The organism is Enterococcus sp. LJL120, from assembly GCF_054871765.1.
Map to the genome: position 1 here is coordinate 171,770 of NZ_JBTXLV010000004.1, position 57,671 is coordinate 229,440.

The 57,671-nt window shown below is 40.6% G+C and carries 56 protein-coding genes (2 of these 56 running past the window's edge); 12 read left to right on the top strand and 44 right to left on the bottom strand.

Going from position 1 to position 57,671, the window contains the following annotated elements; genetic code table 11:
* The 11 genes from ACYSNU_RS08295 to ACYSNU_RS08345 form a co-directional block, all read right to left on the bottom strand.
* Positions 1 to 252, bottom strand: partial view of a Tex family protein gene (locus tag ACYSNU_RS08295; RefSeq protein ID WP_461736708.1) — the beginning only. The gene continues 1,926 nt to the left of window position 1, outside the view; 252 of the gene's 2,178 nt are visible here — the first part of the coding sequence; the start codon lies at positions 250 to 252; its stop codon lies beyond the left edge, outside the window.
* A gap of 94 nt (positions 253 to 346) precedes the next feature.
* Complete coding sequence (locus tag ACYSNU_RS08300; RefSeq protein ID WP_461736709.1) at positions 347 to 1,081, bottom strand: metallophosphoesterase; 735 nt, start codon at positions 1,079 to 1,081, stop codon at positions 347 to 349.
* A 176-nt stretch (positions 1,082 to 1,257) separates the two neighbouring features.
* Positions 1,258 to 2,163 (bottom strand): oxygen-dependent tRNA uridine(34) hydroxylase TrhO, encoded by a 906-nt coding sequence (gene trhO, locus ACYSNU_RS08305; protein WP_461736710.1) that lies wholly within the window; start codon positions 2,161 to 2,163, stop codon positions 1,258 to 1,260.
* Between the two features lie 107 nt (positions 2,164 to 2,270).
* The gene (locus ACYSNU_RS08310; protein ID WP_461736711.1) at positions 2,271 to 2,642 is read right to left on the bottom strand and encodes a VOC family protein; all 372 of its coding nucleotides are present in this window, start codon (positions 2,640 to 2,642) and stop codon (positions 2,271 to 2,273) included.
* A gap of 148 nt (positions 2,643 to 2,790) precedes the next feature.
* Complete coding sequence (locus ACYSNU_RS08315; RefSeq protein WP_461736712.1) at positions 2,791 to 4,182, bottom strand: L-cystine transporter; 1,392 nt, start codon at positions 4,180 to 4,182, stop codon at positions 2,791 to 2,793.
* A gap of 202 nt (positions 4,183 to 4,384) precedes the next feature.
* Positions 4,385 to 4,825, bottom strand: a complete 441-nt coding sequence (locus tag ACYSNU_RS08320; RefSeq protein ID WP_461736713.1) for a DUF1149 family protein — start codon at positions 4,823 to 4,825, stop codon at positions 4,385 to 4,387.
* Between the two features lie 36 nt (positions 4,826 to 4,861).
* The gene (locus ACYSNU_RS08325) at positions 4,862 to 5,473 is read right to left on the bottom strand and encodes an HAD-IA family hydrolase (protein ID WP_461736714.1); all 612 of its coding nucleotides are present in this window, start codon (positions 5,471 to 5,473) and stop codon (positions 4,862 to 4,864) included.
* 19 nt (positions 5,474 to 5,492) lie between these two features.
* Positions 5,493 to 6,836: a PFL family protein gene (locus ACYSNU_RS08330; RefSeq protein ID WP_265457716.1), complete on the bottom strand. Its 1,344-nt coding sequence runs from the start codon at positions 6,834 to 6,836 to the stop codon at positions 5,493 to 5,495.
* A gap of 15 nt (positions 6,837 to 6,851) precedes the next feature.
* Positions 6,852 to 7,121 (bottom strand): ACT domain-containing protein, encoded by a 270-nt coding sequence (locus ACYSNU_RS08335; protein ID WP_265457718.1) that lies wholly within the window; start codon positions 7,119 to 7,121, stop codon positions 6,852 to 6,854.
* A 104-nt stretch (positions 7,122 to 7,225) separates the two neighbouring features.
* Positions 7,226 to 7,732, bottom strand: a complete 507-nt coding sequence (locus ACYSNU_RS08340) for a zinc ribbon domain-containing protein (protein ID WP_461736715.1) — start codon at positions 7,730 to 7,732, stop codon at positions 7,226 to 7,228.
* A 1-nt stretch (position 7,733) separates the two neighbouring features.
* Positions 7,734 to 8,411, bottom strand: coding sequence for a hypothetical protein (locus ACYSNU_RS08345; protein ID WP_461736716.1), 678 nt, complete (start codon positions 8,409 to 8,411; stop codon positions 7,734 to 7,736).
* Between the two features lie 197 nt (positions 8,412 to 8,608).
* On the opposite strand from ACYSNU_RS08345, the gene ACYSNU_RS08350 reads away from it, so the two are divergent.
* The gene (locus ACYSNU_RS08350) at positions 8,609 to 9,493 is read left to right on the top strand and encodes a helix-turn-helix domain-containing protein (protein WP_461736717.1); all 885 of its coding nucleotides are present in this window, start codon (positions 8,609 to 8,611) and stop codon (positions 9,491 to 9,493) included.
* Entirely contained in the window at positions 9,484 to 10,119 is a 636-nt protein-coding gene (locus ACYSNU_RS08355) for a hypothetical protein (protein WP_461736718.1), read from the top strand. Before ACYSNU_RS08350 ends, ACYSNU_RS08355 begins: the two co-directional genes overlap by 10 nt.
* Positions 10,120 to 10,199: 80 nt before the next feature.
* On the opposite strand, the gene ACYSNU_RS08360 is transcribed toward ACYSNU_RS08355, so the two are convergent.
* The 23 genes from ACYSNU_RS08360 to ACYSNU_RS08470 form a co-directional block, all read right to left on the bottom strand.
* Positions 10,200 to 12,044: a fructose-1,6-bisphosphatase gene (locus tag ACYSNU_RS08360; protein WP_461736719.1), complete on the bottom strand. Its 1,845-nt coding sequence runs from the start codon at positions 12,042 to 12,044 to the stop codon at positions 10,200 to 10,202.
* The gene (locus tag ACYSNU_RS08365; protein WP_461736720.1) at positions 12,037 to 12,852 is read right to left on the bottom strand and encodes a pyruvate, water dikinase regulatory protein; all 816 of its coding nucleotides are present in this window, start codon (positions 12,850 to 12,852) and stop codon (positions 12,037 to 12,039) included. The genes ACYSNU_RS08360 and ACYSNU_RS08365 overlap by 8 nt, the downstream gene beginning before the upstream one ends.
* A 27-nt stretch (positions 12,853 to 12,879) precedes the next feature.
* Complete coding sequence (locus tag ACYSNU_RS08370; RefSeq protein WP_265457729.1) at positions 12,880 to 13,515, bottom strand: helix-turn-helix transcriptional regulator; 636 nt, start codon at positions 13,513 to 13,515, stop codon at positions 12,880 to 12,882.
* A 329-nt stretch (positions 13,516 to 13,844) separates the two neighbouring features.
* A complete protein-coding gene (locus ACYSNU_RS08375) occupies positions 13,845 to 14,324 on the bottom strand; it encodes a hypothetical protein (protein ID WP_461736721.1) in 480 nt (159 codons plus the stop codon).
* 23 nt (positions 14,325 to 14,347) lie between these two features.
* The gene (locus ACYSNU_RS08380; RefSeq protein WP_461736723.1) at positions 14,348 to 15,748 is read right to left on the bottom strand and encodes an aminopeptidase P family N-terminal domain-containing protein; all 1,401 of its coding nucleotides are present in this window, start codon (positions 15,746 to 15,748) and stop codon (positions 14,348 to 14,350) included.
* A gap of 367 nt (positions 15,749 to 16,115) precedes the next feature.
* Positions 16,116 to 16,253 (bottom strand): hypothetical protein, encoded by a 138-nt coding sequence (locus tag ACYSNU_RS08385; RefSeq protein WP_265457734.1) that lies wholly within the window; start codon positions 16,251 to 16,253, stop codon positions 16,116 to 16,118.
* Positions 16,254 to 16,255: 2 nt separating this feature from the next.
* Positions 16,256 to 17,626 carry a 23S rRNA (uracil(1939)-C(5))-methyltransferase RlmD gene (gene rlmD / locus ACYSNU_RS08390; RefSeq protein ID WP_461736725.1) on the bottom strand — a complete coding sequence of 457 codons (1,371 nt, stop codon included), beginning with the start codon at positions 17,624 to 17,626 and terminating at the stop codon, positions 16,256 to 16,258.
* Positions 17,627 to 17,979: 353 nt separating this feature from the next.
* On the bottom strand, positions 17,980 to 19,020 hold the full coding sequence (locus tag ACYSNU_RS08395; RefSeq protein WP_461736726.1) for a diacylglycerol kinase: 1,041 nt from the start codon (positions 19,018 to 19,020) through the stop codon (positions 17,980 to 17,982).
* A 10-nt stretch (positions 19,021 to 19,030) separates the two neighbouring features.
* Positions 19,031 to 20,461: an Asp-tRNA(Asn)/Glu-tRNA(Gln) amidotransferase subunit GatB gene (gatB, locus tag ACYSNU_RS08400; protein WP_265457738.1), complete on the bottom strand. Its 1,431-nt coding sequence runs from the start codon at positions 20,459 to 20,461 to the stop codon at positions 19,031 to 19,033.
* The gene (gene gatA / locus ACYSNU_RS08405; protein WP_461736728.1) at positions 20,461 to 21,930 is read right to left on the bottom strand and encodes an Asp-tRNA(Asn)/Glu-tRNA(Gln) amidotransferase subunit GatA; all 1,470 of its coding nucleotides are present in this window, start codon (positions 21,928 to 21,930) and stop codon (positions 20,461 to 20,463) included. The genes gatB and gatA overlap by 1 nt, the downstream gene beginning before the upstream one ends.
* Positions 21,930 to 22,235 (bottom strand): Asp-tRNA(Asn)/Glu-tRNA(Gln) amidotransferase subunit GatC, encoded by a 306-nt coding sequence (gatC, locus tag ACYSNU_RS08410; RefSeq protein WP_265457742.1) that lies wholly within the window; start codon positions 22,233 to 22,235, stop codon positions 21,930 to 21,932. The genes gatA and gatC overlap by 1 nt, the downstream gene beginning before the upstream one ends.
* Positions 22,236 to 22,461: 226 nt before the next feature.
* A complete protein-coding gene (ligA, locus tag ACYSNU_RS08415; protein WP_461736729.1) occupies positions 22,462 to 24,486 on the bottom strand; it encodes an NAD-dependent DNA ligase LigA in 2,025 nt (674 codons plus the stop codon).
* 19 nt (positions 24,487 to 24,505) lie between these two features.
* The gene (gene pcrA / locus ACYSNU_RS08420) at positions 24,506 to 26,797 is read right to left on the bottom strand and encodes a DNA helicase PcrA (protein WP_461736731.1); all 2,292 of its coding nucleotides are present in this window, start codon (positions 26,795 to 26,797) and stop codon (positions 24,506 to 24,508) included.
* Between the two features lie 221 nt (positions 26,798 to 27,018).
* The gene (gene citC, locus ACYSNU_RS08425) at positions 27,019 to 28,065 is read right to left on the bottom strand and encodes a [citrate (pro-3S)-lyase] ligase (RefSeq protein ID WP_461736733.1); all 1,047 of its coding nucleotides are present in this window, start codon (positions 28,063 to 28,065) and stop codon (positions 27,019 to 27,021) included.
* A gap of 163 nt (positions 28,066 to 28,228) precedes the next feature.
* Positions 28,229 to 29,623, bottom strand: coding sequence for an oxaloacetate decarboxylase subunit alpha (locus tag ACYSNU_RS08430; RefSeq protein ID WP_461736734.1), 1,395 nt, complete (start codon positions 29,621 to 29,623; stop codon positions 28,229 to 28,231).
* Positions 29,616 to 30,167, bottom strand: a complete 552-nt coding sequence (gene citX / locus ACYSNU_RS08435; protein WP_461736920.1) for a citrate lyase holo-[acyl-carrier protein] synthase — start codon at positions 30,165 to 30,167, stop codon at positions 29,616 to 29,618. The genes ACYSNU_RS08430 and citX overlap by 8 nt, the downstream gene beginning before the upstream one ends.
* A complete protein-coding gene (citF, locus tag ACYSNU_RS08440) occupies positions 30,160 to 31,692 on the bottom strand; it encodes a citrate lyase subunit alpha (RefSeq protein WP_461736736.1) in 1,533 nt (510 codons plus the stop codon). Before citF ends, citX begins: the two co-directional genes overlap by 8 nt.
* 2 nt (positions 31,693 to 31,694) lie before the next feature.
* Positions 31,695 to 32,582, bottom strand: a complete 888-nt coding sequence (citE, locus tag ACYSNU_RS08445) for a citrate (pro-3S)-lyase subunit beta (RefSeq protein WP_461736737.1) — start codon at positions 32,580 to 32,582, stop codon at positions 31,695 to 31,697.
* Positions 32,570 to 32,878: a citrate lyase acyl carrier protein gene (gene citD / locus ACYSNU_RS08450; RefSeq protein WP_265457755.1), complete on the bottom strand. Its 309-nt coding sequence runs from the start codon at positions 32,876 to 32,878 to the stop codon at positions 32,570 to 32,572. The genes citE and citD overlap by 13 nt, the downstream gene beginning before the upstream one ends.
* 514 nt (positions 32,879 to 33,392) lie before the next feature.
* Entirely contained in the window at positions 33,393 to 33,518 is a 126-nt protein-coding gene (locus ACYSNU_RS08455) for an OadG-related small transporter subunit (protein ID WP_265456672.1), read from the bottom strand.
* 95 nt (positions 33,519 to 33,613) lie between these two features.
* Positions 33,614 to 34,732 carry a sodium ion-translocating decarboxylase subunit beta gene (locus ACYSNU_RS08460; RefSeq protein ID WP_461736740.1) on the bottom strand — a complete coding sequence of 373 codons (1,119 nt, stop codon included), beginning with the start codon at positions 34,730 to 34,732 and terminating at the stop codon, positions 33,614 to 33,616.
* An 84-nt stretch (positions 34,733 to 34,816) separates the two neighbouring features.
* Complete coding sequence (locus tag ACYSNU_RS08465) at positions 34,817 to 35,239, bottom strand: acetyl-CoA carboxylase biotin carboxyl carrier protein subunit (RefSeq protein WP_461736742.1); 423 nt, start codon at positions 35,237 to 35,239, stop codon at positions 34,817 to 34,819.
* Between the two features lie 16 nt (positions 35,240 to 35,255).
* Positions 35,256 to 35,612, bottom strand: coding sequence for a hypothetical protein (locus tag ACYSNU_RS08470; RefSeq protein WP_461736743.1), 357 nt, complete (start codon positions 35,610 to 35,612; stop codon positions 35,256 to 35,258).
* Between the two features lie 385 nt (positions 35,613 to 35,997).
* On the opposite strand from ACYSNU_RS08470, the gene ACYSNU_RS08475 reads away from it, so the two are divergent.
* From ACYSNU_RS08475 to citG, 3 genes are all read left to right on the top strand, one after another.
* Entirely contained in the window at positions 35,998 to 37,344 is a 1,347-nt protein-coding gene (locus ACYSNU_RS08475; protein WP_461736744.1) for a CitMHS family transporter, read from the top strand.
* 225 nt (positions 37,345 to 37,569) lie between these two features.
* Positions 37,570 to 38,265 (top strand): GntR family transcriptional regulator, encoded by a 696-nt coding sequence (locus tag ACYSNU_RS08480; protein WP_461736921.1) that lies wholly within the window; start codon positions 37,570 to 37,572, stop codon positions 38,263 to 38,265.
* Positions 38,258 to 39,115 carry a triphosphoribosyl-dephospho-CoA synthase CitG gene (gene citG, locus ACYSNU_RS08485; protein ID WP_461736746.1) on the top strand — a complete coding sequence of 286 codons (858 nt, stop codon included), beginning with the start codon at positions 38,258 to 38,260 and terminating at the stop codon, positions 39,113 to 39,115. The genes ACYSNU_RS08480 and citG overlap by 8 nt, the downstream gene beginning before the upstream one ends.
* Here citG and ACYSNU_RS08490 read toward each other — a convergent pair.
* Positions 39,112 to 39,816, bottom strand: coding sequence for a response regulator transcription factor (locus tag ACYSNU_RS08490; protein WP_461736747.1), 705 nt, complete (start codon positions 39,814 to 39,816; stop codon positions 39,112 to 39,114). The two genes, citG and ACYSNU_RS08490, sit on opposite strands and share 4 nt — an antisense overlap.
* Positions 39,817 to 39,862: 46 nt before the next feature.
* Between ACYSNU_RS08490 and ACYSNU_RS08495 the strand changes: the two genes are divergently transcribed.
* Positions 39,863 to 41,653 carry a sensor histidine kinase gene (locus tag ACYSNU_RS08495; RefSeq protein WP_461736748.1) on the top strand — a complete coding sequence of 597 codons (1,791 nt, stop codon included), beginning with the start codon at positions 39,863 to 39,865 and terminating at the stop codon, positions 41,651 to 41,653.
* A gap of 57 nt (positions 41,654 to 41,710) precedes the next feature.
* Entirely contained in the window at positions 41,711 to 42,586 is an 876-nt protein-coding gene (locus tag ACYSNU_RS08500; protein ID WP_461736749.1) for a helix-turn-helix domain-containing protein, read from the top strand.
* 187 nt (positions 42,587 to 42,773) lie between these two features.
* On the opposite strand, the gene ACYSNU_RS08505 is transcribed toward ACYSNU_RS08500, so the two are convergent.
* Together ACYSNU_RS08505 and ACYSNU_RS08510 are read right to left on the bottom strand one after the other, a co-directional pair.
* Positions 42,774 to 44,252 carry an alpha-amylase gene (locus ACYSNU_RS08505; RefSeq protein WP_461736750.1) on the bottom strand — a complete coding sequence of 493 codons (1,479 nt, stop codon included), beginning with the start codon at positions 44,250 to 44,252 and terminating at the stop codon, positions 42,774 to 42,776.
* A gap of 101 nt (positions 44,253 to 44,353) precedes the next feature.
* Entirely contained in the window at positions 44,354 to 44,902 is a 549-nt protein-coding gene (locus tag ACYSNU_RS08510; protein WP_461736751.1) for a GNAT family N-acetyltransferase, read from the bottom strand.
* Between the two features lie 165 nt (positions 44,903 to 45,067).
* Here ACYSNU_RS08510 and ACYSNU_RS08515 point away from each other — a divergent pair, with 165 nt between their 5' ends.
* Genes ACYSNU_RS08515 through ACYSNU_RS08525 form a run of 3 tightly spaced genes read left to right on the top strand, consistent with a single transcriptional unit; the run spans position 45,068 to position 48,687 of the window.
* A complete protein-coding gene (locus ACYSNU_RS08515) occupies positions 45,068 to 45,820 on the top strand; it encodes a DeoR/GlpR family DNA-binding transcription regulator (protein ID WP_461736752.1) in 753 nt (250 codons plus the stop codon).
* Entirely contained in the window at positions 45,817 to 46,734 is a 918-nt protein-coding gene (gene pfkB / locus ACYSNU_RS08520) for a 1-phosphofructokinase (protein ID WP_461736753.1), read from the top strand. The genes ACYSNU_RS08515 and pfkB overlap by 4 nt, the downstream gene beginning before the upstream one ends.
* 12 nt (positions 46,735 to 46,746) lie before the next feature.
* Positions 46,747 to 48,687 (top strand): PTS fructose transporter subunit IIABC, encoded by a 1,941-nt coding sequence (locus ACYSNU_RS08525; protein ID WP_461736754.1) that lies wholly within the window; start codon positions 46,747 to 46,749, stop codon positions 48,685 to 48,687.
* A 46-nt stretch (positions 48,688 to 48,733) separates the two neighbouring features.
* Here the strand turns inward: ACYSNU_RS08525 and ACYSNU_RS08530 are convergent, their stop codons facing one another.
* Together ACYSNU_RS08530 and ACYSNU_RS08535 are read right to left on the bottom strand one after the other, a co-directional pair.
* Positions 48,734 to 49,174, bottom strand: a complete 441-nt coding sequence (locus ACYSNU_RS08530) for a hypothetical protein (protein WP_461736755.1) — start codon at positions 49,172 to 49,174, stop codon at positions 48,734 to 48,736.
* A 14-nt stretch (positions 49,175 to 49,188) separates the two neighbouring features.
* On the bottom strand, positions 49,189 to 50,520 hold the full coding sequence (locus ACYSNU_RS08535) for a hypothetical protein (protein ID WP_461736756.1): 1,332 nt from the start codon (positions 50,518 to 50,520) through the stop codon (positions 49,189 to 49,191).
* A gap of 161 nt (positions 50,521 to 50,681) precedes the next feature.
* Here ACYSNU_RS08535 and ACYSNU_RS08540 point away from each other — a divergent pair, with 161 nt between their 5' ends.
* Positions 50,682 to 50,834 (top strand): SPJ_0845 family protein, encoded by a 153-nt coding sequence (locus ACYSNU_RS08540; RefSeq protein ID WP_461736757.1) that lies wholly within the window; start codon positions 50,682 to 50,684, stop codon positions 50,832 to 50,834.
* An 88-nt stretch (positions 50,835 to 50,922) separates the two neighbouring features.
* Here the strand turns inward: ACYSNU_RS08540 and yihA are convergent, their stop codons facing one another.
* The 5 genes from yihA to ACYSNU_RS08565 all read right to left on the bottom strand — a co-directional run bounded on the left by yihA (position 50,923) and on the right by ACYSNU_RS08565 (position 55,972).
* Positions 50,923 to 51,513 carry a ribosome biogenesis GTP-binding protein YihA/YsxC gene (gene yihA, locus ACYSNU_RS08545; RefSeq protein WP_265459209.1) on the bottom strand — a complete coding sequence of 197 codons (591 nt, stop codon included), beginning with the start codon at positions 51,511 to 51,513 and terminating at the stop codon, positions 50,923 to 50,925.
* A gap of 128 nt (positions 51,514 to 51,641) precedes the next feature.
* Entirely contained in the window at positions 51,642 to 52,889 is a 1,248-nt protein-coding gene (clpX, locus tag ACYSNU_RS08550; protein WP_461736759.1) for an ATP-dependent Clp protease ATP-binding subunit ClpX, read from the bottom strand.
* Between the two features lie 205 nt (positions 52,890 to 53,094).
* Positions 53,095 to 54,381 (bottom strand): trigger factor, encoded by a 1,287-nt coding sequence (tig, locus tag ACYSNU_RS08555; RefSeq protein WP_265459207.1) that lies wholly within the window; start codon positions 54,379 to 54,381, stop codon positions 53,095 to 53,097.
* A gap of 269 nt (positions 54,382 to 54,650) precedes the next feature.
* Positions 54,651 to 55,613, bottom strand: a complete 963-nt coding sequence (locus tag ACYSNU_RS08560) for a hypothetical protein (RefSeq protein ID WP_461736760.1) — start codon at positions 55,611 to 55,613, stop codon at positions 54,651 to 54,653.
* A 71-nt stretch (positions 55,614 to 55,684) separates the two neighbouring features.
* Entirely contained in the window at positions 55,685 to 55,972 is a 288-nt protein-coding gene (locus tag ACYSNU_RS08565) for a hypothetical protein (protein ID WP_461736761.1), read from the bottom strand.
* Positions 55,973 to 56,427: 455 nt separating this feature from the next.
* On the opposite strand from ACYSNU_RS08565, the gene glmS reads away from it, so the two are divergent.
* Positions 56,428 to 57,671, top strand: the 5' portion of a protein-coding gene (glmS, locus tag ACYSNU_RS08570) for a glutamine--fructose-6-phosphate transaminase (isomerizing) (RefSeq protein ID WP_461736763.1). Its footprint extends 565 nt past the window's final position; 1,244 of the gene's 1,809 nt are visible here — the first part of the coding sequence; the start codon lies at positions 56,428 to 56,430; the stop codon falls past the right edge of the window.

Here is a 57,671-nt window from a genome sequence, read left to right on the forward strand (position 1 = left end):
TTCCTGCTCAGCAATTAAGCGCACAACCTCTTCTTTGCGCTTTTCTAAATTGGTTAAATACGTATAGCGGTCTTCAATTAAACGAATTTGTACTTCATCAAGACTGCCGGTCATTTCTTTCCGATAGCGGGCGATAAACGGCACGGTGTTGCCATCTGCTAATAATTCTAAAACTGCTTTGATTTGCCCGCCTTTAAACTCATTTAATTCCCGTGATACTAAGGTTAAAATTGTTTGATTTAAACTATCCATCTTCATCCTCCAACTATTCAATCGCTATTTATTTTAGCACAAATTCTTGTCACATAAAAAGAGAATCCCGTCGAAACGAGATTCTCTTAAAGATTTAAAACTGTGGCTGCCAGGGACCATTCATATTTTGGTATTCAATATCTTGGACAATGCCCTTTGCATCAAAAATTACCCCGTGGACGGAGCCACCAAAAATGGCGCCACCATCAATGCCAATTTTGTCATCCTCCTGCCAGAGATCGGTTGTTTCCATATCTCCATGAAGTTGCGGCGTAATCGTGTGGCCGAAGACGATTGTTTTACCGGTCTTGTTTTTCCCCTGATGGAAGGGTTCACGAATCCATAAAAAATCCCGATCAGAGGTATCATGCCAATCGGCTTTAGTTAAATCAACGCCGGCGTGGACGAAAAGATATTTTTCCCATTCAAAATAGAGGGGCCGCTCCATTAAAAATGTAACTAAATCTTGGTAGCGACTGCGAATCATCATGGCAATTTCTGTTGGAGAATATTCTAAAGTTGCCCCAGGGTGCAGCAAACTGTTGATGGTCTCACCGCCACCATTGCGCACATAGCCGGCAAACCAGTCTTCAGGGCTATTGAGAAATTGCAAAAGATATTCTTCATGATTGCCCCGCAAATAAGTTGCCCCGAACTCCTCCACTAATTCTTGGCCCTTTAAGAGGCAAGCCTTCGATTGCGGGCCCCGATCATTTAAATCGCCAATCAGCACCAGATGATGCAGCTGGGGATCAAAATCCGCCAATAATTTTTCAAACAAGTCTAATTGTCCGTGGATGTCACTGATGGCATAAACTAATTTCAGCATATGAAAGACTCCTTTTCTACCATTCAATTATACCTTTTTTTGGCAAAAGGTGTAATTGTTTTCAAAAAAGCGAGCTCTGGCGAAAGTTGTCAGCTGGTTCATTTAAAAAATTACCAGCTGGCTTTTGCAGAGCTCGTTTAGCTATTCATTTTAAAAATGGATACAGCAGTCGCTACTTAAACTGCTTGTGGATGAGTTAAGACAAAACGGTTGCGGGGGTGTTTTCGACATTCCTCGCTGCAGCTGCTTTGGTATTTTAGCTCATTTTCTTCAGAGGCTAAAATGCGACGGTTGCATTCAGGGTTAGCACAATTAATGTAACGCTCGCAGGGAGTGCCATCAAACCAATCCCGGCCGATAATTGTTTTATCGACATGATTAATCTCAACAGCAATCCGTTCGTCAAAGACATACATCTGGCCGTCCCATAATTCCCCCTGGACTTCAGGGTCTTTACCATAGGTGGCAATTCCCCCATGTAATTGACCAACGTCTTTAAAGCCTTCTTTGACGAGCCAGCCGGAAAATTTTTCACAACGGATGCCGCCGGTGCAATAAGTCACCACGTGTTTTTCCATAAACTCTTCTTTGTTGTCGCGAATCCACTGGGGCAGTTCTCGGAAATTGCGAATATCCGGACGAATGGCGCCACGGAAATGACCTAGATCATATTCATAATCATTGCGGGCATCAATTACCACGGTATTTTCATCTAATAATGCCGCTTTAAATTCTTTAGGCTCCAAATATTGACCGGTCAATTGATTGGGATCAACATCGTCTTCTAAATTTAAGCTGACAATTTCTTTGCGGGGCCGAACAAACATTTTTTTAAAGGCGTGCTCAGGACTTTCATCAATCTTAAAGAAGATATCTTTAAAGCGCTCATCTGCTTGCATATATTCCATATAAGCCTGCGTATCAGCAGTTAAACCAGACAATGTGCCGTTTATGCCCTCTTCCCCCACCAAAATGCGGCCTTTTAAATTCAAACTTTTACATAGAGCCAGATGTTCCTTAGCAAATTCCTCCGGGTTGGCGATTTTAACATATTTATAGTAAAGCAATACTTGATAATCCATACTAATCTCCTTAAGCATAATTTCAGAAATTAATTATAGAGAAAAAAAAGCGAATCACCTAAGTTTCTGCTTGTGCTATTTTTCGCAAATCTTCAATCTCGGTAAACTTATTTCCCTGAGACAGCAAAATAATTGCCTTCATTGTCGGCAAAATTAAAGACATACTCTTCCCCTAATTGCACTAAATCCCCCAGCGTTACGTGAGCTGCCTGCATTTTTTTATACAGGTCAAAAATAGTGTCACTAGCAAACATCAGTGAAGGTGAATTACCGGCAACTTCTGGTGAATGCTGTTGAATAAAGCCTAAATCATAAAGGACAATTCTAGTTTGGCTTTCTGCTGTCGGAGACAATTCGACAACAACAGTCCCGTCAACGGCTGCCCGTTCCCGCTCAACAAAGCCGATAGCTTGCCAAAACTGACTGCTAGCGGGCACATCATTGACATACAGCATAATTTTTAATTCATTTGAAAACATAGGTCACGCTCCTCTTTTTTGATTCCTTTGTAGTGTAGCAAATTTTTGCGCCAACGCCTACAAAAAAGCAGAGTCGCAATTATGGTCGCTGCGCTAAAATTCATCGCGGCAAACAGTCAATTACAACTCTGCTTTCAATTAAAATAAATTATGCGTTCGCATCAATAATTTTTTCTGCATCATTTAAGACATCTCGATCTAATTCATTAATACGAGCACTGGTCACAACACCGGCTAACATACTGTCACTCACGTTAACAGCTGTTCTTGCCATGTCAATCAAAGGTTCCACAGAGATTACTAAGCCGACAATCGCGATTGGCAGGTTCATTGAACCTAGAACAATCAGAGAAGCAAAAGTTGCCCCGCCGCCGACACCGGCAACCCCGAAGGAGCTGATAGTGACAATCGCAATCAACATCAAAACAAATTCCAAACTGAAAATATTTAAACCAGCCGCTGGTGCAACAATCGTTGCCAACATCGCAGGGTAAACACCGGCACAGCCGTTTTGCCCAATCGATAAGCCAAAACTACCAGCAAAATTCGCAGTCGCATCATCAACACCTAGTGCTTGGGTTTGCGTTTCAATATTTAACGGTAAAGTTCCCGCACTTGAACGAGACGTAAAGGCAAAGCTCAAAGCTGGGAAAGCTTTTTTGAAGTAAGTGATTGGGTTGACCTTCACGCCAACTAAAATCAACGAGTGGACAATCAGGACTGCAAACAAGGCCACATAAGAGGCGATTACAAAGAGTCCCAGATTGACGATTGCTTCAAAATCACTGGTTGCCAAGACATTGGTCATCAAAGCTGCTACCCCGTAAGGCGTTAAGCGCAGGACAAGGGTCACAATGCGCATGACAATTTTATATAAGCTTTCGATAAAGTTTGCGAAAAATTCTGCTTCTTTTTCCGCTTTGCGTTTAATACCGAGGTAAGCTACCCCAATAAAAGCCGCGAAAACGACGACAGCAATCGTACTAGTTGATCTAGTACCAGCAAAGTCAGCGAAGACATTTGTCGGAATAAAAGATAAGATTTGATCTGGAATACTTAAATTAGCAACAGTTTCTGAACGAGTAGTTAATTCGGCAATCCGGGCCGTTTCAGCGGCACCTTCTGTAAAGGTTGCGCCATTCAAACCAAATAAAATGGTTGAACCATAGCCGATAAAGGCAGCAATTGCTGTTGTTCCTAGCAAAGTGGCTAAGACAGTAAAACTGATTTTACCGATTTTTTTAGAGGCCTGCATCTTAGTAAATGCGCCGACGATTGAAACAAAAACTAGCGGAATAACCAGCATTTGTAATAGCCGGACATAACCTGAACCGGCGATGCCAATCCAACTCATGGCGTTGGTAGTAATCTCACTATCAGTGCCAAAAAATAATTGCAGCAGTCCGCCAAAAATTATTCCGACGCCTAAGGCCAGGAATACGCGGGTTGAAAACTTGGTATGGCGTTTTTGCAACAGGAAAAATCCAAATAAAATTGCTACAAAAGCCAGAACCACTAAAACGGTGATGAATGTTGTCATTTTATTTCCTCCTAATAAATTTGATGACAAGTCCATCAAGGAAGTAAAGGTTCCCTGTGACTCTTCTTCAAGAATCACACTGAGTTGACTCAGTGACAAATTCATCGTAACACAAACTTTTGTCAGAAGGGACTTATCTGCTTTAGATTCTTGATAATAAAAAAAGACCGTGATAGCTTCAAACTATCACGGAATACTGATTTTATTCTTCAGTTTTTTCTTCGGCTGCAGCAGCTGGCTCAGCCATTGGTTTTGGATCGCTATTAGGATCAACCTTGAAGTTTAATTTCATACCTGGCTCATCCAAAGCAATTTCTGTTACCTCATAGGTTAAGCGTTGAATTAAATCAAATAAAGGTGCCGCTAACTCATCGACCTCAGCTTGACTTAAATCTTTAGGCGTTTCAATTTGACGGTTTTTTACTTGATTGACTTGGCTGACCCGACCAGAAATAACATAGCGGTCAAAGGGTAAAACAAATTCAATTCTAGTGCCGACTAAAGTATCCTCTTTAGGAAATTTTTCATCCTCTGTTTTCAGTGGTGAAAAACCGACTTTCAATTCTGTTTTGTATTCGCCTTTAGGATTACGAGCATCGTAATGGTAGGCCTCAACTAACTCTTTAAATCTAACAAGTTCCAAATTTATCCCTCCTATTGTTCTCTTTTTAGTATAACACTATAAAGATAGAATTTCCGCTAAATCTTTTACGAGATAATCCGCCGGAATTTCTCCTAAAAAACCATCTCGGTCAAACAGACAGGTCTGACAGCCGGCATTTTTTCCGGCGATTACATCTAAACGGCGATCACCAACCATCAGTGTCTCTGCGGGATTCAACTGATATTTATTCAATAGATACGTCAGCGAATCCGGTTGCGGTTTCCGGGGAAAGCCACTATCAGCGCCGACAATTTCTGAAAAATAATCCAGTAAGCCATCCCGTTGCAATAACTTTTCAGTCGAAGCAACTTGCCGATGGGTTAAAATAAATTGCTGACCGCCTCTTTTGGCTAAGGCCGTCACTGTTGATTTCGTCTCCGCAAAAGGTAAAATTTTTGCCAGCTCCAGACCTTCTTTGGCAACAAAAATTTTGTCGAAGGCCGCTTTATCAATGCCGGCTTTTTGAATTAACGCTCCCAAAGAACCAATCTTAATCTGCCGATAAAAATCATTTTGATCTGTGTAGGGCTGATTAAAATCCTGAAAGGTGGCCAGTGCTGCTTGGGTAATCACTGGATAAGAGTTATATAAAGTACCGTCAAAATCCCAAATAAAATGTTTTAGCAAATTCTTCTCCTTCGTCGCTTTAATTTTTAAAGGAATGGATTGGTGCAGGAATCCGCCCGCCCCGCTCAATAAAATCAGCTGAGGAGTTCGGGTTGACTTTCATAACTGGTGCACGGCCTAGCAAACCACCAAACTCCACCATGTCCCCTACTTTAGTATCTTTGGCCGGAATAATTCTAACAGCCGTGGTCTTGTGATTGATGACGCCAATTGCGGCTTCATCGGCAATCATTGCAGCAATTGTTTGCGCTGGCGTATCTCCAGGAATCGCAATCATATCCAAGCCCACAGAACAAATCGCAGTCATCGCTTCTAATTTTTCTAAATTTAACGAGCCGTTTTCCACTGCGGCAATCATACCAGCGTCTTCTGAAACGGGAATAAAAGCTCCCGACAAACCGCCCACATGATTACACGCCATCACGCCGCCTTTTTTAACGGCATCATTTAATAAAGCTAGCGCTGCGGTGGTTCCATGGGTGCCGACAGACTCCAAGCCCATTTCTTCTAATACATACGCAACACTGTCACCAATCGCAGGTGTCGGTGCTAAAGATAAATCGACAATCCCAAATTGAACGCCTAAGCGCTGTGAAGCAATTTGGCCGACTAATTGGCCCATGCGGGTAATTTTGAAGGCCGTTTGTTTAACAGTTTCGGCCACAACATCGAAGGATTGACCTTTGACTTTCTCTAGCGCTCTTTTAACAACTCCCGGTCCGCTGACGCCGACATTAATGACACAATCGGCTTCACCGACACCGTGAAAAGCTCCTGCCATAAAAGGATTGTCTTCAACCGCATTGGCAAAGACGACTAACTTGGCACAGCCCATGTCGGATTTTGCCGCCGTTTCTTTAATTATTTCCCCCATGTGGGCAACAGCGTCCATATTGATGCCAGCTTTTGTTGAACCGATATTGACTGAGGAGCAGACAAAATCTGTTTCTGCTAAGGCCTCAGGAATTGAATCAATTAAAATAATATCGCCATGCTGGTAGCCTTTTTCCACTAAAGCAGTAAAGCCACCGATAAAATTAACTCCCACAGCTGCCGCCGCTTTATCTAAAACTTTCGCAAATTTAACATAGCTGGTTTCCTGTGTTGCCGCTGCGATAATCGCAATCGGCGTCACTGAAATCCGTTTATTAATAATCGGAATGCCAAATTCTGTTTCAATATCTTCGCCGACTTTTACTAAGTCTTTAGCTAAGCGGGTAATTTTGTCATAAATTTTTTGACAGGCCCGCTCACTGTCACTGTCAATGCAGTCCAAAAGAGAAATCCCCATCGTGATGGTGCGGATATCAAGATTTTCTTCTTCAATCATGCGAATCGTTTCTAAGATTTGATTGGTCTCCACAGTTTCCGCCTCCTGTTATAATTTATGCATCGCATTAAAAATTTCTTCATTTTGAATGCTGACCTTAACGCCCAGTGCATCGCCAACTTGATTAAGCTCTTTACGCACGTTTTCAAAATCAATATCGCCCACGCCAAAAGTCACCAGCATCATCATGGTGAAATAATCATCCATAATTGTTTGTGATACATCTTGAATGCTGATTTCTAATGCAGCCAGCTTGCTGCTGACACCGGCTACGATGCCGACTTTATCTTTTCCAATAACTGTTACTATTGCCTTCATGTGAACAACTCCTGTATCAAATTTTTTTCATTATAGCATAGAAAAAAACTCTCTAGTACACGAATTGTGAACTAAAGAGCATTTTTATTTCTGATTATTCGGATTTAAGTCTCTTTGATAAAAGTATGCTGGCAATTTTTACAGGTAATTTTAATTTTGCCTTTGCCCTGTGGCACCCGCAAGCTTTGACCACAATTGTCACATTTGAAAATGACAGCTTGAATATTTGCCGCCTGCTGTCGTTGATTTTTCATTTTAGTCGCTTGCTGTTGCTGTTTTTGGGCCTTCTTGTATGCATTGCGCTGATGCCGTTCATGGGTTTGCTCGCTGTTTCGTTGAGCCGCACCGGCAAAAAAGCGGCTTAAGCGCTGATTTTCATTGCTTCTAACATAAATTTTCTTGGATAAAAAGCGGAAAATGATTAAGCCAATTGTAGCGGCAACTATCGCCAAAACCAGATAACCGTTTAACCAGCGTCTAAACAATAGCGCAATCAAGGCAACCACCAAAAGTGCGCGATTTATCGTGTCAAAGCTCCCGTAGCGGCCCGTCATAAATTTGCGGTAATTTAAATAGCTGCTCATCATTTTACTCAGCCAGTTGTTGGACATCTTAACTCTCCTTTAATAATGCTCCCTGCAAAAAATTTCGCAGCAGGCGTTCGTTTTGCCCCACATCCACCATTTTTAGCCGCTGCTTTTGACCAGCAGGCAAAATGCGATAGGTATTCTCAAGGGGAAACACATATTTTTCCAGTGAAGCCGACTGGCGGACTAAGCTCAACAGCAATTTCAAAAGCTGCTGTTGACTGATGTCAGTCGTCATATATTGAACCAGTTGACGGGTAATTACATTCATCTTTAAGAGATTGCGTTTACGGATAATTTGATTTTTGAGAATTCTCAAAAAATGCTGTTGATAGACAAAAGTTGATTCTGGCCCCTCCATGTTTTGCTGATACGCTAATAAATCACTAAACTCTTTAGGGTCAGCAATCAGTTGTGAGGCCGTCAATCCAGGGATTCCCTTAGGAAAATAGCTATTTAAAAGCTGCAACAAATTTTTTTCCTGGAGGACAACGCTGCCATCAATTACCAACTGAAAATTTTTCTCAAAAAAATCCTTGACCCCCTGAATCCCGTTTTCCTGAAAAATCTCCCCTAAAGACAGACTATGGAGATGAAAATCAGGCGAAAATTGTAGGAGCAAACTCTTTTGCTGATAAGAAATAAAGGTAAAAGTTGAATCATAGGCTGTCGCCTCGCACTCAACCGCTAAAAGAATATTCATAAAAGTTGAATCCTTCCCTTGAATAGTACCTCATCAAAATAACATATTCTCAGAAAATCAGCACATGATTTTACCATATTTGACGTTTTCTTAAAATTTCATTTTTTGTTTTTTAGCAGAAAAAGCTGAAGCTAGAACTGCCGCTAATTTTAATCTTCAATGATATAATTAAAGTGAGAAAAAAAGGGGGGATGAAGATGAATTTACGCAGTTTATTGCCAAAGGCTGTTCGTCGACAAATTCGCCTGATTGAAATTCTTTATATTTCGACGCAAGAGAAAACCCGCGAGGAAATCGACCAACTCTGGGGCTTTCCCATCAAAGCCCTCGATGCGGATATTAAAACCATCAATCAAGTCTTTCCGTTATTCACAATTATTCATAATCATTCGGGCTACACAATCCTCCACGATTCCGAGTACGGCATTGATTTACTCTATACGCAAGTTCTTCAATCCTCATTGGAATTTGATTTATTAGAGCAGCTGCTCTTTGAAAATCATGAGAACATTCATGATTTAGCCAATTATTTATACACGAGTCCGGCAACGGTCTCAAGGATTTTCAAAAAAATTGCGACTGCCTTAAAGGGCTTAGATATTTCGATTACCCGCCGACCAATGCGGTTAGTCGGAAATGAAGCTACTATTCGCTATCTATTTACGGAGTATTATCGCGAAAAAAAATTGGATTTCGCCAACCTTTCCGGCTCAATCAGAGGCAGTCAAGCCATTCGTTTATTGATTGAAGATTTTATGCTGAGCAATTATTTTAGCGAAGGCTATGCTACGAAAGTTCAATTGGAATATTCCTTTTATGTTAGCTTGATTCGCATCAGTAACGGCCATTTTTTCCCAGAAAATCGCAACAATTCAACCGCTGTTATCACGCCGGATTTTGCGCCGATTCAAAGTGCCATTTTGGAAATTGAAAAGCACTTTGCTTTGTTGTTTGACAGCTGGATGTATCGGGAATGTCTCTGGCTTTATTATGGCGATTATCTAATCAGCAGCAAAATGCAATGGGAGCTGGTTTTATCCACCAATAAAATGATGGCCTCCCTGAAAAAGCATTGGCTTTAACCTTAACAGACGGCGAAACTGCTGCTATTTCTCAAAAAGAGGCCTTGTGCATAAAATTATGCATGGATGACTATTTATTTTTGGTGGCCGGCGATTATATTTCGATTTTAGGGGAATTTCGGAAAATTTTTATTATTTCCCATACCCAGATGTATCCAAATCAGATAAAAAAAATTGCCGCTGTCTTAAAGGGTATCTATCAGAAGCTGACCTTTGATATTCCTCAAGACCTGTATTACACCCATTTATTTTTACTAATTGCCTACTTTCCTGATTTATTATTGAAGCTAGCCAATCAGCAAGATAAACTCAATGTTTTAATTGTTTCAATGGCGTATTCACTGCCAGACAGCTTTATTCTTGGCCGCTTTAAAGAAAAATTAAAAGGGCCGATTGAATACTTTTTTATCGACAGCCTGAGTCAGCTAGAACAAGAACCCCGATTGATTGAGAAGATTGACTTAATTATTTCGACTTCTTCCGTCAGCACGCGTTTTGCCCCCCATTACACTTATTACGATAAACCGATGTACGTGATTGAACCTTACATGTCGTTGCGGGGCTTTGAAGAATTGCAGCTGCAGATCAATCAGCTAATCGACCAAAAAACTGCCGTCACAAATTAAGTTGGTTTAAAAAAATAGCGTAAAAAGTCCTCAAAGAATTTGGCCGCTGCCATTTCTTCGAGGACTTTTTTTATTTTCAGTTATCTCAACAAATCATCAATCTGCCGGGCTAGTTCTTCGCCGATGTCGGTATCTTTGACATAGAGGCGTTGATTTTTGCGGACGACAATTTCTTTTTGAGACAAAATATCCTGCCGATTTTTGAGGGCCTCTTGCCGATTCGTGAAGGGTTGATGGGCCACCAGTGTCATCCCGAAAGAATTCGCCACCAAAGTATAGCCGGCAATTCCGGTGACCTTTTGATAGGGCTTGGATAAGCCCCCATCAATTACCAACAAGCGCCCGTCCGCTTTGATGGGAATATCGCCTTTCACAACTTTTACTGGCGTATGGCCATTGATAATATGGCCATTTTCTGATAAATCAAAGGCCCGTAAAATATTTTCGCAAAAAGCGGCTGTTTCCCGCAGCTGATAATAAGCATTTTTTTCTTCTGTGTGCAGCTTTTTATCCGCGATAAAATAGCGTTCAAAGGTTTTCATCGCCTTTTTACCAAATAAAGTCGAACCAGCGCCGCACCACAAATACCAAATCATATCTGTAGCTAAATCCTCATGCTCCTGAGGATTTTTAAAACTAGTTCGGATGGATTCCAAATAAAAATCCAATAACTCGACCCCTTGATACATTTGACCGCCAAACTGATAGCTGAGAAGCTCCCCCTGCTGGTCACAGGGCAGGCAACCGTGAAAAAGCAAATTGCCATTATAGCGCAAATACAATGTACCTTTTTCCACTAAAAAGGCAATGTGCTTTTGCAGTCGCTCAGAATTTTGAAAATCCTGCAGCAGGCCTGTCAAGACTATTTCTTCTTCATCGGTAAGCTGATAGGCATCTTGACCGACTAATTGAAAGCAACCGTTAACCAGTGGAATTTTTGTCCCCTGATAGTTTAGTTCTGTCTGGTCACTTGTTAATTTATCCAACAACAGACGCTCTTCCAGCTGAAATTCTGGACGTCGCTTAATAATGGTGCCTTCAACCTTAAATTGCATAATGGCTAGGGCCTGCTGCAACCGCATGGCATCTTTGCAATCTGTTGCCGACATTTCTCCCGGTTCAATCTTTGGAGCAAAAGCCGCATTTTCCTGATAATTTTTTTCAGCAAACTTTTTTAACGGCGCTAAATCAATCCCGTATTGCTCCAGCAACTCTAAATTTCCATAGCGGGCGGAAATTCGCAGTAAATTAGTCAAACAACCTAAAGATCCGCAAAAAGCTCCTATCCATAAAATATCGTGATTGCCCAGTTGAATATCTAAAGAAGGCAGTGTCATCAAGCTGTCCATAATTTTATCCGGAGCGGGTCCCCGATCATAAATATCCCCCAGCACGTGCAGATGGTCCACGACTAGCCGCTGAATGAGATGACCCAAAATTTCACAGAATTTTTGAGCCAAGTCTAGTTCAATAATTTTATTAAATATCGAACCGTAATACCATTCTTTTTCATACTCTTGGTCGTATTGATACAAAAGTTCTTCAATGATATAGGCAAAATCCTTCGGCAAGGCCTTGCGAACTTTTGAACGGGTATACTTGCCAGCACTAAAACGCGCCACTTTAACCAAACGCTCCATCAAAACAAACCACTGCTGCTCGTCATAATCGACTTCTGTTAAGACTTCCTCGGGATAATAAATAATAAAGCACAATTCAGAAATTTCTTCATACCGCAGCTGGCGCTTAAATAAATAGTCAACCTTTTCTCGAATTCTGCCGGAACCATTTCGCAAAATATGCTCAAAGGCATCGTATTCGCCGTGAAGATCGCTGATAAAATGCTCGGTTGGCTTCGGTAAATGCTGGATGGCATCAAGATTGATGACTTCTACTAAATCTTCTAGTGCTTTTGTTTTATCCATTTGCGGTCGCTTTCAAAGAATCTTCGATGATGACCGCACTTTCTTCAATTGAGCGTTCGCTGACATTGATGACTTCCACCCCAAGCTTGGCAAAAATTTCTTCTGCATAAGCCAATTCTTCGGTGATTCTCTCTGGATTGGTATATTTTGATTCGCCCTTTAAGCCTAAAGAAGCCATTCTTGATCTGCGAATATTGGTTAAGCGATCTGTATTAGTGGTCAAGCCGACAATTTTTTCATGGGGAATTTCAAAAATTTCCTTTGGCATCTCTACTTCAGGAATCAAAGGTAGGTTGGCAACTTTAATCCCCCGATTTGCTAGATACAAACTGAGAGGTGTTTTAGACGTCCGTGAAACACCCAAGATTACTAAGTCCGCTTCTAAGAAGCCTTTAGCATCTTTACCGTCATCGTATTTAACGGCAAATTCAATCGCCGCTACTCGATTAAAATATTCTTGATTTAACCGATGAATCGCACCAGGCTCTTCCAATGGTGGCACGCCAAAGGATGATTCAATAATTGTCGAAAGGGGTGACATTAAATCTACCGCTTGTAAACCAGTTCGGCTGGCAAAATCTTTGACGGCATTGACCAAGTTTTTTTCTACCAAAGTCGTCACGACAATCGCTTTTTCCTTTAAAGCGTCCCGTAAAATATCAATCAGATTTTCCTCATCTGTTGTAAAAGGATACAACGTGACATCACTTAAATCTACACTAGGAAACTGGGCGCTAACCGCCGTGACAATTTTTTGTGCTGTTTCCCCGACCGAATCAGATACCAAGTAAATTTTTGCAGCTTTCATTTTCTCCACCTCTAATAAGTTTTTAAATTAATATGTTTCATTTTTGAAGGCATTGCCTGACTCAACAAAATAAGTCATCAATTTGGTTTTAGTAATTTTCCCGACAACTTTTTTAGGATTCTCTGACGATACCACCGGCAGCGAGTCAACTTGATGCTGCAACAGCAGATTCCCCGCCTGCATAATCGTTTCCTCCGGGGTAACGGTGACAATGTTGGGCATTCTTGTCATAATCATCGCTACAGGTGTGCGCTCAAGATTTGAATTACTGACGGCCGAGCGCAGCAAATCCTTCCTCGAGACCACTCCGATTAATTCCTCATCAGCATTTTTGACATACAAAGAGCCGACATCATACATAAATAAACTTGTAATGGCATCGTACACTGACATTTCTTGAGAGATTAACAAGGGCTTGACCATGATATCTTGTATCTTAATCGTAAATAGTTGGTCATAAATCAGCGGCTCTACCATTTGACCAGTATAAAAATAACCAACCTTCGGGCGAGCATCTAAAAGTCCAGTCATCGTCAGGATTGATAAATCATTGCGCAGAGTTGCGCGACTCAAGCCTAATTGACTGGCGATGCTTTCACCACTGATGGGTTGGTTGCTTTTCACGATATCGATAATTTTCAATTGACGTTTGCTTAATTCCACTAAGACACCTCCTCCAACAAGATCATAATCAATTATATATGTTACACTATATATTTTCAATAACGTTTTCTATAAAATATATATTTCTTTTATTTGTATTTAAGACATACTAAAAAGAGACTATGATAGTAGTCTTAGCAGCAGATTAACTTCCTAATTTTTTGCTTTCATAAACCAAGTGATTTACAAAATAAAAAGTAGCTTTACCGCTGAAATCTAATAGACAGCCTCGAAAATAAAAACGAGCTGACAGAAGTTGCCAGCTCGTTTCGCAAAATTTGATTTTGGTTTAATTAAAATCTGAGTCTCTGTGATTATTTTCCCGTCATTTAATCAGCAAGACTTTCTAAAATTTCTGCATATTTAGTGATAAGAGGCAGGTCTTTGGAAAAATGACCTTTTTCTTGGAGGTTGCTTAAGCTGGCACTAATCTCTGTGACACTTTTTTCTCCCAGAAAATCCTGCCAGATTTTTTCCTCCACTCCCTCACTATGATGAATTTCTATACCCGATAGTAAGCCAAATTCCGTCAGCAGGAGAAAAAAGCGGCTGTTCTGTGCCCCTTGAATCGCCAAATCCTTAGACCAGTGAAAATAAGTTGCATGACGCTGACCGTCAACCTCAAACGACAGCACGCGAGTCTTATCTAAAGACGAGGCCTCCCCCAGCAAATAAAAAATACCTAATTGACTGCCGATAGTTTCCGCCAGCCCTTCTGCTACTGGCGAGTTTTGAATAAATTGCCGATAGCCTTTCGTAAAATCAGTTTGGAGCTGTTCTTGTAATGTTTGTGAAACTTCAACTGGCATCGCTGTTCACCCCTTGATTGCGATCACATTTTTTTGGTTAACACTTGGTTGGCCTGCAACATAAACGGGCTGTATAAAGCCACTGTGTCAGAGAGCGGTAAAAGTTGCGGGCTTAATTGAATACCTAAAACAGCTTTTAAAAAGGCTCGCCGTGTTTGAATCGCCTGCCACAGCATTGGATAGCTGGCTTTTAATTCATTTTGCAGTTTTTCATCGGCAAGGCATAGGGTACTTTCACAACTTGCCCCGGCATAGCCCGCCATTGAAGGAATAATATCTAACTGCAATAACATACCGCTAGTTAGAACTTCTGTTGAATTAGGATAGATTGGTGAGGACAACCATTCTTCATCGGCAGCTAAATGTCCTGGATTCAAATGCCAATGATAAGTGGCTTTTGGCAGAGCTTCCTCAATTAATTGATATACCTCAGCACCGGTTTGGCCGACCTGCAAATTCTCTAACCAGGTAACCACCGTTGCAAAATACGGCTTCGCTAGTGTCTCCAAATAATCCTGTTGCCCTTCAGGTAATTCACTCGCCTCATGGACTCCATAACCTGCTCGAGAAGACAAGCCGCCTTTATACCCGACAGTTAAAGAAATCGTCTCACCAAGCGTCAATTTTTTTTCTGTTGGATATAGATTGGCCTTTTTAAAACGCTCCCCAAAAGCGGCTATCGTGACCACACTATTTGGCTGACCCAATTGATTTAGCTGTCCGCCAATTTCAAATTCACTGACTCCTAGCTGCAGCTTCTTCACAGCAGCAAAAATCCCCTGCCCGGCTAATTGTGCACCAAAGGCATAGTGGGCAATTTCGTTCGCATTATTTTGCGTTCTAGCACCGGCTTGACTGCTATCAATGAACAAGCCTGTTTCGTTACTTAAATTATCTTCTCCGATGACATTTTTTAAAGCCGCTACTAAATAATAGGGCACTTCAAACAAACTTTGGTTGTCTGCATGATTACTAGTAAATAGTTTCCAACCGACTAAACCCACTTGAGTATTTTCCTTTAAGTCAGCCTCAACAAGATACTCCGTAAGCGGCTGATCGTCTGTCATCGGCTGATTTGGCAAAGAAAAATAAGGCACATGAATCGCTTTAGCTGAAAGACGAGCTTTATCGGCTTTATTTAAGTTTTCATTTCCTAATAATAAAAACCCTCGACCATCTTGATGTAAAACCAGCAGCGCCTCTTCAAAACGCGGGACAAAGCCAGTCAAATATTCAAAATTACCGCCATGCTCCAAGTCCGCATAGATTACTAAACTATCCAGCTGCTTTTTTTTCATTAGGTTTAGGACTTTTTCTTTTCGATCGACCAGCGTTTCGTCAGTTAGAGCCACTCGTTTTAACTCTGTTAATTCCGGTAATTGGATTTTCGTTAAATTAATTTGCTTTGCGGATGTAATTTTCATAAGTCGCTCATTTCTATTTTAAATTTTCGTGATTATTTTTGTCGGAAGCAATTTTAATAATGAATCTTAGATTCCTATTATTATAACATTTTTATTCTTGGAAAATAAGCTTGACCTCTGTAAATGCTTCTGAATTTGGCAGTAAATCATCTAGCTAGCTTTCATGCTTGTCAGTCGACAGAAAATATTTTCGCTATTGAACTTCTTAGATTAGTGTTAGCCAAATACTTTATGACTAATAAAATGTTCTGCTTCTCACAACCGCTTTTGTCAAAAAATCTTGTTTCTTCTTGCTGTGCTTGTATACTTTAAAAAAAGACAAAAAAAAACCAAGATTTCCTAACGAAATCTTGGCTCAGTGGAAAACTTATTTATTATAAATTTTTGGTCCTTTGCGCATATTTTTGCGGTCGTTGCGGGGAGTATTGGTGTTGGCTGACTTGCCGCCCCCTTGTTTCTTTTTGATAATCTCTAACATTTTTTCTTTGGTATTTTTTTCAGTCATGTTTATGCTCTTTTTGTCAGCAAGGTGACACTTTCTATATGATAAGTTTGCGGGAATAAATCCACCGGCTGAATTTTTTCCGCTTGATAGCCTAAGTCGGCAAAAAGTTTTAAGTCCCGTGCCAAAGTAGCTGGGTTACAAGAAATATAAATCACTCGACTCGGATCGCTTTCGGCAATCGAGTCAATCAGACTATTGGTCAAGCCTTTACGAGGCGGGTCAACAAAAACCACAGAAGGTTTGATTCCGTCTGCAACCCATTTGGCCATCCTTTTTTCAGCAGAACCCAGTTTATAATCGGCATTGTCGATATCGTTTAACAGAGCATTCATTTTCGCATCGGCAACCGCTTCGGCAATCACTTCCACACCATAGACATGGCCGACTCGTTTTGCCAGAGACAGACCGATTGTGCCAATCCCTGAATAAGCATCGACGACAACATCTTCTTTCGTCAGACCAGCAAAGTCAAAGGCCGTTTGATATAAAAATTCCGTCTGCAAAGTATTCACCTGATAAAATGAACGGCTGGAAATGGCAAATTTATTATCTAAAAGCTGGTCTTCAATATAATGCTTGCCGTAAAGCAAAATTTCTTTATCACCTAAGATGACATTGGTCACTTTTTCGTTGACATTTTGAATGACCGATACCACTTCAGGAAGTTCTTTGGCAATTTGTTCCGCCAATTCTTTGCCCTTAAAGAATTTTTCAAGTCTGGTTACTAAGGTCACCATCATTTCATGACTATAATGGCCCCGACGAATAATAATATTGCGTAAAAAGCCACTATTATCAGTCTCATTATAGGGTTTTACATTGAAGCGGCGTAAAATTGCTTTGATCGTTTGCAAAGCTTCATCAATTTTTGGATCTTGAATAACAAAATCTTCAATCGGCACAACATCGTGGGAATTTTTCCGATAAAAACCGATTTCCAACTGGCCATCAATCTTTCTTACCGGCACTTGAGCTTTATTGCGATAGCCAACTGGATTGGCCATACCGATGGTCGGCAAAACAGGCACCTCTGGCAATTTAGCAATGCGGGTTAAGTCTTTTTCGATTTGCTGTTGTTTAAACAACAACTGCTTTTCGTATTTCAAATGGCCTAAAGGGGCAATACCGGTTCTTAGTAAATCTAAATTATCCAAAGGCTGACGGTCGGGGCTTTCTGTTAATAATTCTAAGACCTTTCCATAGCCGAACTTGTTACCGACTTTAACAACTAACGCTTTGACTTCTTCGCCAATCAAGGCGTTCTCGATAAAGATGGGATAACCATCAATCTTGGCAACCCCCAATCCTTCATGGGTCAAATCCGTGATTTCAACAATTATTTGCTGATTTTTTTCTACAGGGTACTCTTTCATTGTGTGCTCCTTAAAATTTTCTTCTCGCTACATCATAAAGAATTCCCCGCTAAAAAGCAATCAATTCCTTGCAAGCTTAAAAGAGAGTGCCCGTGACACAAGTTTTTCTTACAGAATATCCCGAAGAATAGAGACTTTGCTTCTGAAGCCCAGTTGTTCCTCAAAAGCAAAGCAACACTATCTCAATACTCAGCAAGTTATCTTAAAAGCTCTAACCAAAACTTTCTTTAAAAGATCTAGTTAAAAAACTTAGTTAAAACTTCTAACTAATAGCTCCATTAGCAACTTTTACTGAATATATTTCGAAAAAATATTTCTGTCGTAACTTGTGTCACAGCCACTCATCATGACTATTATTTATCTTCAATCTGACCATCGCCGTCGAGGTCTTCATCGGTTAATTTTTCAACTTCCCGGACAAATTCTTTGCCGACTTCTTCATATTCGGCTTCTTCTGGATCAACCCCAGTGATGGCCTCATCAGGGATCGCATCAGTATTGGCAAAAAATTCTAGATGCTGATGCAGATTTTCAAAACGCATCGGCGCATCACCGCCGTATTCCCCGTCCAAGTTAATCATCAAAGGTTTATCCAGCTCTTCGGTTTCCACATAAAGAGTGTTCGTCTTTTGATAAATAATCCGTGGGTCATTGACGTGCTTGCCGCCGTTCATCATCAAAGCAATCAGATGAACAATTTCAAAAATATTCGCCGTTTTGACGATGATTAAAGAAAACTTACCGTCGTCCAATTTAGCATCCGGTACAATTTGTTCAAAGCCGCCAACCGAATTGGTTAAGCCGATAAAAAACATCGACGCTTGGCCATCATAAACACCATCATCGTATTCGATATGCATTTGGACTGGTTTTACCCGCGGCAGCATTTCTGCTCCTTTGACTAAATACGCTAAGTATCCAAAAATACTTTTCAACTCCGAAGGAACTTCATAGGTTAGTTCTGTCAGATAACCGCCCGCTGCAATGTTAATAAAATAAGTTTCAGCTGCCTTTCCGATATCCATCTTGACCGTTTGATTGCGTTTAATTATCTCAGCAGCCCCTTTAATGTCGCCTCTCGGAATGCGCAACGCCCGCGCATAATCATTAGTAGTCCCCGCTGGAATCACCAAAATTTTAGGGCGTGTTGCTAAAGGTGCTAAGCCGTTGACTACTTCGTTAATCGTACCGTCACCACCGGCTGCCACCACGACTTCAAAACCTAACTCGCCAGCTCGCCGGGCTTCGTTTTTAGCAGAATTCGGCTCTGGTGTTGTGGCATAAGCACTGGCTTCATAACCGGCCTCTTCTAAGCTTTGAAGAATATCTGCTAAATTTCTTTTTAAGACTTCTTTACCAGAAGTAGGATTATAAATGACGCGTGCTTTTCTCATAGACTTCCTCTTAACGTTTTGCTAATTCTTCTTGTAATAATTTATTGACAACGCCTGGATTGGCTTGCCCTTTCGTCGCCTTCATAATTTGGCCAACTAAGAAGCCAACTGCCCGATCCTTGCCGTTTTTAAAGTCATTAACAGATTGTTCATTGTTGTCCAAAATTTCATTGATAATCGGCAGTAATTGCGCAGGGTCTGACAATTGAATCAAACCTTTTGCTTCCACGACTTCACGAGCGCCGCCACCATTTTCGATTAATTCTTTAAAGACTTTCTTCGCCATTTTAGAACTAATAGTACCGTCAGCGATTAAAGCAATCATCTCTGCTAAATTATCAGGAGTAATTTTAGTTTCAGTCAATTCTAATTTTTCGCTATTTAAATAGGCAGAAACTTCCCCCATCAACCAGTTCGAAGCCTGCTTAGCATCAGCACCGGCTTTCAAGGTATCTTCAAAGAAATCAGACATTTCTCTCGTCAAGGTTAAGACCATCGCATCATATTCTGGCAGGCCTAAGTCCTTGATATAACGCAAACGACGTGACGCTGGCATTTCCGGTAGGCTTTCTCTAACTTGGTCAATCCATTCATCATCAATCACAAAACGAGGAATATCAGGCTCAGGGAAATACCGGTAATCACTAGAGCCTTCTTTAACCCGCATCAAAATTGTTTTGTTAGTCGTTTCATCAAAACGACGAGTTTCTTGATCGATTTTGCCGCCGGATAATAAGACTTTTGCTTGGCGTTTTTCTTCAAAGGCCAAACCCTTTTTAACAAAGCTCATGGAATTTAAGTTTTTCAATTCTGTTTTAGTTCCAAACTCTTCTTGACCATAAGGACGTAAAGAGATATTGGCATCACAGCGCATCGAGCCTTCTTCCATTTTCACATCAGATACATCAGTAAACTGAATAATTGACCGAAGTGCTTCTAGATAAGCATAGGCTTCCTCTGGTGAACGCATATCAGCTTCTGAAACAATTTCAATTAATGGTGTACCTTGACGGTTTAAGTCAACATAAGAATAACCGCCGATGCCGTGCATATTTTTTCCGGCATCTTCTTCTAAATGGACCCGTTCAATGCGGATTTTTTTCTTTTGGCCTTCAACTTCGATTTCAATCCAGCCGTCATGACCAATCGGTTGATCAAATTGGGAAATTTGATAAGCTTTAGGATTATCTGGATAAAAATAATTTTTCCGGTCAAAATGGGTGTCCTTAGAAATTTCACAGTTTAAAGCTAAAGCGGCCTTCATGCCAAATTCAATGGCGGCCTTATTCATCACCGGTAAAACACCTGGATAGCCCCAATCAATAATATTAGTATTACTATTTGGTTCCGCACCAAAATGAGCTGGCGCTGGTGAAAAGATTTTAGAGTTGGTCTTTAATTCAACATGGACTTCAAGGCCGATAACTGTTTCAAAATTCATTATGCTTCTCCCCCTAAAATCACTGGTTTTTGTTTGTGGAACTCAGTCGCTTGCTCAAAAGCGTAAGCGGCTTTATACATGCTGGCTTCATCAAAATGCTTGCCGATCACTTGTAAACCAATTGGTAAGCCTTCAGAAAATCCAGCCGGAATAGACATTCCTGGCAGTCCTGCCAAGTTGACTGGAATCGTTAAAATATCACTCATATACATAGTGATTGGATCGTTAATATTTTCTCCTAAGCCAAAGGCCACCGTCGGCGAAGATGGGCCAATAATTAAATCATAGTTATCAAAGACTTTTTTAAAGTCATTCATGATTAAGGTTCTCACTTGGCCAGCCTTTTTAAAGTAGGCATCATAATAACCAGCACTTAATGAGAAAGTCCCCAACATAATCCGGCGTTTCACTTCTAGGCCAAAACCTTCCGAACGAGAATTCACATAGACATCTTCTAAGTTTTTGACATTTTCAGACCGATAGCCATAACGAATGCCATCGAAACGTTGCAGATTGGAACTCGCTTCAGAAGAGGCGATGATATAATAAACCGCTACTCCATATTTTGAATGGGGTAAGCTGACTTCTTCAACAGTTGCGCCAAGTTCTTTAAAAGTTTCAGCAGCTTTTAAAATAGCTGCTCGCACATCCGGTTGAACGCCTTCGCCTAAATATTCTTTTGGCAAAGCAATCTTCATACCTTTAATGTCGCCGGTCAAACCAGCAGTGAAATCTGGAACAGAATTGCCAGCAGAGGTGCCATCTTTTGGATCGTATCCGCTGATAGCATTCAAAGTTAACGCATTGTCTGTTACTGTTCGAGTCAATGGTCCAATTTGATCCAAAGAAGAACCAAAGGCAATCAAACCAAAACGGGATACGCGACCATAAGTTGGTTTCATGCCGACAATTCCGTTAAAGGATGCTGGTTGACGAATTGAGCCACCGGTATCACTCCCTAAAGAAACCGGGATTTGACCTGCTGCAACAGCCGCAGCTGAACCACCAGAGGAACCGCCGGGAACCTTTGTTTGATCCCAAGCATTTTTTGTTTCTTTAAAATAAGAATTTTCAGTACTGCCCCCCATGGCAAACTCATCCATGTTCAATTTACCAACAGGAATTAAATCGGCTTGATAAACCTTATCCATCACGGTCGCATCGTAAATGGGATTGAAGTTGTACAAAATTTTTGAAGCCGCCGTCGTTAATAAATCTTTGGTCACAATATTATCTTTAATACCAATCGGTAAACCGGCTAAAACATTATTTTCGTCAATACCTTTGACGTCGATTGCTTTGGCCATCGCCATCGCTTTTTCTTCATTCAAAGTAATAAAACTTTCAACTTCGGGTTCTGTCGCTTTAATCCGTTCAAAGGTGGCTCCAGTGATATCCGCTGAAGTAACTTCCTTTGAAACCAATAAGTCATGTAATTCGACTAACGTTTTATCGTATAATTTTTCCATTAGGCACCGGCCTCCCCATTGTCAATAATTGCCGGAACCTTAATAAATCCGTCTTCAGATTCTGGAACGTTGCGCATTAATTCGTCACGATTCCAACCAGGTGCTGCCACATCTTCCCGCATCACGTTAATCGCTTCGGCGACATTTGAAGTAAACGGAACGCCTGTCGTGTCAACCTCTTCTAATAATTCCACCATATCAATAATTTTGCCTAATTGTTCAGTAAAGCCCTGTAATTCTTCTTGGTTAAATGAAAGCTTGGCAAGCTTGGCTACGTGTTGGACTTGTTCTTCACTAATTGCCATTGTTTTGTCTCCTCCTACTTCCTGTAAAGGATGATAATTTTGCTGAAATAAAATTCTGTCCAAAGTTTTATAGGAAAGAACACCGAGACTGGTTTAAGAAATTGTTAAAACAATTTTCTGAAGCAAACTCAGCCGAGGTCAAGGACTTCAACAAAAAATTTCTCTTTATTCTATCATATGTTTTCCATTTTTCTGTAATATTTCATAAAAAAATATCAAAGTTTTTTTAAAGACTGCTGTTATCTAAGGCTTCCACCATTTGAGCCTCGTTCCAGACGGTAACTCCTAAGCTTTGGGCTTTTGTCAATTTGCTACCGGCCTCTTCGCCAGCTACAACGATATCCGTCTTCTTAGAGACACTGCCGGTTACTTTACCGCCGAGCGTTTCAATTTTTTCTTTGGCTTCCTCCCGCGTGTAATGGGTCAGCTTGCCAGTCAAGACCACCGTTTTATCTTTAAAAGGTGAGCTAACCTCCGCTAAATCAGCCGTGCGGACGCCTTTGTACTCAAAGTTTACTCCCACAGCTTTCAATTCCGCTAATAGTTCATGCACCTCTTCGTTTGAAAAATAGGTCACTACACTGTCAGCGATAATTTGGCCGATTGTTTCCAAATTAATAATTGTTTCGGCGTCAGATTGGCTGAGGCTATCTAAATTTCCGAAATGCTCTGCCAAAATTTTCGCCACCTTTGCTCCGACGTGGCGAATTCCCAAGCCGAAAATCAAGCGCTCAACGGAATTGTCTTTGCTGGCAGCAATCGCCGTTAAAATATTGTTGGCGGATTTTTCTTTAATTTTATCTAGTGTTAAGAGATTTTCTTCGGTAACCTTATATAAATCAGCCACATCTTTGACTAGGCCCTTATCATACATCTGCTCTAAAACCCGTGGGCCCAAGCCGTCAATGTTCATGGCATTACGGGAGACAAAATGATTTAAACCCTCTTTTAAAAGTGCGGGACATTTTGGATTGATACAGCGCAGGGCAACCTCGTCTTCTAAATGAACCAGCTCGCTATCACAGACAGGACAATGGGTCGGAAACTCATAAGGCATACTGTCAACTGGTCGTTTATCTAAAATTACTTTGGCAACCTCGGGAATAACGTCGCCGGCTTTATAAATAATCACCGGATCATTCAAACGAATATCTTTCATTTTAATGAAATCAACATTATGCAAACTAGCACGGCTCACGGTTGTGCCAGCAACTCGGACTGGTTTCATAACAGCGGTCGGTGTCACAACACCGGTGCGCCCAACCGTCCACTCAATATTTTCGACTACTGTTTCTGCTTCTTCTGGGGGAAATTTATAGGCTGCCGCCCAACGAGGAGCTTTGACAGTGAAAGCTAACTCATTCTGCAAATCAAACTCGTTTACTTTTACGACAATGCCATCAATTTCATAAGGCAGCTGGGTTCTTTTATCATGGTACATTTCAATGTAATCCCAAACCTCAGCTATCGTCTGACACAGTTTCCGGTCTTGGTTGACCCGAAAACCTAACTGATCTAGCTCCTGTAACGCTGTTTCTTGCGTTGTCGCAGTAAGGGGACCAAAATCCGCCACCGTATATAAAAAAGTGCTCAAGTTGCGGCTAGCGGCAACTCGCGTATCTAATTGCCGCAAACTACCAGCCGCTGCGTTGCGGGGATTGGCAAAAATTTCTTGGCCGGCTTCCTCCCGCTGCTGATTCAATTTCACAAAAGAAGCTTTTGGCATATAGCATTCGCCCCGCACCTCGATTGAGATTGGTTCGGTTAGAGTTAACGGAATTGATTTTACCGTTTTTAAATTTTCAGTGATGTTTTCGCCAACCGTGCCGTCGCCTCGAGTTGCCCCTTGCACAAAACGGCCATTTTCATATTTAAGAGAAATTGAGAGTCCATCAATTTTCAATTCGCATTCATACGTTACTGGCCGACCGACTGCTTTTTGCACTCGTGTGTCAAAAGCGATTAACTCCTCTTTGCTAAAGACATCATTCAAGCTATAAAGAGGCACATCATGGGTCACTTTTTCAAAGCCTGGCAAAATTTTGCCGCCGACTCGCTGGGTTGGCGAATCCTCGGTCACTAAATCAGGATAATCTGCTTCAATTGCGACTAATTCTGCATATAATTTATCGTACACGTAATCTTCAACACTGGGTTGATCTTTAACATAATACTCATAAGAATAACGATTTAATTCCTGCCGTAGCTCGGCAGCTCGCTGCGTCGCCTCAGTTAAATTTAATTGGCCCACAGAAACTCCTCCTTCACGTCTAAACTTTTTCAATTGGTGCAAAGGCTGCTAGCAGTCGCTTAATGCCCTGCTCTGGAAAAGCAATATCCAATTCCATATCCTTGGCATTGCCGCCGACTTTGACAACTGTGCCGATGCCCCATTTTTTATGCTTCACCTTGTCGCCAGCTGCCCAGCCTGTCGCTTCCCCGCCAGTTGATACTTTACTGGTGACTTTTTGATTTGGTAGGGTGCGACTCGGGGTGCTACCGGTTCTAGCTGAGTTTTTTTGTCCCGTTGCTCCCGGTTGAAAAACTTTCGGATTGAAAGTTTGGGTCGGTTGACTGCTGCCTGCTGTCCGCATGCCTTGTACCTGCATCAGCTCTTCATCAATTTCATTTAAAAAGCGTGATGGTCGATTGTATTGGGTTTTACCATATAAAGTTCTGGAAAAGGCATTGGTGACATAGAGCACTTCTTCCGCACGGGTGATACCAACATACGCCAAGCGCCGCTCCTCTTCTAATTCGGCTTCTTCCATCATCGCCCGAGACAGCGGAAAGACGCCCTCCTCTAAGCCGATTAAAAAGACTACTGGAAATTCCAATCCTTTGGCGGCATGGAGGGTCATTAAAGTGACCTGTGAGGTACTTTCCTCCAAATTATCTAAATCTGAAACGAGAGCCAAGTCATTCAGAAAAATTACCATTTTATCAACTGGGGATTCTTCTTGCGTTTCATCAATCTCTTGGGCTTCATAACGTTTATCAAATTCTTTTGTCACGGTTAAAAACTCTTCTAAGTTTTCGATGCGGGCTTGGGCTTCCAAATTATTTTGGCGAACTAAATCCTCTTGATAGCCACTGCGCTCCAAAGTTTCCTTAACCAATTCTGTAATTGACATGTAAGGAACCATCTTTGTCAGCTGGTCAATCATCGTCGCAAAATTTCCCAGCTCCCGCCCGGCTTTACCGGAGATATTTGCTAAATCAATATTTTCAGCTGCCTCAAGCAATGAAAAATCATGGATTTCAGCGAACTGGCGTAACTTATCAATCGAACCAGGGCCAACACCCCTTTTTGGCGAATTGACCACCCGTTCAAAACTCAATGAATCTTTATGATTCGCAATCACTGTCAGATAAGCCAAAATATCTTTAATTTCCTTGCGGTCGTAGAATTTATGCCCACCGACCATCGTGTAAGGAATATTTGATTTTAGCAGGGTTTCTTCCATCACCCGCGATTGGGCATTGGTTCGGTACAACACCGCAAAATCTCCGTACTGACGTTGATTATCCTGCATTTCTTTTTGCATCTGAGCGACGATAAAGCGGGTCTCATCCCGCTCATTATCCGCCCGATAATACACAATTTTTTCCCCGTCCAAATTTTCGGTCCAGAGTTCTTTTTTACGGCGGTTTTGGTTATTTTCAATCACTTGATTGGCGGCCGCTAAAATATTTTTAGTCGAACGATAATTTTGTTCTAATAAGATGACCTTCGCATTCGGATAATCCTTTTCAAAGTCCAAAATATTCTGCATGTCGGCTCCCCGCCAACCGTAAATACTTTGGTCGGCATCCCCCACCACACATAAATTTTTAAAACGGGCAGCCAAAGAATTGACCAAAGTGTATTGCGCATGATTGGTATCTTGATATTCATCCACATGAATATAGCGAAACTTATTTTGATAATAAGTTAATGAATCCGGATTTTCCTCAAATAAGCGAATAGTATTCATAATCAAGTCATCAAAGTCCATACTTTGATTGTTCCGCAATTCCTTTTGGTAGCGTTCATAAGCCTTCGTCACAATCTCCTCGTAAAAGCTGCCGGACATTTGGGCATAATCTTCTGGAGAGAGCAATTGGTTTTTGGCGTTACTGATGGTCCCTAAAATGGAACGGGGATCGTATTTTTTGGGATCAATATTTAATTCTTTTAAGACCCGTTTCATCAAAGTCAGCTGTTCAGAGGAATCGACAATCGTAAAATTACGACTATAACCGATAAAGTCAACATCTCGTCTTAAAATACGAACGCACATAGAGTGAAAAGTCGAGACCCAGACATCTTCTCCACCTTGGCCTAAGAGACCGTTGACCCGCTCTTTCATTTCTCGAGCAGCTTTATTAGTAAAGGTGATGGCTAAAATATTCCAAGGATTAACCTCTTTTTCTTCAATTAAATAAGCGATGCGATGGGTCAGCACACGGGTCTTTCCGCTGCCGGCACCCGCCATTAATAATAAGGGTCCTTCAGTATGCAAGACGGCTTCCTTTTGCCGGGGATTCATGCTTTTTAATAGTTCATTGGTTGAAGTCATGGTTAATTCCTTTCTATTTGCTTAAAAAGCTTCTCAGTAAGTTTTTGCCGCAGACGAGCAAACTTAAAAATCATCCTTCACATTATAGCATTGCCAGCACATCCGATGAAACATTTACCTCTAAATAATTTGAAATAATCAAAATAAAGAGCCTCTAAAGCTCAGCGGATTTTAACCATGAGCAATTTAGAGGCCACTCTTTTTTTAAAATGACGATTTCCTTAATAATGCTTGATTTCTTTTGCCAAAGACATTTGATCAATAATTTTTTGACCAGCAGTTGTTTCAAAAAAGGCCAATGTCGTCTTGGGAACATATTCAGCTACTTGTGCAAACTGATGATCGACTAGCAGCTGTCGCACCGTTGAGGCACTAATCATCTCACCTTCAGCTTCAAAGCGGGGCACAATCAACACTTCAACACCAACTTTGGCTAATTCTTTAATCGTATTTTGATTATATAGTTCAGTCACACGACTAGTCGGTTCCGTTCCCATATAGCGCCGCTGAATACCTAATTGCTGAGAAATATTAGCAAAGATTGTCCCATCTAAACTAGCTTGCGCATCAATGACTTGATTCTCTTCCTTTAAAAAATAGCTGGGAAAAATCGCCATACTTATCAGATAACTGCCGGTTTCTTGATAGCTGATATTTTTAAGATGCTGAGTGCCCTCCATCATCAATTTTTTCCGGACAGCATAAGGGACTAAACTTTCATCCTCACTGACCATAAAAAGGTGAAGCCAGTCATTTTCTGCTGCGGCTTTTTCGATTAATTTTTGATGACCCAAGGTAAAGGGGTTAGCGTTCATAACAATTGCCGCCACTGTTTTTTTGTCTGCAGGTGTCTGCACAAGATTCGTCAAATATTCTTTGAAACCATCCCGTCGATTTTCTAAAAAGACAAGGCGATTGTCCACCTTTGCAATTGTATAAAAACCTAAGTCTTCAAAAAAGAGGGCTGTTTCTTTTTTCGTGTAGACAAAAAGATGATCATTGCCTCTTTCAAATTGATATTGAATCAGATGACTAATCAGCTGATTCATAATACCTTCCCCTTGATAATGTTCATCAATTGCAATGCAGCGTAAAGAGTTTTTAAAACAACTGCCGGTGGCCACCAATTTTCGGTTACGGTCGAAAACACCACAGGTATAATCCAAATTTGCGTCTAAGGTAATGCCTTCTTGTTCTAAAAGTCCTTCGACAATCAACATTTCCTGTTTATTTCTTGGTGAAATCTCACCAATCAGATAATCATTCATTTTAAATTTTCCTTCCTTTTTAAACTTACAAACGATTGAAAATCGTTTTATGTATGGTAAAAGACGATTTACATTTTTTTATTGGCAGCAAGTTAAACTAGCTTTTTATTAAAAAAAAAGCTGCGATAAAAGGTCAGACCTCGTTATCGCAGACTTTTCAACCTTACTCAGCTTCAATTGTGACACTTACCGTTTGCACAGGCACATCATAGAAAGGATCTTCTCTGCGGCCTAAGAAGTCTTTGGCTTGTTGTGGGAACAAGGCGTAATCTAAGACATCTTCTTCTGATTTTGCGTACTCTTTGATTTCTTCTCTGAATTCAGGTAATTGGGGCGCAATTAAATCAGCCGGCCGAACGGTCACGACTGCTTCGTCACCGATGATTTTTTCTTTAATGTCTTCTGAAATAGCCACAGGTGGCTGGCCGTATAAGCCCTTCACGTAATCTTTAATTTCAGTCGGAATTAATTTGTAACGCTCACCAGAAATCACGTTCATCAACGCTTGAGTTCCCACCATTTGAGACAATGGGGTTACTAGTGGCGGATAACCTAAATCAGCCCGCACTTTTGGCACTTCAGCTAGTACCTCGTCGTATTTATCCTGTAAGCCTTGTTCTGTTAATTGGCTCAATAAATTGGATAACATGCCACCAGGGACTTGGAAGATTAATGTTTTCGGTTCGACATCTTTCACCTTAGGATTCAAAATGCCTTCGTTGCGGAAACGATCACGAATCGGATTAAAGTATTCGGCAATTTCGGTTAATTTTTCTTGGTTTAAGCCTGTATCAAAGCCTAATCCTTCTAAAGCAATCGAAACAGATTCCGTTGCCGGTTGACTCGTGCCACCTGCAAAAGAAGAAATAGCTGTATCGATAATATCCGCACCCGCTTCAGCGACTTTCAAATAGGTCATTTCAGAAATCCCACTCGTTGCGTGGGTGTGGACTTCTAATGGTAAATCAATACTATCCTTGATGCGGCTCACCAATTCAAAACCAGTTTCAGGCGTAAGCACCCCCGCCATATCTTTAATACAAATTGAATCTGCACCTAAATCAGCCATTTCCTTGGCTAATTTTACAAAATAATCAACTGTATGGAAGTCACTTGTCGTGTAAGAAATCGCTGTTTGGATATGTCCACCAGCTGCTTTCCCCGCTAAGACAGAGGTTTTCAAATTCCGTGTGTCATTTAAGGCATCGAACACACGAATCACATCAATACCATTTTGAATCGATTTAGTTACGAAATCAGTTACCACATCATCAGCATAATTTTTATAGCCTAAAAGGTTTTGTCCTCGTAACAACATTTGTAATTTAGCGTTTTTAACTTCTTTACGAATCGCTCGTAATCTTTCCCACGGGTCTTCATTTAAAAAGCGCAGGCAGGAATCAAACGTTGCCCCTCCCCACATTTCTAAAGAATGGAAGCCGGCTTCGTCCATTGTTTTTAAAATAGGCAGCATATCGGATGTCGGCATTCTAGTGGCGATTAAGCTCTGTTGACCGTCCCGCAAGACGGTTTCCATGAAACGAATTTTTTTAGTCATTTTTGTGCATCCTTCCTTTCTCAATAATTTCTACAATTTTAGCCTGCATGTCTTCAACTGAGTGGGTCCGATTACGTCCGCAGTCTTTGGCTGATTTTTCGCAAATCAGACAATGTCTTTGGGGCAAGCCTAAATCTTCCCGACTGATTGAAGTCAGTTCATCATCAGCTAACCATAACACATCTAAATCGACCAAGCGACCAAGGGGATGATTTTCTTCCAACTGAACCATCCGTCGCTTTAGTTCTTGTGGTGTTAAAGTGGTCAGGGCAAAATATTCTAGTCCGGTTTTCTCGTCTCGATATAAATTGGCAGAAGGCGGTGTATCCGCCAACGCCTCTTCGATTGCTAGCTGCATGTCTTTAAAAATTTCAGCTAATTCATCAGAGCGTTTAACCGGGCCCGGAATATTCATCGTAGCCGATAATAAAGCTGTATCTGCGGCAATTTGAAGAATGTCTAACTGGGTGTTGCGTCGCATTTCTCTTGCATCGAGCATTTCAAAAAGATTCACCTCTGGACCAGCAAAGGTTGAATTAGACATTTCTAACCACGTCAATTAAACTTCCATCACGATATTCAATTAGAGCAACCACTTTGTCGCCATATTGAATCGCTTCAGGTGTGCCAACAATGCTGTAGGCTTTTTCTTTTAATTCTTCAATGGTTAATTGTGGTACATCTAATTTTTTGAAATGCTCAATTAAATCTTGGCGTTCAGGATTGATAGCAATCCCAATCTCTGTTACAACTACATCAACACTTGAACCTGGTGTCACAACAGTGTTGACTTGATCAACAATAGTTGCGATTCGACCACGGATAATTGGTGCAATCACTAAACTCATTTTGCAAGCCATGCTCGTATCAGAGTGTCCGCCTGAAGCTCCCCGGATAACACCGTCAGAACCGGTCATGACATTCACGTTAAAGTTTGTATCAATTTCCAATGCAGAAAGGATTGCCGTATCTAATTGATTGATAACAGAGCCTTTACTTAATGGAGAAGCATACATATTGGCATCAATTTCGTAATGGTTGCTGTTTTTGCCAAGGGAAACTGCTGATGGATGGTCGAAGTCTTGCACGTCGATAATTTTTTCAACTAAGCCTTCTTCTAATAATTCCACCATCGCATTGGTGATGCCGCCCAAAGCAAAGCTAGCAGTAATGCCATCACTAATCATTTTTTCTCTTAAGAAACGTGAAACTGCTAAAGCCGCACCACCTGTACCTGTTTGGAAAGAGAAACCCTCTTTGTAATAAGGTGAATTGGTGATAACTTTTGCTGCATATTCAGCAATCAATAATTCTTTTGGATTTTTAGTAAAGCGTGTTGCACCTTTGGCAATCCCTTGAGGATCCCCGATAGCATCAACTTCCACAACGAAATCAACATCCGTTTGCGGAATACTAATTGGCGTGTTAGGGAAAGGAACTAAAGTGTCGGTAATAATTACCACTTGGTCAGCATATTTAGCATCAATCATCGCGTAGCCTAGTGAGCCACAAGTTGCTTTGCCGACTGTGCCATTAGCATTGCCATAAGGATCAGAACTTGGTGCACCTAAGAATGCAACGTCAATATGGATGTCGCCTGTCGCAATCGCTCTTGCTCGACCGCCATGTGAACGAATCACAACTGGATTCTCCATGATGCCTTGAGAAATTGCCGCTCCAACTTTATCTCTTAAGCCTGAGGAAGTAATATTAGTAATCAAACCACTTTTAATGTGGTCAATAATTGGTTCGTGAACATTGGCGATAGAACTTGGTGCAATTGATAAATTTTTGAAGCCCATTTCTGACAGCTCAGCTAAGACCATGTTCATCACATAATCACCTTCACGGAAATGGTGATGGAAGGAAATCGTCATACCGTCTTTTAAGCCAGTTTTTTCAACAGCTTCACGAATGCTGCTGACTAATTTTGTATCTCTAGGTTTTACCGGCTTAATTTTGCGGCTAGCTTCTTGATAATCTTTAATATTTGCTAATTCGCCTTCAAACACTCCGTATTGGTCAGCATATTCTTGAGGAATATCTTTACCTACTTTATTTAAAACCATGATTAAATATCCTCCTCAGTAATCAATTTAGCTGCTTTAGCTAAGGCAATCACTCGCTCTGCCCGCTCAACAATTGGTTTGTCAATCATTTTACCATTTAGTGAAATAACGCCGGAACCTTTTGCTTCGGCATCACGAATCGCCCAAATCACTTCTTTAGCATTTTGAATTTCTTTTTCAGTTGGCGCATAAATAGCATTTACCAATGGAATTTGACGTGGATTGATGACTGACTTGCCATCAAAACCAAGCTGTTTGATTCGACGAACTTCATTTTCGAAGCCTTCAGTATTATCAACATCTGAGTAAACGGTATCGATTGCGGCAATGCCAGCCGCCCGGGCAGCGTGGATAATCATGCTGCGGGCAAATAGTAATTCTTGACCGTCTGGATAACGAACAGTTTTCATATTAGTCACGTAATCTTCAGCACCTAATGCAATCCCGATTAAGCGCTCTGAAGCTACGGCAATTTCTCGTGCATTTAAAACACCTTCAGCTGATTCAATAGCAGCCATCATTTTGGTAGTGCCCACAGGAATACCATTGTCTTTTTCCACTTGCGTAATCACAGCATCGACATCGACAATATCCTGAGCGGTTTCAGTTTTAGGTAAGCGAACGACGTTAACACCCGCTAAAACCATCGCTTCAACATCTTGAGCACCAACGGTATCTAAGCCGTTAATCCGCACAACGGTTTCAACGCTGCTGTAGTCAAATGTTTTTAAAGCAAAATGTACTAAGGCTCTGGCTGAATCTTTTTCCTTCAAAGATACCGCATCTTCTAAATCAAACATAATAGAATCAGCGCCATATAAAGGAGCATCTCTTAGCATGGCAGCATTAGCGCCTGGTACAAACATCATTGTTCTTCTTAAGCGTTCCATGAGTCAATCTCCTTCCAATCAAAAGCATCTTTCCCTGCTGAGCGATAAACAGCCGTAATTAAACGGGCTTGGATTGTACAATCTAAGGCACCTTTATCGACAGCATCAATTTTTGCTGAAGTGACACCAAGATTATTAAGAGTTGTTTTGATAACTTGACGAATTTGTTGGCCGTATTGTTTTTCAACACTGCTATCTAACGAGATGGCCACTTCATTGGCATCATTTTGTTTGACCGTAATCATAATGTCGCTAGATTCAACTGTGCCGGCTACAGCATTTTTGATAATTTCCACTTCTCTTCACCTCTGTAATTGATGGTTTATTGCAAATCGTGATAGCTTGTTTCCCAACAGCGAAAGTAATTTATGTCATGGCTTGTCCTTTAACGTCATGGTAAGCGGCTTCATCTGGTGTTTCCAGAATAATAGCAGCTTTTAAAACAACCTTCGTTGCTGAATATTTGTCACAATTAAAACTGTGACATAAGTCTATAATAATTGTACTATCCAAGTTTTATTTATATAGAAACTATTAAATAAATCTCAATTTATATTTCAAATCGCTTTTCCAATGGAGAGGCTGTGACATTAGTTAGAACAAAGCCGAACTTTACGAACGACATCTAATGAAAATCACTAGATATTGATAACTTGCGACAAGGACCTACTGGACCGCAGGAGCAAATATAATATAGTTCGGGATTTCATCTGTTAAAAAGACTAATATCACAGGCTCCCTTTTGGAATGAGCGACTAGTATAATTGAAGCGGATAATATCTTTGTAAAAAGATTTATGCCACAATTCTTTTATTTTTTAACTGGAAATAATTTGCTCAAAATCATTGAGGCAAAGTAGATGACTAGAATCACGACGAAGACGCCGCCCCAACCAAAAACTAATAACTGCAACGCTGTTTGTAACGCTTCTGACATGTTGGTTCCTCCTCATTTTTATATCGTGTAATGCGCTTTACCAAGCTCCTTCAACGTTTAGCAGGTTGAGGGATACTTGGATAAGAATTTTGTGATTAACCGCCTAACAAGGCTAAAACTAATCCACCAGCGATAACTGAAGCGATTTGTCCAGACACGTTGGCACCCGCCGCATGCATCAAGATAAAGTTTTGTGGGTCTTCTTCGGTTGCCATTTTTTGAATGACACGACTACTCATTGGAAACGCTGAAATCCCAGCCGCCCCAATCATTGGATTGATTTTTTCTTTGCGGAATAAGTTCAAGACTTTGGCGAAAAGTACCCCACCGATTGAGTCCATCACGAAAGCGACTAACCCTAAGCCAATTACCATTAAGGTATCGACTTGCAGGAATTCGTTGGCTTGCATCCGCACAGAAATTGTCAAACCTAATAGAATGGAGATAATATTTACCAATTCATTTTGGGCCGTTAACGACAGACGGTCTAACACACCACATTCTCTTAGCAAGTTCCCGAACATCAAGAACCCAACTAATGGTAAGGACGCTGGTGCAATTAAGCCAGCCACAATCGAAATGACAATTGGGAAAATAATTTTCGCTGTTTGCGAGACTTCCCCTGCCCGGTAGTTCATGCGAATCCGGCGTTCATGTTTGGTTGTCACCGCTTTGATCGCCACCGGTTGAATAATTGGCACTAACGCCATGTAGGAATAGGCGGCAACCATGATCGCCCCTAGATATTTTGAGTTCAACGTATTGGCTACGAAGATGGAGGTTGGTCCATCCGCCGCCCCGATAATTCCGATTGACGCTGCATCGTTAATATCAAAACCGATTAAAACAGCCACGATAATTGTGAAGAAAATTCCGAATTGGGCCGCAGCACCGAATAATAACAGAAAAGGATTTTGTAACAGCGGGCCGAAATCAATCATTGCGCCAATCCCAATAAACAATAGCAACGGGAATAATTCTGTACTGATACCGAAGTCAAACAGGACTTGGAAAGGCCCTGGCTCGCCACCTGCTGCCAGTACACCAGAGTTCGGGAAGTTCACTAAAATCGTTCCCAACCCCATTGGAACTAATAATGTCGGCTCATATTCTTTTTTAATTCCTAAATACATTAAGACGGCACCGACCACCATCATGACAATCCGGCCGGGCTCTTGCCCCATGCCGATAAACCCTTCAATCAATGTTTCCACAAATTTCACTTCCTCAACTTAATTTCACTTCTACATAACTTCACTTTTATATTTCTATATAAATAGAATTTTTCTCTAACTTATTTAGGCAATGGTAATCAATGGATCGCCAGGATTCACATTGTCACCAGGTGCTGCATGAATACCCATAACAGTGCCTGCATGTTGTGCCACAATTTCGTTTTCCATCTTCATCGCTTCTAAAATCATGACTGGTTGGTTTTCAGCAACTGTATCGCCAACATTTACTAAGACCTTTAAGATAGCGCCAGGCATCGGTGCGGTAATCGCATCGGCACCGGCTGGAGTTGAAGCAACGGGCGTTGGTGCTGGTGTAGCTGCAGCAGGTGTTGCTTCTGGAGCAGGAGCTGCGGGCGCAACGGGTGCAGCAGGCGCAACAGGTGCAACAGGTGCAACAGGTGCGGCTGGTTGTGGCACGCCACCGATTTCTTCCATTTCTACTAAGTATTCTTGGCCATCGATTGAAATTTTAAATTTACGTAACATTGTGTAACCCTCCGTTTTATTTTTTCTTTTGAATGGACGTGACGACAAGCTGACTGTCTTCTGCGGTGCCTGCGGCAAGACTGGCGGCAACTAAAGCGACCGTGCGGGCTTCTGGATTGCGTTTTAAAATCGTTTTAACCACAAATTGACTGTCGCTGTTTTCGCCAGCCGCAATTGCGGTAGCAATCACACTCACCAACTGATATTCTTTGGGACTTGTTGGAATAAAAGCTGGCAAGCTTTCATAACCGTCATCTAATGAGGCAACTTTTTTTTCAGTTGCCGGGACAACTGTTTGAGAGGCTGCCGGTTCTTCCTTCTTAAATAATCGACTAAAAATGCCCAAGGCGATTCTCCTTTCTCCGTATTTCATGCTTCCCTTTTATTATAGAGGCAATCGAAAAACGAAAACACTGAAATCTTAAGATAAATTGTTTTTTCAATGTTTTTAAAATGCTGATTTCTGCTGTTTTTTTAAAAAACATTGATAAATCAACGTTTTCAGGCGTTAAGAATTTATTAATATCTTGTTAAGCATTTAATAAGTACGCTTACATAAATTGTTTTTTTGGTGTCCTTTTTCCCTCCAAGGTCTACCCAAATTTTTGAAAATTGCTTATTCTAGGGTTACAGAAACGACGGACATTTTAATTTATAGGTTTTGTGAAAAATTATTCATAAAATGTTCAGCGTTTTATTTCGGGAAAGTCTTGGTAACGCTTTCTTAGAAGAGAAATACAAAATTAGGAGGGAAATTGATGTTACTAACTATCTTATCTTACGGTATGATCATCGTCTTCATGTTTGTAATCATGAAAAAGAAACTGTCTCCGCTAACTGCGTTGATTATGATTCCTTTACTGTTTACACTCGTGGCTATGATCGCTGGCGTAGCAGCAGACGGAAATATTGGGGACTTCGTGACAGAGGGGATTGCAACAACCGCTAATACCGGGATCATGCTATTATTCGCTATCCTATACTTCTCTATCATGTTGGATGCTGGTTTGTTCGATCCAATTACTAGAAAAATGATTCACTTCGCAAAGGGAGACCCAATGCGCGTACTGATCGCAACTGCAGTTGTTGCAGCGGCGGTATCACTAAATGGTGATGGTACAACGACAACTTTGATTTGTTGTTCAGCTTTTATTCCTATCTATAAAAAATTGGATATGAAAATGATGAACTTAGGTGTTTTGATTATTTTGCAAAACACTATCATGAACTTGCTTCCTTGGGGCGGACCGACTGCTCGGGCAATGTCAGTTTTAGATGTTGGTGGTGAAATTTTATCTTACTTAGCACCTGGTATGGTTCTTTCATTAGCATTTGTTATTTTCTTCGTAGCACCACGGATGGGTCGTCAAGAACGGGCTCGTTTAGGTGTCAAAGAATTATCCGACGCTGAAATTGATGAAATGACTACCGTAACGGATCCAGAAACTTTAGCGATTCGTCGTCCAAATCGTTGGGCCTTTAACGGTATCTTGACAATCATCTTAATTGCTTGGTTGGTTGCTGGCTCATTCTACTCACCAATTGAAGTACCAGCTTTACTCTTATTCGCTGTTGGTACATGTATCGCTTTAATCGTTAATTACCCTGTCTTAAAAGATCAATCAGCACGGATTGGTGCAAACGGCGGTGACGCAGTTCAAGTAGTTATCTTAGTCTTTGCTGCTGGAGTCTTCATGGGATTATTCCAAGGTTCAGGAATGGCCGAAGCATTAGCAAACAGCTTCACACAAATTATTCCTAGACAATTGGCTGGTTTCTGGGGCTTAGTAATTGCCTTGATTTCTGCACCAGGTACTTTCTTCATCAGTAATGATGGTTTCTACTTCGGTGTCTTGCCAGTCTTAGCTGAAGCTGGCCGTCAATACGGCTTTACAAACATGCAAATGGCATTAGCTTCATTAATGGGACAAGCATTCCACTTATTGAGCCCATTAGTTGCCTTTATCTACCTACTATTACGTTTAACTGGTTTGGATATGGGCCAATGGCAAAGAGCCGCTGGTAAATATGCATTAGGTATTTTTGTTATCTTTGTAATTACAATTATCGCATTCGGCCATATGCCACTTTACATTCCACAATAATTTTTTCAAAAGAGACTGTCTGAACAGCTGACTCTGCAAATCAAATCCCTAATGGCAACATCCTGTTGACCAGTCATCATTTCGGGATAAATTTGTTGACAATCCGCTGTAGAACAGTCTCTTTTTTTATTAAAAAGATAACTAATAATCCTTTTTGCTTTTTGCCGCAGATTTGTTTAGAATTGGTTTCAACAAGACAATTTAAATATAGGAAGGAACATGACTGTGAATCCGATTATTGAAGCCGTTCGAAAAAATTTGGATTTTTCTCAAAATAAGACATTGAAAATTTTACTTTACGAGGCTTTCCGCAAAACCATTATTTTAAGTGATATTCCGGCTGGCTCAAGAATCAATGAAAAAGAATTTTCTGAGGTTCTCAATATTTCCCGCACGCCGATTCGTTACGCCATGCAGCGTTTAGTGGAAGAACGTTTGGTCGAACATGTCCCCCGTGTGGGTATTGTCGTCAAAGGTATCAGCATTCAAGATGCTTATGAAATTTATGATATTCGTAAAGCCTTGGATACCTTGGCAACCATCAAGGCGATGGAATTAATGAATGAAGCCGATTTTGAAGAGCTGCGGCTTCTTTTAGAACATAGTAACCAACTCAATGATAAGGATCGGGTCGACGATCTCCTTGTGAGTTTTTCGGATTTCAATGCTTTCATCTATGAAAAAAGCCGCATGCTGCGTTTGAAATCAATTGTGACCAACCTGCAGGCCTATCTCGTTTATTTTCGTGATATCGCCATTCGTTCTTCGGACCGTCGAGATAAAGCTTTGGAGGAACACTGGCTGATTTATCGTGGCATGAAAACTAAAAATCGTGAACAAATTCAAATGATTACCCATGAGCATTTAGATCGCTCACTCAACTTTATTCTAGTGGAAATGGAGCGAAGAAAAATTGGATAATTCCCTTTCAACTGTGGCTGACTTTGCGGAAAAAGCTTTATTCTACGAAGTTTCTTTAACACCAAAACCAGGCTTGGTGGACCGTTTTTCCAACGGGGCCCATCAAGATATGGATTTTTTTACCTTTGTTGATAGCATCATCAGTCTGCGCCCTTTTTTTTCAGATTATCTTGAAGCTGGTTTTCAGCACAAGGGCTCCTTTTCTGAACTCTTTCAAAAATTGCGGCTGATTGGCATTAACGCAGAAAAAGCGATGCTCAAGGCGACTAAGGGCATCAATACTCACAAAGGTGCAAATTTTTCTTTTGCGTTGTTATTGGGTGCCACCGGTTTTTATTTACAAAAAGAAATTGACCTCCCCTTTACTGCAGAAGATACCAATGAAGTGTTGGCAATTGTTGCAGCTATCGCTGAAATAGTGCAAGAGGACTTTACTGATTTAGCTGCTAAAACTGATCTTTCTTACGGGGAGAAGCTTTATTTAGAAAAAGGCTTGATGGGAATTCGTGGTGAAGCGATTGCTGGTTATCCGATTTTAAACAATCAGCTGCTGCCCTTTCTTCGCAGTCAACAAGGTGAAGACACTGAAATTATTTTACTAAGAGCTTTAGTTTTCTTAATGAGTTTTGTTGAAGATGGCAACTTGTTACACCGTGGAGGCTTGACTGCTTGGGAGCAGGTTAAAGGGGAAAATTTAAGCCTCCATCAAGCTAACCTGCCTGCTGAAGACTTGATTTTAAGCCTAAAAAAATACGACCAACAGATGATTGATCGTAATTTAAGCCCTGGCGGCTCCGCCGATTTAATAGCATTAGGTATTTATTTGGCATTTCTAGAAGAGTTCTTTTAGTCTACTGGATTAAACGTATAGCCAATACCCCAGACAGTCCTCAAGAACTTGGCTTCTTTAGGATTGTCTTCTATTTTGTTGCGAAGATGATTGATAAACACCATAATTGTATTAGCATCATAATTGCCATCTTCCCAGACATTGTGATAAATCTGTTCTTTGGAAAAAACCTGATCCGGATTTTCCATAAAAAATTGCATCAGCTTAATCTCTTTTGAAGACATTTTTATCGGCTCGGCCCCTTTGAACAGCTCATAACGGGCTTTGTCAAACCGGAAAGGCCCTTGAATGATTTCATTGGTCACCCTTTGTTCTTGATTTTTAATAATTTTTCGCCGCTCCAATGTCGCCAGCACCTGGGCTTTTAAAATATTGGGCAAAAAGGGTTTGGTTAAATAAAAATCAGCACCGTTTTCTAAGGCGGTCACAATGTCTTCTTCGTTGGTCTTGCCGCTTAAAAAGACAATCGGCACAAATGGATCTGCCTCGCGAATTACTTGAGCGAGATGATAGCCGTCATTTTCATGTTCCAAGCCGACGTCTAAGATAAATAAGTCAAACTTAATTCGTGAGACGATGTCAATCGTCGCCTCTACTGAATCACTTTGATAGACTAAAATACCAGTAGATTGCAGCGATTTCCAGATTAGTCTGCGGATTGCTGGGTCATCGTCAACAATAAGTATTTTTTCGTTACGCATGTTTTTCCCCCTGTACTATTTAGATGTTCATTTGAAAGGACAAACTATGAGAAAACCATCAAACAAGTGGATTTACGTTGGCTTTATCAGCGTTTTAATCATTACGGCCGTTGGCTTAGCCCTGTCGATATTCACCTATTCATCGGTCCAGCGCCATAGCATGAAGCTTGCCGAAGAGCATCTAACTACTATAAACAATGATGCCATTAAAATTTTAACATTGCAAATAGAAAATTACCGAGAGGACCTGGAAAATCTATCCCGCAGTGATGAACTGACAGCCTCTTTTGATAATTTGACAGCGGATTTACTCAGTCAAGAGCTCTCCCATGCCGTCACTAGCATGGCTACCCTCAGCTTAGTCACAGATAGCGGCCTTTTGATTAAAGGCTGGCAGACAAAAGGCCAGCAGTTGGAAGCTCTAGAAACTTTTCCCCGTTACGTGATGACTGACCCTGATTATCCGACTGGTGTTAAAACCAGTGGGCAGGAAAACGGTCAAGTTTTTTATGATTACACTAGCTCTTATTTGAATTTTTATCAAAAAGTTACGGATAGCAATCAAAATCAGGCAATTTTAATTTTAACAATTGATTTAGAAAAATTTTATCAAGAAAACTTTGACCCACTACAAAATGATTTTCAAGGCTATACGATGATTAAAGACCAAGATATGAAGGTCGTCATGCATCCTTCCACTGAACAAGTCGGGTTGACGATTGTCGAAGATCGTCAGCGGGAATTTCCTGATTTGGACTACACAGATTTACGCCGTCTTGAAGAAGAACAGCTGGCTAATCAAAAGGGCACCCTCAGTTATTATTCTTACTGGTGGACGGAGGAAAATCCGACCCGCGTGTTAAAAATCGGCGCCTATCAATGGATTACGATTGGCGCTACCCGTCTGGTGGTTGCAAGCAACTCCGATTTTAATGAGTGGAACGGTCTAGTGATTGAGGGTAGTATGATGAGTCTGGGTTTATTGATTATTCTCTTTGTCGTGTTAGTTTTATTGGGTTTTATCTACATTAATAACACCCGCAAAAATCGCAATTATCAAGAAAATCTACGCTTAAAGGAACGCCAGCGCTCTCTAGAAGAAAAACATGCGATGGAAAAAACCATTTTCCAAGAATCAAAATTGGAAACAATTGGCCTGTTGACCACGACAATTGTCCATGACATGAATAATTTTTTGACTCCGATGATTGGCAATCTGCAACTTTTAATTGAAGAACACCAGGAAGATGAATTATTGGTGGATGATTTAAAAGAAGTCTATCATGCAGCTGAAAAAGGTCAGCAGCTTTCCAGCAATGTGTTGCGTTTTTCGCGGGTTAGCCACGGTCAGAAAAAAAATCAACAGCTAAAGGAAGTTGTGAAAGAAGCTTTGGACACCCTCAAGCTGCTGATTCCCAAAACAGTTAGCTTCACCTATGAGCTGGACACAGACCAAAGTGCTTATTTTGAAAAAGATGATATCCAAGTGATTTTATACAATCTGATTACCAATGCTTATCAGGCGATTGATGGGACCGGAACAATCAGCGTAAAACTCAGTCACGCCGACGCTGCCCAAAATGCAGCCTACCAAGAGACCGGACATGTCTTTGAGAAAAAAAGTTTTGCCCTGTTGGAAATAAGCGATGACGGTCCTGGTATTCCAAAAGACATTGAAGAACATATCTTCACACCTTTTTTTACTACGAAATCTGCTGATGGCGGTACGGGCCTTGGACTGTTTACAGTCTCTTCAATCGTGAAAAAAAATGACTGGTTTTTAAAAGTTGAAAGCAGTCCAGCGGGCACCACATTTATCTTAGCAATCCCTTTTTAAAGGGCATAAACAAACAGCAGCAGACTAAGATTTGCTGCTGTTACTCAGGAGGACAATATGAATCAATTTGGAGCGCTCTTTCGCAAATTTCGCCTGCAAAAAGGCTATCAGTTAAATCAGACTGCCGCAGATATTGTCAGTCCGCAGTTTTTAAGACGCTTTGAAAAGGATCAAAATGATATCACGATTACCAAATTCTTTGCCCTTTTACAGCGAATCAATGTTTCAGTGAAAGAATTTATGTTTGAGTACAACGAAGCTGTCCAGTTAGTTTCGGTTCGCCGCTTAGAGGAAATTATCGATGAAATTATTATAAAAAAAGATGAAGAAAGCTGGCGGAATTGGTTGGTACAAACTCAAAGTGCTGCTGGCATTTTAGGTGATGCCCGAAAAGAAGCCAATTACTTTATTGCCTTAATTTTGATGGATTATGGCAATCGTCTATTTCATAAAAATTTCGACTTCGATATGACACCCCTTTGGCAATATTTGGAAAGTGTCGAAACTTGGGGAGAATTTGAGTTTCTCTTGGCAACCTACAGCTGTCACTCCATGTCAAAAGAAGTTCGCTCCTTTTTGTGGCAGCAGTCGGCGAAGAAAAAAATCAAAGCTTTGACAACTCGTCGCTATAGCCAAGATTTTTATCTGCATATTTGTCTCCATGCCCTTTTAGATCAAGAGGTTCAGCAGGCTAAAGAAATCATTACTACCTACGAAAGTTTCCAGCAGCCAGAAAAAATTATGCAAAATCTCAGTCATGCGACAATGAATCGGATTATTAACGGCTTAGTTATGGCCCTTGAAAATAAGGTTGAAGGGGAAGAAATCTGCCGTGAGATGGTTTATTTTTTTAGGCATCAGCTGGGCTATGAACAATATGCCCAAGGGACAGAAAGGTATATAAACCTAATTTTGGAAACTAGTCGCCAATAAGTTTTTGTCAAAATCAGGTTTCGAGAGCTATTTTTCTCCACACAAAAAAAGATGCCGATTCAGCAAGTGAACAACTGAATTGGCATCTTTTTTATTGCTGTCTAAAATTGTGCTTTAATAAATCTAATGACTTTTATTTTAAGTACAGTGGTAGAAATTTTTTCAATATTTAACCGCTGAAAAAGACTTAATTTTCCAGCATAGCCCAGATTTTTTCTGCAACTTCTTCATTTACATACACTGAAATGCTACCGTCATTTACCGGGAATGTGCCTTTGCCGTTATCATCTAACTGGATTTTAGCCTGATTATTTTTCAAAAGGTCTACGAAAACTTTTTCTCCATGGGTGGCACTGACCGTCATTTCTAATTCGCCGCCGGTGTGATTCGTTAGCACCACCGCCAAACCGGAATTTTCGTGCTCATAATCACCTGTTCTCACCCAGCCGACGACATCTGGACCGTTGAAATAATCGACTTGACTGCCGTGGGCCAACTGCTCTCTAATTTTCAAGAGCGCTGTTAAATCTTCGCCGACTGGATCGACATTTTGTGAAGGAATTCCATATAAATCCCCCCAAAAAACAACTGGCGTGCCGGCCTCCCGTAATAATATTAACGCATAGGCTTGAGCTTTAAACCAGCCTTCGACCCACGACTCAAGACTTTGACCTTTTTGGGTATCGTGGTTATCGACAAACGTAACCGCCCAATCGCCTCTTTCTTCTGCCAACGTGCCTTTAAAAATATCCCGCATATCATAAGCTCCCATTGAATTAGAAGCCTGCTGTAAATTAAAATGCAGCGGCACATCAAAGAGATTGATTAAATTTCCTGAAGAGTCAATGTAATCGACTAATTTATCTAACTCATCACTCCAATATTCACCAACGACAAACATATCCGCCTGCTTTTCCTCTTGGCGGTGTAAAAGCCAATCGACAAAATAATCAAATTGAATATGTTTAACAGCATCCAAGCGAAAGCCATCGACATCAGTTGTTTCTTGATACCATTTGCCCCACTTATCTAGCTGTTCTACAGTCTCTTGATTTTCCATGTCTAAATTACAGCCCATCAAATAATCGTAATTTCCGTTTTCATCATCGACTTCAGGATCCCAGCCTTTATCAGCAAAATTAAAAATGGCATGGTCATGGCGTCTGGCATCATAATCAACACCGGAAAAATTTGGCCATGTCCAAACGTAATCGTTGTAAGTACCACCTCGTCCAGGAAAGGTGAATTTTGTCCAAGCAGAAATTTCTTGTTCGTCACTGATGGGTTGATTGCGGTTATCTCCGCTGTATTTGACAGCAGACACCGTTTCTTCTTCGTCGGCTCCCATAAAATGATCGACAACAATATCAGCATAGACTTCAATTTCTTGGGCGTGTAAGTCTCTAATCGCCTGTAGATATTCTTCTTTTGTTCCGTATTTTGTCGCCACTGTATCTTTTTGGTCGAACTCCCCTAAGTCGTAAAGGTCGTAGGTGCCATAGCCGACATCATTGACTCCCTGCGCTGCTTTATAAGCTGGCGGCAGCCAAACACCTGAGAATCCGAATCTTTTTAGTTCCTCAGCTTTTTGACTGATAGTTTTCCAATGGGTACTATCAGCCGGTAAATACCATTCAAAACCTTGTAAAATTGTTGGATTTGTCATAAGCTTGCTCCTTTTTATTTCCGTTTTTTAAAGTATGAAAGAATTACTATGAAAATTTTCGATATATTTATTCTACTCTTTACCTTAGGAAAACTCTGATTTTAAAGTTTTTGAAACTCCTCTTTTAATAAACGATATTGCAAACGATCTTTAAAAGCTCCTTGATGCCATTGAAACTTTTTAAAGTCCCCTTCTTTTATTAGTCCGCATTTTTGCATGACTTTTTCAGAGGCAATATTCTCCTTTAAACACCCGCAAAAAATTCGATAGACATCGTCTTCAAAAAAAGCAAACCGTAAAACTTCCTTGAAGGCCTCCGTCATATAGCCAAAGCCTTCAAACTCTTTTTGTAAAAAATAACCGACCTCAACGTGTTTTCCCAACGGCGAATCTGCTAACAGACTGTAGCCGATTTCACCGACTCGTTCTTTAGCATGGGTAAAGATACCAAAGAAGTAATTTTTTCGTGGTTCTTTTTTACTCTCTTCGATGGCCTGCTGCAAATTTGCTTCTGATGCAGCGAAAGAAAATGTTTGTAGTTCCGGCAAATAATACATCACTTGCGGATTGCTGAATAATTGATGATGGGAAGCTAAATCCTCTGGCCGATGGTCTCTAATGATTAACCTTTCTGTCTGCAACTCAATCATTTTTGTAACCTCCTTGAGACTGCTTTCATATATTTTAAAACAAGTTGTCTAAATAGTAAAAAATTTTCAATAAAAAGAAGTGAATGTTTTTGATTGTTTATGACGGTTTTTGATTGAACTGTTAAAAAGATTGTGTTACACTACATGTTGAAGAGAGGGATGAAAATGCTTACAGATGAACGTCGACAAAAAATTCTCGAAGCATTAGACCGTCAACAGCTAATCAAATCACAGGACTTAATGGATCAGCTAAGCGCCTCTGAATCAACTATTCGCCGAGATTTACAAGAATTAGAAGACGCTGGCTTATTAACCAGAATTCACGGCGGCGCAAAAATAATTGAACCCTTAGGCTTAGAACCAAATCTGAATGAAAAAACATTCAAGAACCTTCACGAAAAACAAGCAATCGTTCAAATGGCGCTTACAGAAATCCGTGAAGACGACATCATTTACTTGGATGCTGGCTCCACCACATTAGAATTTATTCCCTTTTTAAAAGATAAACGAATTGTGGTGGTGACAAATTCAGTCCGGCATGCAAATGAGCTTGTGGATTTAAACATTGAAACGATTATTCTCGGTGGCAGTATTAAACTGACCACCAATGCGGTTTTGGGAAATTTTGCGATTGCTCAACTGCAGCAAATGCGTTTCAACTGTGCTTTTATGGGGATGAATGGCATTCATGAAACATTTGGGTTGACTACACCTGATCCAGAAGAAGGCGCTCTAAAACAGATGGCGATGGCTCAAGCAGAAAAAGTCTTCGTACTGGCAGACGATTCCAAATTTAATAAAACGTCCTTCTTTAAAGTGGCGGACGTCAGCAGTGCCACTATTATAACCAACTACTGCCCTGCTGAATATTTACCAGCTTTAAAAAAGCAGACTACCATCAAGGAGGCAATAAAATGATTTATACGGTAACGCTAAATCCTTCCATTGATTACATTGTTCATGTGGATCAATTGAAATTGGGGGATTTAAATCGGATTTCTCAAGATTTTAAACTTCCCGGCGGCAAAGGAATTAATGTCTCAAGAATTTTGAAACGGATTGACAGTCACTCCACTGCACTTGGCTTTCTCGGTGGCTTCACTGGCGGTTTTATCAATGACTGGCTTAAAGAAGAAGGCATCACCAGTCATTTTACAAAGATTGCCGATGACACCCGGATTAATATTAAACTGAAATCTGATTCTGAAACTGAAATTAACGGAGCTGGACCGGCTTTAACTAATGAAGAAATTCAAGAATTGAAACAAGCCTTGAGTCAAGTTGAAAAAAATGATGTCGTGGTCCTTTCCGGCAGTGCACCGGCCAGCCTGCGCAAAGGCTTTTATCAAGAGTTGATTCAAATTGTCAATGATAAAGAAGCTGAATTTGTGATTGATACGACTGGAGAAGATTTATTGGATGCCTTAGCTCATCAACCTTTGTTGGTGAAGCCAAATAATCATGAGCTTGCTGAACTTTATCATACTAGTTTTGATTCTGTCGCCGCAATTTTACCTTACGGAAAAAAATTGCTAACAGCCGGAGCCAAAAATGTGATTATTTCAATGGCTGGCGATGGCGCCTTGCTCTTTAGTGGCGATAAGGTCTATCAATCAAATGTCTTAAAACGGCCATTAAAAAACTCTGTTGGTGCTGGCGACTCGATGATTGCCGGATTTGTTGGAACCTTTGCCAAAACGCAAGATGCTGTAGAAGCCTTCCGTTGGGGCGTGGCTTGTGGCAGTGCCACCGCCTTCTCTGACGACTTGGCTTCTCAAGAATTTATTGAATTGTTGCTACCGGAAGTAAAAATTACAGAAGTGGAAAAATAGGGGGATTTTTTTATGAATATCAAAGACTTGTTAATCAAAGATGCAATGATTATGGATTTACAAGCTACCGATAAAAAAGGTGCCATTGATGAAATGGTGGCAAAGATGTATGCAGCCGGCCGAATTTCGGATATTGATGCCTATAAAGAAGGTATTTTAGCACGGGAAGCTCAGACTTCCACTGGCCTTGGGGACGGCATTGCGATGCCTCATGCCAAAAATAAAGCAGTCAAAGAAGCGACTGTTTTATTTGCGAAAAGCAACAAAGGTGTCGATTACGAAGCTTTAGATGGCCAGCCAACTTATTTATTCTTTATGATTGCTGCTCCAGAAGGCGCCAACGATACGCATTTACAAGCCTTGGCTGCTTTGTCTCGCTTGCTAATTGACCCAGATTTCGTCGCAAAATTAAAAACAGCTCAAACGCCTGACGATGTTCAAAATCTTTTCCAAGCGGCCGAAGATGCTAAAGAAGCGGAAGAAAAAGCCGAACAAGCGGAAGCTGCCAACAAAGAGGAGTTAAAAGATTTTAATCGCCGTTATATTGTTGCAGTCACCGCCTGCCCAACTGGGATTGCCCACACTTATATGGCAGAAGATGCCTTAAAGAAAAAAGCTAAAGAAATGGGCGTTGAGATTAAAGTTGAAACAAACGGCTCAGAAGGTATTAAAAATAAATTGACCGCTGAAGATATTGCCCGGGCGGATGCCGTTATTGTAGCAGCTGATAAAAAAGTTGAAATGAATCGTTTCAGCGGCAAAGAATTAGTCAATCGTCCTGTAAGTGACGGGATTCGTAAAACAGAAGAATTAATTAATATCGCTTTAAGCGGTGATGCACCTGTATTCCACGGAAATAGCAGTGAAGCAAAAAGTGATGAAGCTTCTGCCGATGGTTCAATCGGCCAAAGAATTTACAAAGATTTAATGAACGGTGTCTCCCACATGTTGCCATTTGTTATCGGCGGCGGGATTGCGATTGCCCTTTCCTTTATGATTGACCAATTTATCGGTGTGCCAACAGATCAACTTGCTAGTTTGGGAAATTATAATGAAGTAGCTAGCTGGTTCAACCAAATTGGTAGTGCTGCCTTTGGCTTTATGTTACCAGTTTTAGCTGGGTTCATCGCTTCTAGTATTAGTGATCGTCCCGGTTTGGTAGCTGGTTTTGCAGCCGGTGCTCTAGCAAATGCTGGAGGTGCTGGATTCTTAGGCGCTTTAGTTGGTGGTTTCATCGCCGGTTATGTGATTGTTGCTCTGAGAAAAATTTTCGCCGGTCTGCCAAAATCGTTGGAGGGAATTAAAGCCATTTTATTCTATCCGGTCTTTGGTGTTTTAATCACTGGTTTCTTAATGCTCTTAGTCAACGTGCCAATGAGTGCCATTAACACTGCCTTGAATGATTTTCTAACTAGTCTTGATGGAACAAATGCTCTTCTATTAGGTGCGTTATTAGCCGGCATGATGGCGGTTGACTTAGGTGGACCTGTTAATAAAGCGGCCTATGTCTTTGGAACTGCTACCTTGGCTACCACATTGACTGAAGGTGGCTCTGTCGTAATGGCTTCTGTTATGGCCGGTGGTATGGTACCGCCATTAGCAATTTTTATTGCGACTCGTTTATTTAAAAATAAATTTACCAAAGAAGAAAGAGATTCAGGTTTAACTAATATCGTGATGGGCTTGTCTTTTGTAACAGAAGGCGCCATTCCTTTTGCCGCTGCTGACCCATTAAGAGCTATTCCAAGTTTTGTTGTCGGCTCAGCAATTACTGGCGCTTTAGTTGGTGAATTCGGTATTCGTTTAATGGCTCCCCATGGCGGCATCTTCGTTGTGATGCTATTGAACCGCCCAGTGCTTTACTTATTATTTATCGCTTTAGGTGCGGTAATCTCTGGAGTGCTCTTTGGAATCTTGAAAAAAAGTAAAGTTGAAACAACAGAATTAGCTTAAATTAAAAAGAATCACCAGCCTTGTCATAAAAAGGTTGGTGGTTCTTTTATTTTGTTTCTGAACTTGTCTCTTCTTTTGAATAAACTTGTGTCTCGTCTTTCGACTGAACTTGTGTCTCGTCTTTCGACTGTTCATTTTCTGTTTGCACCTCTGTTGATTCAGCAGCTTGAACTTCAATCTCTTTGTCTGCAACCGTCGCCTCTACTGCATTTTTTTCGGCTGACTCAGTGTCAGCTGTCGTCTCTTTTTCAGGAGTTCCACTCGCTTCGTCTGATTCCTCAGTTGGAGACTGTTGCTGGGGCTGTTCTTTACGCCCCTTTCCTTCAAAATAGTTTAAAACAAACAGGCTGACTAAGCTGACCCCCACGATAAAGAATGCAAATTGCGCTTTATACTCAAAGCCCGGTGACAAAAAAGCCACAATAATCACCAGAACAGCCGGAATAATAATTAAGTAATATGTTTTTAAATCAACGGAATCCTTCATTAAATCAAACCCTTCTAAGACAACGCTCTATTTGATTTTTGTTCCTCTAACTTTTGCTGGCTAGCAAAGACCACCCGCAAATGATTGGTCCCTTTTTTTAAGTCCAGCCTCAGGTCCCCTTTATTTTTGCGGACACGACCAATTTTAATGTCCTTCATCTGATGACGCAGCTCAGCTACGGGGACGTGCTGCAGCGCCTCATTGGGAATATAAAATTTTAAGACTGCCAAATAATTTTGGTAATTCTCATCCTTGACATTGATTTCCAAGTAATTGCGAATATAAAATTCATAGGCCGCCAGACCTTCATCCATCGTCAATAACGGGTTTAAAATTTTATAATTCATCATCGTCGACTTCATTTCATCCATCAAAGGAAAATAAGCCTGAGAATTTAAGAGCCCTCTGACCCGCCGCTCTTTATAGGTCTGTTTCAGTAAATCATAGTAGCGAGTGACGAAATGAGTGGCCCGCTTCTTTTCTGTTGGCTGCAGCCGATTATTTTGGTACTGCACAGTTTGAATCGTGTGCTTGTAATAGGAATATTCGATAAACGGATCCTTCAACACCCCGACCCCATTTGTCCAAACCAATTGATCAATCCCCAACTGGTCGCGAAAAAGCTGTTGGTAATTAAGATTAGCCGGCAAATCCCAATTCAGGGGCTTTTTGAAAAGCGTGATTTCAATCAAGTCATTGGCATGTTCTTGAATTGCCTCCACCTGCTGAATATCTAATAAGATTTGCTTTAGGATAATCCGAAAATAATACTTTGAAAAAAACATGCGCCAGCAGGCCGTTAAACAGAGGCCGTCATAAAATAAATCACAGCCGGGTAATTGATTGGTATCAATTTGGGTAACCCCTTGGTCATTTAACATTTTTGGTAATTGCTGAATTTCTTCAGTTGTCTCAAAGAGTTTGCGCTTTTCGATATTTTCAGTATTGTTATATAAATATTCATCATAGGAGCGGGCATACCCGTAAATGCCCCATTCCTCCAAACGTCGCACCTGATAATCATCAATCACCTGCTGATGATTTTGATAAATATCTTTATCAATAATAATTTTTTCCAACAGGTTGGCTTTCGAGCGTTGCAGCATCAAAACATTATTGGGATTCCCGACTGTTAAGGTAAAATATTGATTGTCAGCCACATCGGCAAAGAATTCTTGAATAATATCCGGATGATAATCCATCATATCTTTAAAGTCAATTTGGATAAAAGTCGCGTCAATCAGTAGGCGACTGAGAAGGGCCCAGTCGTTGACCACCGCCGCAAAATCCTGCTGATCGGTTATCCGTAATTGATTGACCAAGTAAATCTGCTCTTCTTTTTGCATATTCTCAAGCCTCCCTATTGTTTTTTTATCTGCTTTTTCTTCGCATTTTTCTATCTATAATTATTATAACGAATAATTTACGATTCAGCCAACCTCAAACACAAGTATTTTATTTTACCGCTAATCATGCTAAAATAATCATGAAGCTGGAGGTGTTCACAATGGGACTTAAATTTGAAAAAACCGACGATTTAGATACGTTGTTTGAAAATTTCGCAATTGACCCCGAAAAGAAGGTTGCGCCTAAAGAAGATATTGACCGTTTTTTGAAACCAAAAAACGAAAAAGAAGACGAAAAGAAAACTAAAAAATAAGTTTTAGACTGGCTAGCTTGTCAGTCGGCTTTTAACTAAAAAAAATTGCACCAGCAAGTCTAGCGCTAGACCTGCTGATGCAAATTTTTTATTTTCCTTTTAAATAACTTTCAATCGCATTCCAGGCTTGCTGCTTTCCTTCTTTCGTAACAGAAGAGAACAAGACAAAGTCATCATTTTTATCAAAGTCCAGCGCCTTTTTAATCATGCTTTCGTGTTTGTTCCACTTGCCTCGAGGAATTTTATCAATTTTTGTCGCTACCACAATCACTGGAAGCTCATAATATTTTAAAAATTGATACATCTGCACATCCTCTTTTGAAGGCTCATGACGGGCATCAACTAACGAGACTACAGCCCGCAAATTATCGCGATTCGTCAGATAAGTTTCAATCATCTGGCCCCACTTGGCCCGCTCGGTTTTAGAAACCTTCGCATAACCATAGCCAGGCACATCCACAAAGTGGAGAGCATTTTCAATCAAATAAAAATTTAGCGTCTGGGTCTTCCCGGGTTTGCCGGAGGTCCGGGCCAAATTTTTCCGATTGATTAACGTATTAATAAATGAAGATTTCCCAACATTAGACCGCCCCGCCAGTGCAATTTCCGGCAGACCGCCTTCTGGATATTGCTTGGGCTCTACCGCACTAATGACAATCTCTGCATTATGTACATCCATTCTTTTTCTCCTTTATTTCTGTTGTGTAAATTTTTCTTTTGTAAACTTTTCTAATGCTACATTTCAAAAAAACGGAAGTTAGGGATTCAGGCTTGTCTCCGCAAACTTCCGTTTTATTTCAATTGATATTAGCCAGCTTTTTTAGAATCACTGCTGTAAATCACAATTGGTTCTGCTTCGCCATTAGCTGCAGCTTTGGTAATCACAACTTTTTCAATCGATTCATCTGAGGGAATATCAAACATAATGTCCATCATAATGTCTTCAATGATTGAACGCAAGCCGCGGGCACCAGTATTCCGTTCGATGGCCTTATTCGCAATAGAACGTAGCGCATCCGGCTCAAATTCCAAATCTGTATCATCTAGTGCCAATAATTTTTGATATTGTTTTACTAGAGCATTTTTCGGCTCGGTTAAAATGTGCACCAAGTCCTCGGTAGATAATTTTTCCAAGGCAGCTGTCACAGGCAAGCGGCCGATAAATTCAGGAATCAAACCAAATTTCAACAAGTCTTCTGGGATGATGTGCTGCATCACACTTTCATTTTCCCCAAGACGTTTGTTGTCTGCGCCAAAGCCGATTGTTTTTTCGCCGAGACGATTGCGGACAATCGTTTCAATACCATCGAAGGCGCCACCTACGATGAATAGAATATTGGTGGTATCAATTTGGATAAATTCTTGATGAGGATGCTTGCGCCCGCCTTGCGGTGGTACGCTGGCAACTGTTCCTTCAAGAATTTTCAAGAGGGCTTGTTGAACCCCCTCGCCGGAAACATCCCGAGTAATTGAAACATTTTCGCTCTTGCGGGCAATTTTATCGATTTCATCGATATAAATAATCCCTTTTTCTGCCCGTTCGACATTGTAATCAGCAGATTGCAATAGTTTTAATAAGATGTTTTCAACATCTTCACCGACATAACCAGCTTCTGTTAAGCTGGTCGCATCCGCAATCGCAAAAGGTACGTTTAACGTGCGGGCTAAGGTCTGCGCTAAGAAAGTTTTCCCAGAACCGGTTGGTCCGATTAAGCAAATATTACTTTTTTGTAGTTCAACTTCATCAGCGTTTTCAACGCCGTGATTAATCCGTTTATAATGGTTATATACAGCGACGGACAGGGCGCGTTTCGCCCGTTCTTGGCCAATTACATATTCGTCTAAAACATTTAAGATTTCACGAGGTTTTGGCACGTCAAGAACATCACGAACAGCTTCATCATAAAACTCTTCATCAATAATTTCTTTGCACAACTCGATACACTCGTTACAAATATAAACACCTGGGCCAGCTACGATTTTGCGTACTTCTTCTTGGGTCTTCCCGCAAAAAGAACAACGAACTGTATCTGTACTATCTGTGTTATCGTACATCTTTTCACCTCATTTATTTCTCGTACATACTTTTAGTTAGAGGTTTCCCCAAACTAAAGGTATCATATCACAAATATCCTAAATTAAAAAGAGTGGCAAGCTAAACTAAAACTTATCTTCATCATTCTGCAATCATAACGAAATAAAAACGTGGCACATCCGTAAAGAATGCCCCACGTTCATCTTTTATGATATGAATAAAAAATTATGCTTCTTCTTTAGCTGTGCCAGTGATTAAATCAACAGCTTTTTTCATCACGATATCATGTTTTAGCATGTCTTCAGACAACAAGTTTTTAACTTGGTCTAGCGGCATTTGATAAGTATCTGCTAAGTCTTGCAATTCTTTTTCAATTTCTTCGTCAGTCGCTTCAAATTTTTCAGCTTCTGCAATTGCTTCAATGACTAGATTTGTTTTAGTCCGCGTTTCAGCTTCGCCTTCAAATTGAGTATGCAAATCAGCTTCAGTTGAACCAGTCAATTGGTAGTACATTTCAGGTGAAATGCCTTGGCGTTGCATATTGCCTAAGAATTCATCCATCGCCCGGTGTACTTCATCATGAACCATAACATGGGGTAAATCTAAGATTTCTGCATTGTCGACAGCTTTTTTAATTGCTGCTTCTTCTTTAGCATCCACTGCCGCTTGTTCTTTGGTTTCAGTTAATTCTTTGCGATATTTTTCTTTTAATTCTGCTAATGTTTCAACTTCTTCGTCAACATCTTTAGCAAATTCATCATCTAATTCTGGTAATTCTTTCGCTTTCACTTCATGGATTTTTACTTTGAAGATTGCTTCTTTACCAGCTAAATCTTCCGCTTGATAATCTTCAGGGAAAGTTACGTTAACATCTAATTCTTCCTCTGCTTTATGACCAACTAATTGATCTTCAAAGCCAGGAATAAATGAGTTTGAACCTAATTCAAGCGAATAATTTTCGCCTTTGCCGCCTTCAAACGCAACATCGTCAACAAAGCCTTCAAAGTCGATGACAACTGTGTCGCCATTTTCAGCAGCAGCGTCTTCTTTAACGACTAATTCTGCTTGTGCTTCTTGTTCCCGTTGAATCCGTGCATCAACGTCTTCTTCGCTGACTTCCCGGTCTTGTTTTTCCACAACTAAATCTTTGTATTCGCCTAATTTAACTTCTGGTTTCACAGTTACTTCAGCTGTAATCACCCAGTCTTGGCCTTCTTCCATGCTTTCAACATCAATTTTAGGTTGAGAAACTGGGTCGATTGCCGCTTCTTTTACAGCAGCTTCATAAGCTTCTGGTAAAACTGCGTTCAAGGCATCTTCATACAAAGCTGCTTCGCCGTACATACGGTTAAATACTTGGCGTGATACTTTTCCTTTACGGAAGCCAGGAACATTTAAATTACCTTTCACTTTATTAAAAGCGATGGTTAAGCCTTTTTCGATTTGAGCACGTTCAATAGAGAAGGTTAACACACCATCATTGGTGCCTTTTTTTTCCCATTTTGCTGTCATTTGATTCCCTCCGAAATATCTATTATTACTGGGTTTGCAGTCTAAGCAGCGGCATTGAAATAGCCGAATTACAGCTGGGGTTTTCTCCTGAGATCGCATAAGTTTACGCCTCAAGCCAAAACTTTTTTAGCAATAATTCGGGTAGTTCCTACAAGCCTTTTCTAGCTATCTACTGCCCCACATACCTTTTAAATATTACACTAAGCACCAAGGATTGTAAACATATTCGCAAAAGAAGATAGCCGAATTTTACAACTTTTGTCTAAATATTAACTTCCCTCCATCAATTGCCAAATAAACTGCCGCAGATTTTGCTTTAATTCTTGAATACGGTTGAATTCTGGAGACTCGTCAAACTGTTCTGAGTAGCCTTCGCTGTATTCTGCTAAATAGCTCTCAGCAAACAGTTGCACGCCCCCCAATGCTGTAATAGTCTCCGTTTCAAATGGAAATAAAATCGTCAGATGCAGCTGAACCTCTTCTAAGAGGGCTTGTAAAAGATCCGGTTGTTGATGTTCCAATTGTTGGGTTAAAAACAATTCAACTTTAGCTAATTCAGCTGAATTTTCTACCAATCCCAGCTGACTGGGAATAACCTGTCGTTCTTTTTCGTTAAACCAACGGAAAGTGAAGGATTCTTTTCTTTTAAGTTTAATTAATTCCTCCAAAACTTTTAAACGACTGAAATAGTTTACCTGATTATCAGTTAAAATAATAGCCGCCATTTCTAAAAAGAAATTTAGTGGGGTGGCTATCAGCGTTTCAATAAAGCGAGCCTGCTGTTGCATTGTTAGCTGATTAATGGTCGTCAAGCCTTTGCGTAAATCCGCAAGCTTTTGCTGTTCTAGTTGACTCAGGTAGTCCTCTAATTGAGTTAGCTGTTGATGCAATAAATCTAGCCAGGCTTGGTCTTGGTGGCCAGCAAATTGTGCTAAATACTCGTGAGCTTTTAGAAATTGTTGATTTAACAGCAACAATTGGAAAAACAAATCAAAGTATTGCCTCTCCTGCAAATAATCCGACAAGTAATCTTGCGCCAAGCGCAATGCTTGGTGATGTTCACCAGTTTCCATCATTAAATGAACCAGCAAAAAATTTAAAGAAAAATCAGTCTCAATTTCATAGGCCTCTTGAAATAATTTTAATCCCTTTTGCTGTTCTCCCTGCTCGATGGCCTCTTTTCCCAGGCGGATAAAGTCTTCTCGGGAATTTGGAAAATTAAAAATTGCCATTGTCTTCTCTCCAGACGTTGTTTTCTTATGAAAAAAACTTGAGACAACTAAAAATAGCTGCTACTCAAGTTTTAGTAAATATTATTGATAATAATCGCCGTTTCAATTTTACCTCGGGCTTTCATTGCTTCCGCTTTATTTAAAAGCGAATGTCCACCGAACTCTTCTCCAGATAAGGGATCTTCAACAGTAAAAGCTTGGACCTTGGCAACTTTTAAGGCGTCTGGTGCAATTTCCTGCACGCTGTCCCAGCCAGTATTCAAAAAAACTTTGGTATCTTCTGCAAGCTGATGCTCTTTTTCCAATTGAGCAATTGCTGCCTTTAATTCTTTTAATGTAATTACCGGTACTTCCTGCACCTGCATCCCCTCGACTTTCTACAGCTAGTATACCTAAAAATAACTGAGAAAAAAATATTTAAATAAGATTTTTCTCGCTTTTTTTATTTTTTCTTCTATAAAAATATCTTCTATCTTGTTGATTAATAAAAAGAGGAGGAAATATTTCAGTATGTTAAACTTTTGTTACAAGTAGACCATTTTTAAAAAAATAATTGACAATGATTTAACAAACCTATAGAATCATTAGTGTTTCCGAAAATAATAACAAGGAGGATTGGTTAGACCAATTTCGGATAGCGCCAGACCTGTTATCAGGTGACGAGGAAAGAGCTTATCGAAGTTTTCGGCGGGTGGCTCTAGGGACTGCACTCTACAGATAAAGATCAAAACCTTTTCGTGAGAAAAAAACAAAGACTTTATCCGCAGCGGAAACCAAATACAATCAATAGAACAGTCGAAAGTAGGATTTGATTATGTGTGGAATCGTAGGAATTGTTGGTAACCCCAACACAACTGAAATTTTATTAAAAGGTTTGGAGAAATTAGAGTACCGCGGTTATGATTCAGCCGGTATTTTTGTCGCAGATACAAATAGCAACCAATTAGTTAAAACTAAAGGCCGCATCAAAGATTTAAGAGAAAAAGTTGGAACTGAGTTAACAGGAACCCTCGGGATTGGCCATACTCGCTGGGCAACTCACGGACCCGCTACTGAAATTAACGCTCACCCTCATACCTCTAGTAATCAAGAATTTGTTTTGGTGCATAACGGTGTGATTGAAAATTATCAAGAATTAAAAGATACCTATTTAGCTGGTATTACTTTAGAAAGTGAAACAGATACAGAAATTGTTGTGCAATTAATAGCCCGCTTCGCTGAAGACGGCTTGTCAGTTAAAGAAGCCTTCAAAAAGGCTTTGGCTGTCATCGAAGGCTCTTATGCCTTTGCTTTAGTCGATAAAGCTGACTCAGAAACCTTGTATGTAGCAAAAAATAAAAGTCCTTTACTAATTGGTTTAGGAACAGACTTCAATGTGATTTGTAGTGATGCAATGGCGATGATTGACCAAACGAAACAATTTTTAGAAATTGCAGACGGCGAGCTAGTAACCCTAACAGCTGACAGTGTTGGCATTGAAAAAGCCACTGGCGAAAAAGTGGAACGCAGCGCCTTCACTGCTGAAATCGATTTAGCTGATATCGAAAAAGGAACTTATCCTTTTTACATGCTGAAAGAAATTGACGAACAACCTGCTGTTATGCGCCGTATTGCAAAAGAATACGTCACTGATTCCGGTGAATTTGCTATTGATGCAGACTTACTGGCAACAATGCAAGCAAGCGACCGAATTTACATCGTCGCTTGTGGTACCAGCGCCAATGCCGGTTGGGTCAGCAAACAAATTTTTGAGAGCTTAGCCAAAGTGCCAACGGAAATTCATTTATCCAGTGAATTTGGCTATAATTTGCCGTTACTTTCAGAAAAACCTTTTTTCATCTTTTTAAGTCAAAGTGGTGAAACTGCTGATAGTCGCCAAGTTTTAGTTAAAATTAACGAACTAGGCTATCCAAGCCTGACAATTACCAATGTAGCGGGCTCTACTCTCTCCAGAGAAGCGCAATATACATTATTGCTCCACGCTGGTCCTGAGATTGCTGTGGCCTCAACTAAGGCCTACACAGCTCAAATTGCTGTGATGACAGTTTTAGCTAAAGC

Excerpts from the sequence above, each read along its gene's own strand:
- ACYSNU_RS08300 (WP_461736709.1), bottom strand. The coding sequence starts at position 1,081 with ATGCTGAAATTAGTTTATGCCATCAGTGACATCCACGGACAATTAGAC.
- trhO (WP_461736710.1), bottom strand. The coding sequence starts at position 2,163 with ATGGATTATCAAGTATTGCTTTACTATAAATATGTTAAAATCGCCAAC.
- ACYSNU_RS08310 (WP_461736711.1), bottom strand. The coding sequence starts at position 2,642 with ATGTTTTCAAATGAATTAAAAATTATGCTGTATGTCAATGATGTGCCC.
- ACYSNU_RS08315 (WP_461736712.1), bottom strand. The coding sequence starts at position 4,182 with ATGACAACATTCATCACCGTTTTAGTGGTTCTGGCTTTTGTAGCAATT.
- ACYSNU_RS08335 (WP_265457718.1), bottom strand. The coding sequence starts at position 7,121 with ATGAAGGCAATAGTAACAGTTATTGGAAAAGATAAAGTCGGCATCGTA.
- ACYSNU_RS08340 (WP_461736715.1), bottom strand. The coding sequence starts at position 7,732 with ATGTCCAACAACTGGCTGAGTAAAATGATGAGCAGCTATTTAAATTAC.
- ACYSNU_RS08345 (WP_461736716.1), bottom strand. The coding sequence starts at position 8,411 with ATGAATATTCTTTTAGCGGTTGAGTGCGAGGCGACAGCCTATGATTCA.
- ACYSNU_RS08350 (WP_461736717.1), top strand. The coding sequence starts at position 8,609 with ATGAATTTACGCAGTTTATTGCCAAAGGCTGTTCGTCGACAAATTCGC.
- ACYSNU_RS08360 (WP_461736719.1), bottom strand. The coding sequence starts at position 12,044 with ATGGATAAAACAAAAGCACTAGAAGATTTAGTAGAAGTCATCAATCTT.
- ACYSNU_RS08365 (WP_461736720.1), bottom strand. The coding sequence starts at position 12,852 with ATGAAAGCTGCAAAAATTTACTTGGTATCTGATTCGGTCGGGGAAACA.
- ACYSNU_RS08375 (WP_461736721.1), bottom strand. The coding sequence starts at position 14,324 with ATGCCAGTTGAAGTTTCACAAACATTACAAGAACAGCTCCAAACTGAT.
- ACYSNU_RS08380 (WP_461736723.1), bottom strand. The coding sequence starts at position 15,748 with ATGAAAATTACATCCGCAAAGCAAATTAATTTAACGAAAATCCAATTA.
- ACYSNU_RS08385 (WP_265457734.1), bottom strand. The coding sequence starts at position 16,253 with ATGACTGAAAAAAATACCAAAGAAAAAATGTTAGAGATTATCAAAAAG.
- rlmD (WP_461736725.1), bottom strand. The coding sequence starts at position 17,626 with ATGAAAGAGTACCCTGTAGAAAAAAATCAGCAAATAATTGTTGAAATC.
- ACYSNU_RS08395 (WP_461736726.1), bottom strand. The coding sequence starts at position 19,020 with ATGAGAAAAGCACGCGTCATTTATAATCCTACTTCTGGTAAAGAAGTC.
- gatB (WP_265457738.1), bottom strand. The coding sequence starts at position 20,461 with ATGAATTTTGAAACAGTTATCGGCCTTGAAGTCCATGTTGAATTAAAG.
- gatA (WP_461736728.1), bottom strand. The coding sequence starts at position 21,930 with ATGGAAAAATTATACGATAAAACGTTAGTCGAATTACATGACTTATTG.
- gatC (WP_265457742.1), bottom strand. The coding sequence starts at position 22,235 with ATGGCAATTAGTGAAGAACAAGTCCAACACGTAGCCAAGCTTGCCAAG.
- pcrA (WP_461736731.1), bottom strand. The coding sequence starts at position 26,797 with ATGACTTCAACCAATGAACTATTAAAAAGCATGAATCCCCGGCAAAAG.
- citC (WP_461736733.1), bottom strand. The coding sequence starts at position 28,065 with ATGAATGATTATCTGATTGGTGAGATTTCACCAAGAAATAAACAGGAA.
- ACYSNU_RS08430 (WP_461736734.1), bottom strand. The coding sequence starts at position 29,623 with ATGACTAAAAAAATTCGTTTCATGGAAACCGTCTTGCGGGACGGTCAA.
- citX (WP_461736920.1), bottom strand. The coding sequence starts at position 30,167 with ATGTCTAATTCAACCTTTGCTGGTCCAGAGGTGAATCTTTTTGAAATG.
- citF (WP_461736736.1), bottom strand. The coding sequence starts at position 31,692 with ATGGTTTTAAATAAAGTAGGTAAAGATATTCCTCAAGAATATGCTGAC.
- citE (WP_461736737.1), bottom strand. The coding sequence starts at position 32,582 with ATGGAACGCTTAAGAAGAACAATGATGTTTGTACCAGGCGCTAATGCT.
- ACYSNU_RS08455 (WP_265456672.1), bottom strand. The coding sequence starts at position 33,518 with ATGTCAGAAGCGTTACAAACAGCGTTGCAGTTATTAGTTTTTGGTTGG.
- ACYSNU_RS08465 (WP_461736742.1), bottom strand. The coding sequence starts at position 35,239 with ATGTTACGTAAATTTAAAATTTCAATCGATGGCCAAGAATACTTAGTA.
- ACYSNU_RS08470 (WP_461736743.1), bottom strand. The coding sequence starts at position 35,612 with ATGAAATACGGAGAAAGGAGAATCGCCTTGGGCATTTTTAGTCGATTA.
- ACYSNU_RS08475 (WP_461736744.1), top strand. The coding sequence starts at position 35,998 with ATGTTACTAACTATCTTATCTTACGGTATGATCATCGTCTTCATGTTT.
- ACYSNU_RS08490 (WP_461736747.1), bottom strand. The coding sequence starts at position 39,816 with ATGCGTAACGAAAAAATACTTATTGTTGACGATGACCCAGCAATCCGC.
- ACYSNU_RS08495 (WP_461736748.1), top strand. The coding sequence starts at position 39,863 with ATGAGAAAACCATCAAACAAGTGGATTTACGTTGGCTTTATCAGCGTT.
- ACYSNU_RS08500 (WP_461736749.1), top strand. The coding sequence starts at position 41,711 with ATGAATCAATTTGGAGCGCTCTTTCGCAAATTTCGCCTGCAAAAAGGC.
- ACYSNU_RS08505 (WP_461736750.1), bottom strand. The coding sequence starts at position 44,252 with ATGACAAATCCAACAATTTTACAAGGTTTTGAATGGTATTTACCGGCT.
- ACYSNU_RS08510 (WP_461736751.1), bottom strand. The coding sequence starts at position 44,902 with ATGATTGAGTTGCAGACAGAAAGGTTAATCATTAGAGACCATCGGCCA.
- ACYSNU_RS08515 (WP_461736752.1), top strand. The coding sequence starts at position 45,068 with ATGCTTACAGATGAACGTCGACAAAAAATTCTCGAAGCATTAGACCGT.
- pfkB (WP_461736753.1), top strand. The coding sequence starts at position 45,817 with ATGATTTATACGGTAACGCTAAATCCTTCCATTGATTACATTGTTCAT.
- ACYSNU_RS08525 (WP_461736754.1), top strand. The coding sequence starts at position 46,747 with ATGAATATCAAAGACTTGTTAATCAAAGATGCAATGATTATGGATTTA.
- ACYSNU_RS08530 (WP_461736755.1), bottom strand. The coding sequence starts at position 49,174 with ATGAAGGATTCCGTTGATTTAAAAACATATTACTTAATTATTATTCCG.
- ACYSNU_RS08535 (WP_461736756.1), bottom strand. The coding sequence starts at position 50,520 with ATGCAAAAAGAAGAGCAGATTTACTTGGTCAATCAATTACGGATAACC.
- ACYSNU_RS08540 (WP_461736757.1), top strand. The coding sequence starts at position 50,682 with ATGGGACTTAAATTTGAAAAAACCGACGATTTAGATACGTTGTTTGAA.
- yihA (WP_265459209.1), bottom strand. The coding sequence starts at position 51,513 with ATGGATGTACATAATGCAGAGATTGTCATTAGTGCGGTAGAGCCCAAG.
- clpX (WP_461736759.1), bottom strand. The coding sequence starts at position 52,889 with ATGTACGATAACACAGATAGTACAGATACAGTTCGTTGTTCTTTTTGC.
- tig (WP_265459207.1), bottom strand. The coding sequence starts at position 54,381 with ATGACAGCAAAATGGGAAAAAAAAGGCACCAATGATGGTGTGTTAACC.
- ACYSNU_RS08560 (WP_461736760.1), bottom strand. The coding sequence starts at position 55,613 with ATGGCAATTTTTAATTTTCCAAATTCCCGAGAAGACTTTATCCGCCTG.